Source organism: Aeromonas sp. ASNIH1 (assembly GCF_002934285.1).
Lineage (GTDB): Bacteria > Pseudomonadota > Gammaproteobacteria > Enterobacterales > Aeromonadaceae > Aeromonas > Aeromonas caviae.
In genome coordinates, this window is record NZ_CP026228.1 from 2,633,813 (window position 1) to 2,688,846 (window position 55,034).

The 55,034-nt window shown below is 63.7% G+C and carries 57 protein-coding genes (2 of these 57 running past the window's edge); 20 read left to right on the forward strand and 37 right to left on the reverse strand.

Going from position 1 to position 55,034, the window contains the following annotated elements:
- Positions 1-160, reverse strand: partial view of a flavodoxin FldB gene (gene fldB / locus C2U37_RS12875; protein ID WP_041212516.1) — the 5' portion only. Its footprint begins 359 nt before the window's first position; the window shows 160 of its 519 coding nt (coding positions 1-160); its start codon is at positions 158-160; its stop codon lies off the left edge, out of view.
- Between the two features lie 183 nt (positions 161-343).
- On the opposite strand from fldB, the gene xerD reads away from it, so the two are divergent.
- Positions 344-1,243: a site-specific tyrosine recombinase XerD gene (gene xerD, locus C2U37_RS12880; protein WP_042014490.1), complete on the forward strand. Its 900-nt coding sequence runs from the start codon at positions 344-346 to the stop codon at positions 1,241-1,243.
- 74 nt (positions 1,244-1,317) lie between these two features.
- Here xerD and mscL read toward each other — a convergent pair whose 3' ends face one another.
- The gene (gene mscL / locus C2U37_RS12885) at positions 1,318-1,728 is read right to left on the reverse strand and encodes a large-conductance mechanosensitive channel protein MscL (protein ID WP_010673746.1); all 411 of its coding nucleotides are present in this window, start codon (positions 1,726-1,728) and stop codon (positions 1,318-1,320) included.
- A 259-nt stretch (positions 1,729-1,987) separates the two neighbouring features.
- Here mscL and C2U37_RS12890 point away from each other — a divergent pair, with 259 nt between their 5' ends.
- The 6 genes from C2U37_RS12890 (at position 1,988) to nqrE (ending at position 7,667) form a co-directional block, all read left to right on the forward strand.
- Entirely contained in the window at positions 1,988-2,692 is a 705-nt protein-coding gene (locus C2U37_RS12890) for a disulfide isomerase DsbC N-terminal domain-containing protein (protein WP_104452439.1), read from the forward strand.
- Complete coding sequence (recJ, locus tag C2U37_RS12895) at positions 2,658-4,388, forward strand: single-stranded-DNA-specific exonuclease RecJ (protein ID WP_104452440.1); 1,731 nt, start codon at positions 2,658-2,660, stop codon at positions 4,386-4,388. The genes C2U37_RS12890 and recJ overlap by 35 nt, the downstream gene beginning before the upstream one ends.
- A gap of 150 nt (positions 4,389-4,538) precedes the next feature.
- Positions 4,539-5,720, forward strand: coding sequence for a MerR family transcriptional regulator (locus C2U37_RS12900; RefSeq protein WP_104452441.1), 1,182 nt, complete (start codon positions 4,539-4,541; stop codon positions 5,718-5,720).
- 40 nt (positions 5,721-5,760) lie between these two features.
- Positions 5,761-6,264 (forward strand): GNAT family N-acetyltransferase, encoded by a 504-nt coding sequence (locus tag C2U37_RS12905; protein WP_104452442.1) that lies wholly within the window; start codon positions 5,761-5,763, stop codon positions 6,262-6,264.
- Positions 6,265-6,570: 306 nt separating this feature from the next.
- Positions 6,571-6,864: a hypothetical protein gene (locus tag C2U37_RS12910; protein ID WP_080990038.1), complete on the forward strand. Its 294-nt coding sequence runs from the start codon at positions 6,571-6,573 to the stop codon at positions 6,862-6,864.
- 203 nt (positions 6,865-7,067) lie between these two features.
- Entirely contained in the window at positions 7,068-7,667 is a 600-nt protein-coding gene (gene nqrE, locus C2U37_RS12915; protein ID WP_103243607.1) for an NADH:ubiquinone reductase (Na(+)-transporting) subunit E, read from the forward strand.
- A 33-nt stretch (positions 7,668-7,700) separates the two neighbouring features.
- Here the strand turns inward: nqrE and C2U37_RS12920 are convergent, their stop codons facing one another.
- From C2U37_RS12920 to leuS, 15 genes are all read right to left on the reverse strand, one after another.
- Complete coding sequence (locus C2U37_RS12920; protein WP_103243606.1) at positions 7,701-8,189, reverse strand: GNAT family N-acetyltransferase; 489 nt, start codon at positions 8,187-8,189, stop codon at positions 7,701-7,703.
- A 145-nt stretch (positions 8,190-8,334) separates the two neighbouring features.
- The gene (lipA, locus tag C2U37_RS12925; protein WP_039041111.1) at positions 8,335-9,300 is read right to left on the reverse strand and encodes a lipoyl synthase; all 966 of its coding nucleotides are present in this window, start codon (positions 9,298-9,300) and stop codon (positions 8,335-8,337) included.
- A gap of 85 nt (positions 9,301-9,385) precedes the next feature.
- A complete protein-coding gene (gene lipB, locus C2U37_RS12930; protein WP_104452443.1) occupies positions 9,386-10,078 on the reverse strand; it encodes a lipoyl(octanoyl) transferase LipB in 693 nt (230 codons plus the stop codon).
- Positions 10,079-10,171: 93 nt separating this feature from the next.
- Positions 10,172-10,435, reverse strand: a complete 264-nt coding sequence (gene ybeD, locus C2U37_RS12935) for a DUF493 family protein YbeD (RefSeq protein ID WP_010673756.1) — start codon at positions 10,433-10,435, stop codon at positions 10,172-10,174.
- A 279-nt stretch (positions 10,436-10,714) separates the two neighbouring features.
- Positions 10,715-11,944, reverse strand: coding sequence for a D-alanyl-D-alanine carboxypeptidase family protein (locus C2U37_RS12940; RefSeq protein WP_039041110.1), 1,230 nt, complete (start codon positions 11,942-11,944; stop codon positions 10,715-10,717).
- Between the two features lie 165 nt (positions 11,945-12,109).
- Positions 12,110-13,033, reverse strand: a complete 924-nt coding sequence (locus tag C2U37_RS12945) for a septal ring lytic transglycosylase RlpA family protein (RefSeq protein WP_104452444.1) — start codon at positions 13,031-13,033, stop codon at positions 12,110-12,112.
- On the reverse strand, positions 12,975-13,973 hold the full coding sequence (gene mltB, locus C2U37_RS12950) for a lytic murein transglycosylase B (RefSeq protein WP_104452445.1): 999 nt from the start codon (positions 13,971-13,973) through the stop codon (positions 12,975-12,977). The genes C2U37_RS12945 and mltB overlap by 59 nt, the downstream gene beginning before the upstream one ends.
- Positions 13,973-15,076: a rod shape-determining protein RodA gene (gene rodA / locus C2U37_RS12955; RefSeq protein WP_039041107.1), complete on the reverse strand. Its 1,104-nt coding sequence runs from the start codon at positions 15,074-15,076 to the stop codon at positions 13,973-13,975. Before rodA ends, mltB begins: the two co-directional genes overlap by 1 nt.
- A complete protein-coding gene (gene mrdA / locus C2U37_RS12960) occupies positions 15,073-16,986 on the reverse strand; it encodes a penicillin-binding protein 2 (protein ID WP_010673761.1) in 1,914 nt (637 codons plus the stop codon). The genes rodA and mrdA overlap by 4 nt, the downstream gene beginning before the upstream one ends.
- 64 nt (positions 16,987-17,050) lie before the next feature.
- On the reverse strand, positions 17,051-17,518 hold the full coding sequence (rlmH, locus tag C2U37_RS12965; RefSeq protein WP_005298242.1) for a 23S rRNA (pseudouridine(1915)-N(3))-methyltransferase RlmH: 468 nt from the start codon (positions 17,516-17,518) through the stop codon (positions 17,051-17,053).
- Positions 17,519-17,539: 21 nt separating this feature from the next.
- Entirely contained in the window at positions 17,540-17,881 is a 342-nt protein-coding gene (gene rsfS, locus C2U37_RS12970) for a ribosome silencing factor (protein WP_010673762.1), read from the reverse strand.
- Between the two features lie 227 nt (positions 17,882-18,108).
- A complete protein-coding gene (gene nadD / locus C2U37_RS12975; RefSeq protein ID WP_104452446.1) occupies positions 18,109-18,747 on the reverse strand; it encodes a nicotinate-nucleotide adenylyltransferase in 639 nt (212 codons plus the stop codon).
- Positions 18,741-19,775: a DNA polymerase III subunit delta gene (gene holA / locus C2U37_RS12980; protein ID WP_104452447.1), complete on the reverse strand. Its 1,035-nt coding sequence runs from the start codon at positions 19,773-19,775 to the stop codon at positions 18,741-18,743. Before holA ends, nadD begins: the two co-directional genes overlap by 7 nt.
- 27 nt (positions 19,776-19,802) lie before the next feature.
- Complete coding sequence (locus C2U37_RS12985) at positions 19,803-20,285, reverse strand: LPS-assembly lipoprotein LptE (protein ID WP_043153202.1); 483 nt, start codon at positions 20,283-20,285, stop codon at positions 19,803-19,805.
- Positions 20,286-20,397: 112 nt separating this feature from the next.
- Complete coding sequence (leuS, locus tag C2U37_RS12990) at positions 20,398-22,974, reverse strand: leucine--tRNA ligase (RefSeq protein WP_104452448.1); 2,577 nt, start codon at positions 22,972-22,974, stop codon at positions 20,398-20,400.
- Between the two features lie 251 nt (positions 22,975-23,225).
- Between leuS and C2U37_RS12995 the strand changes: the two genes are divergently transcribed.
- Positions 23,226-23,714 (forward strand): zinc ribbon-containing protein, encoded by a 489-nt coding sequence (locus C2U37_RS12995; protein WP_103243597.1) that lies wholly within the window; start codon positions 23,226-23,228, stop codon positions 23,712-23,714.
- An 85-nt stretch (positions 23,715-23,799) separates the two neighbouring features.
- Here C2U37_RS12995 and lnt read toward each other — a convergent pair whose 3' ends face one another.
- The 5 genes from lnt to miaB form a co-directional block, all read right to left on the reverse strand.
- Positions 23,800-25,329: an apolipoprotein N-acyltransferase gene (gene lnt, locus C2U37_RS13000; protein ID WP_199770443.1), complete on the reverse strand. Its 1,530-nt coding sequence runs from the start codon at positions 25,327-25,329 to the stop codon at positions 23,800-23,802.
- 180 nt (positions 25,330-25,509) lie between these two features.
- Positions 25,510-26,391, reverse strand: coding sequence for a CNNM family magnesium/cobalt transport protein CorC (gene corC, locus C2U37_RS13005; protein WP_010673769.1), 882 nt, complete (start codon positions 26,389-26,391; stop codon positions 25,510-25,512).
- Between the two features lie 95 nt (positions 26,392-26,486).
- Positions 26,487-26,951: an rRNA maturation RNase YbeY gene (gene ybeY, locus C2U37_RS13010; RefSeq protein ID WP_104452450.1), complete on the reverse strand. Its 465-nt coding sequence runs from the start codon at positions 26,949-26,951 to the stop codon at positions 26,487-26,489.
- Complete coding sequence (locus C2U37_RS13015) at positions 26,948-28,006, reverse strand: PhoH family protein (protein ID WP_010673771.1); 1,059 nt, start codon at positions 28,004-28,006, stop codon at positions 26,948-26,950. The genes ybeY and C2U37_RS13015 overlap by 4 nt, the downstream gene beginning before the upstream one ends.
- 50 nt (positions 28,007-28,056) lie before the next feature.
- On the reverse strand, positions 28,057-29,490 hold the full coding sequence (miaB, locus tag C2U37_RS13020) for a tRNA (N6-isopentenyl adenosine(37)-C2)-methylthiotransferase MiaB (RefSeq protein ID WP_010673772.1): 1,434 nt from the start codon (positions 29,488-29,490) through the stop codon (positions 28,057-28,059).
- A gap of 224 nt (positions 29,491-29,714) precedes the next feature.
- On the opposite strand from miaB, the gene C2U37_RS13025 reads away from it, so the two are divergent.
- From C2U37_RS13025 to C2U37_RS13035, 3 genes are all read left to right on the forward strand, one after another.
- Entirely contained in the window at positions 29,715-30,878 is a 1,164-nt protein-coding gene (locus C2U37_RS13025; protein WP_104452451.1) for an FAD-dependent monooxygenase, read from the forward strand.
- A 140-nt stretch (positions 30,879-31,018) separates the two neighbouring features.
- Complete coding sequence (locus C2U37_RS13030; protein ID WP_104452452.1) at positions 31,019-31,585, forward strand: cysteine hydrolase family protein; 567 nt, start codon at positions 31,019-31,021, stop codon at positions 31,583-31,585.
- A 103-nt stretch (positions 31,586-31,688) separates the two neighbouring features.
- Positions 31,689-32,324, forward strand: coding sequence for a cold shock domain-containing protein (locus C2U37_RS13035; protein WP_069652118.1), 636 nt, complete (start codon positions 31,689-31,691; stop codon positions 32,322-32,324).
- A gap of 45 nt (positions 32,325-32,369) precedes the next feature.
- Here the strand turns inward: C2U37_RS13035 and C2U37_RS13040 are convergent, their stop codons facing one another.
- Complete coding sequence (locus C2U37_RS13040) at positions 32,370-33,257, reverse strand: LysR family transcriptional regulator (protein WP_104452453.1); 888 nt, start codon at positions 33,255-33,257, stop codon at positions 32,370-32,372.
- Between the two features lie 109 nt (positions 33,258-33,366).
- Here C2U37_RS13040 and C2U37_RS13045 point away from each other — a divergent pair, with 109 nt between their 5' ends.
- Positions 33,367-33,591 carry a hypothetical protein gene (locus C2U37_RS13045; protein ID WP_010673776.1) on the forward strand — a complete coding sequence of 75 codons (225 nt, stop codon included), beginning with the start codon at positions 33,367-33,369 and terminating at the stop codon, positions 33,589-33,591.
- Positions 33,588-34,259 (forward strand): HAD-IA family hydrolase, encoded by a 672-nt coding sequence (locus tag C2U37_RS13050; protein WP_039041098.1) that lies wholly within the window; start codon positions 33,588-33,590, stop codon positions 34,257-34,259. The genes C2U37_RS13045 and C2U37_RS13050 overlap by 4 nt, the downstream gene beginning before the upstream one ends.
- Positions 34,260-34,280: 21 nt before the next feature.
- Here the strand turns inward: C2U37_RS13050 and C2U37_RS13055 are convergent, their stop codons facing one another.
- Both C2U37_RS13055 and C2U37_RS13060 read right to left on the reverse strand, forming a co-directional pair.
- On the reverse strand, positions 34,281-35,741 hold the full coding sequence (locus C2U37_RS13055) for a sensor domain-containing diguanylate cyclase (protein WP_233768387.1): 1,461 nt from the start codon (positions 35,739-35,741) through the stop codon (positions 34,281-34,283).
- A 107-nt stretch (positions 35,742-35,848) separates the two neighbouring features.
- Positions 35,849-36,451 (reverse strand): nitroreductase family protein, encoded by a 603-nt coding sequence (locus tag C2U37_RS13060; protein ID WP_010673779.1) that lies wholly within the window; start codon positions 36,449-36,451, stop codon positions 35,849-35,851.
- A 290-nt stretch (positions 36,452-36,741) separates the two neighbouring features.
- Between C2U37_RS13060 and C2U37_RS13065 the strand changes: the two genes are divergently transcribed.
- Positions 36,742-38,286: a sensor domain-containing diguanylate cyclase gene (locus tag C2U37_RS13065; protein ID WP_104452455.1), complete on the forward strand. Its 1,545-nt coding sequence runs from the start codon at positions 36,742-36,744 to the stop codon at positions 38,284-38,286.
- Positions 38,287-38,527: 241 nt separating this feature from the next.
- On the forward strand, positions 38,528-39,001 hold the full coding sequence (locus C2U37_RS13070; protein WP_039041096.1) for a YMGG-like glycine zipper-containing protein: 474 nt from the start codon (positions 38,528-38,530) through the stop codon (positions 38,999-39,001).
- 86 nt (positions 39,002-39,087) lie between these two features.
- Here the strand turns inward: C2U37_RS13070 and C2U37_RS13075 are convergent, their stop codons facing one another.
- Together C2U37_RS13075 and C2U37_RS13080 are read right to left on the reverse strand one after the other, a co-directional pair.
- The gene (locus C2U37_RS13075) at positions 39,088-40,044 is read right to left on the reverse strand and encodes a D-2-hydroxyacid dehydrogenase (protein ID WP_039041095.1); all 957 of its coding nucleotides are present in this window, start codon (positions 40,042-40,044) and stop codon (positions 39,088-39,090) included.
- A gap of 120 nt (positions 40,045-40,164) precedes the next feature.
- A complete protein-coding gene (locus tag C2U37_RS13080; protein ID WP_104452456.1) occupies positions 40,165-40,935 on the reverse strand; it encodes a DUF3530 family protein in 771 nt (256 codons plus the stop codon).
- A 310-nt stretch (positions 40,936-41,245) separates the two neighbouring features.
- Here C2U37_RS13080 and C2U37_RS13085 point away from each other — a divergent pair, with 310 nt between their 5' ends.
- The 4 genes from C2U37_RS13085 (at position 41,246) to C2U37_RS13100 (ending at position 44,565) form a co-directional block, all read left to right on the forward strand.
- The gene (locus C2U37_RS13085; RefSeq protein ID WP_039041093.1) at positions 41,246-42,286 is read left to right on the forward strand and encodes an isopenicillin N synthase family dioxygenase; all 1,041 of its coding nucleotides are present in this window, start codon (positions 41,246-41,248) and stop codon (positions 42,284-42,286) included.
- A gap of 148 nt (positions 42,287-42,434) precedes the next feature.
- Entirely contained in the window at positions 42,435-43,118 is a 684-nt protein-coding gene (locus C2U37_RS13090; protein WP_233768388.1) for a MetQ/NlpA family ABC transporter substrate-binding protein, read from the forward strand.
- The gene (locus C2U37_RS13095; protein WP_010673786.1) at positions 43,115-43,909 is read left to right on the forward strand and encodes a methionine ABC transporter ATP-binding protein; all 795 of its coding nucleotides are present in this window, start codon (positions 43,115-43,117) and stop codon (positions 43,907-43,909) included. The genes C2U37_RS13090 and C2U37_RS13095 overlap by 4 nt, the downstream gene beginning before the upstream one ends.
- Positions 43,894-44,565, forward strand: coding sequence for a methionine ABC transporter permease (locus C2U37_RS13100; RefSeq protein ID WP_010673787.1), 672 nt, complete (start codon positions 43,894-43,896; stop codon positions 44,563-44,565). The genes C2U37_RS13095 and C2U37_RS13100 overlap by 16 nt, the downstream gene beginning before the upstream one ends.
- Before the next feature lie 94 nt (positions 44,566-44,659).
- On the opposite strand, the gene efp is transcribed toward C2U37_RS13100, so the two are convergent.
- The 3 genes from efp to C2U37_RS13115 form a co-directional block, all read right to left on the reverse strand.
- On the reverse strand, positions 44,660-45,226 hold the full coding sequence (gene efp / locus C2U37_RS13105; RefSeq protein WP_010673788.1) for an elongation factor P: 567 nt from the start codon (positions 45,224-45,226) through the stop codon (positions 44,660-44,662).
- A 45-nt stretch (positions 45,227-45,271) separates the two neighbouring features.
- Entirely contained in the window at positions 45,272-46,468 is a 1,197-nt protein-coding gene (gene earP, locus C2U37_RS13110; RefSeq protein ID WP_104452458.1) for an elongation factor P maturation arginine rhamnosyltransferase EarP, read from the reverse strand.
- 95 nt (positions 46,469-46,563) lie between these two features.
- The gene (locus C2U37_RS13115; protein ID WP_104452459.1) at positions 46,564-47,607 is read right to left on the reverse strand and encodes a GMP reductase; all 1,044 of its coding nucleotides are present in this window, start codon (positions 47,605-47,607) and stop codon (positions 46,564-46,566) included.
- A 376-nt stretch (positions 47,608-47,983) separates the two neighbouring features.
- Here C2U37_RS13115 and rloA3 point away from each other — a divergent pair, with 376 nt between their 5' ends.
- Positions 47,984-48,478: a retropepsin-like aspartic peptidase RloA3 gene (gene rloA3 / locus C2U37_RS13120; RefSeq protein ID WP_010673791.1), complete on the forward strand. Its 495-nt coding sequence runs from the start codon at positions 47,984-47,986 to the stop codon at positions 48,476-48,478.
- A 67-nt stretch (positions 48,479-48,545) separates the two neighbouring features.
- On the opposite strand, the gene C2U37_RS13125 is transcribed toward rloA3, so the two are convergent.
- The 7 genes from C2U37_RS13125 to C2U37_RS13155 form a co-directional block, all read right to left on the reverse strand.
- On the reverse strand, positions 48,546-49,985 hold the full coding sequence (locus C2U37_RS13125) for an ATP-binding protein (protein ID WP_103261708.1): 1,440 nt from the start codon (positions 49,983-49,985) through the stop codon (positions 48,546-48,548).
- On the reverse strand, positions 49,982-50,674 hold the full coding sequence (locus tag C2U37_RS13130) for a response regulator (RefSeq protein ID WP_041215642.1): 693 nt from the start codon (positions 50,672-50,674) through the stop codon (positions 49,982-49,984). Before C2U37_RS13130 ends, C2U37_RS13125 begins: the two co-directional genes overlap by 4 nt.
- Before the next feature lie 81 nt (positions 50,675-50,755).
- Positions 50,756-51,403, reverse strand: coding sequence for a tetratricopeptide repeat protein (locus tag C2U37_RS13135; RefSeq protein ID WP_104452460.1), 648 nt, complete (start codon positions 51,401-51,403; stop codon positions 50,756-50,758).
- Position 51,404: 1 nt separating this feature from the next.
- Positions 51,405-52,253, reverse strand: coding sequence for an SDR family oxidoreductase (locus tag C2U37_RS13140; protein ID WP_039039562.1), 849 nt, complete (start codon positions 52,251-52,253; stop codon positions 51,405-51,407).
- On the reverse strand, positions 52,250-52,906 hold the full coding sequence (locus C2U37_RS13145; RefSeq protein ID WP_039039563.1) for a TenA family transcriptional regulator: 657 nt from the start codon (positions 52,904-52,906) through the stop codon (positions 52,250-52,252). The genes C2U37_RS13140 and C2U37_RS13145 overlap by 4 nt, the downstream gene beginning before the upstream one ends.
- Complete coding sequence (locus C2U37_RS13150; protein WP_104452461.1) at positions 52,903-54,384, reverse strand: AMP-binding protein; 1,482 nt, start codon at positions 54,382-54,384, stop codon at positions 52,903-52,905. The genes C2U37_RS13145 and C2U37_RS13150 overlap by 4 nt, the downstream gene beginning before the upstream one ends.
- Positions 54,381-55,034: the 3' portion of a thermostable hemolysin gene (locus tag C2U37_RS13155; RefSeq protein WP_041215639.1), read on the reverse strand. Its footprint extends 12 nt past the window's final position; 654 of the gene's 666 nt are visible here — the last part of the coding sequence; its start codon lies beyond the right edge, outside the window — the gene reads right to left on this strand; it ends in the stop codon at positions 54,381-54,383. Before C2U37_RS13155 ends, C2U37_RS13150 begins: the two co-directional genes overlap by 4 nt.

Below are 55,034 nucleotides of genomic sequence, written 5' to 3' on the forward strand. Positions count from 1 at the left end.
AGATGCCCAGGATCAGGATGTCGTACTCCTGCATGCGGGCGAGGGGCACATCCTTGATGTTGTGGAGATCGACCAGCTCGGGGCCGATGAGGGCGCGGATCTTCTCGGCGGCCATCTCGGTGTAGCAGGTGGTGGAGCCATAAAACAAACCTATCTTCATCGCTCTTCTCTTGATCGCAGTCGGCAAGGGGCGTGACCGGCACAGCGGCGCCCGGGGGAAGGGCGCCAGTCTAGCAGATTGCGCCGGGCTCTTCACCGCCTGAGGGGATGTGCAGCCTTGCCTTGCGGCCCGGGTGGGTCGGCACGTTACAATGGCGACCTGTTTCCCTGAGCGCGGCGCACCATGAGCAAAGCAGAATCCCATCCCCTGATCGAGCCGTTTCTCGACGCCCTCTGGCTGGAGCGTGGGCTTTCCGACAACACGGTCAGCTCCTATCGCACCGACCTGGAAAAATTTGCCCTCTGGCTCGATGAGCAAGGCGGTTCCCTGCTGCTGGCGGGGCTGGACGATATCCAGCACTACCTCGCCTGGCGGGTGGACCATCAGTTCGCGGCCAGCAGCACGGCCCGTTTCCTCTCGGCCCTGCGCCGCTTCTACCAGTACCTCAATCGCGAGAAGCTGCGCAGCGACGATCCCACCGTGCTGCTGGAGGGGCCAAAGCTCCCCAAAAAGCTGCCATCGGATCTGAGCGAAGCCGAGGTGGAGGCGCTGCTGCAAGCGCCCCTGGTGGACGATCCGCTGGAGCTGCGGGACAAGGCAATGCTCGAGCTGCTCTACGCCACCGGGCTGCGGGTGTCCGAGCTGGTGGGGCTGACCGCCGAACACGTCAGCCTGCGCCAGGGGCTGGTGCGGGTGGTGGGCAAGGGCAACAAGGAGCGCCTGGTCCCCATGGGGGAAGAGGCGGTGCATTGGCTGGAGCGCTACTACCGGGAGGGGCGCACCCTGCTGCTGGGTGGCACCAGCTCGGACGTGGTGTTCCCCTCCAAGCGGGCCCGGATGATGACCCGCCAGACCTTCTGGCACCGCATCAAGCTCTATGCCCTGAGAGCCGGCATCAGGGGGGAACTCTCCCCCCACACCCTGCGTCACGCCTTCGCCACCCACCTGCTCAATCACGGCGCCGACTTGCGGGTGGTGCAGATGCTGCTGGGCCACGCGGATCTCTCCACCACCCAGATCTATACCCACGTGGCCAACGAGCGGCTCAAGGCACTGCACGGCCAGCACCACCCCAGAGCCTGATCGCCTCATCGGCCTTGCAACAAAAAACCGCCCGAAGGCGGTTTTTTTTTCAGCACACGACAGGGAGGAAACGGTTATTTCCCCTGCTGGGATTTCAGCAAGTCGCGGATCTCGGTCAGCAGCTCCTGATCCTTGGTGGGGCCGGCCGGGGCAGCGGCTTCCTCTTCCTGCTTCTTCTTCAGGGTGTTGATGGCCTTGAGCCCCATGAAGATGGCGAAGGAGATGATCAGGAAGTCGATACAGGTCTGGATGAACTTGCCGTAGGCGATGACCACGGCAGGGGCATCCCCTTCGGCGGCTTTCAGGGTCACGGCGAGATCGCTGAAATCCACGCCCCCCAGGATCAGCCCGATGGGGGGCATGATCACGTCTCCCACGAAGGAGGAGACAATCTTGCCAAAGGCGGCACCTATGATGATACCGACCGCCATGTCGATCACATTGCCCCTGGATGCAAAGGCCTTGAACTCTTGAATAAGACTCATTTTTCCCCCTAGAAATGGACAACGTGCCACCTGAGCGCACGTCGATTTGAATAATAAAACATCAGCAAAACAGAGGGATGACTAAAGATGTCTCCCGTCGTCCTGATTAGCTTGCGGGGCTCAAGCCCGATTGGCAACCTGTCATCCCGTGATTTTTTCTTGCGGACGTTATTAATCGATCACTAATTAAGGTCTTTGGGAGAGGGAATTGTCTGGGTTACCTTATGAGACCCTTCAATCATGCCAAGTGAATGAGCTGATGCGATATTTACTGCTGGGAATGATGCTGCTGTGCGCTTTTGCGGCCAGCGCGGGGATGGACCCCCATGTGTTGAAACAGACCATAGAGCAGCGCCTCGGTGTGCAGGTCTACCTGGTGGACGAGACCCCCATGCCGGGCCTCTATCTGTTGGGCACGGCCCAGGGACTGCTCTACAGCGATGCCAGGGGAGACTATGTGCTGCAGGGCTCCATGCTGGATCTGGCCCACGACATGAGAAACCTCACCCGGCTCAGCCAGCAGCAGCAACGCAGGCTGGCGCTCTCCCAGATAGGGGAGGCCCGGCTCTGGCTCAAGGCCACCCCTGAACGCCACCGCCTCACCCTGTTTACCGATCTCGCCTGCGGTCCTTGCCGCATCGCGCTGGAGGAGTTGCCCCGCTTGCAGGCGAGGAGCGTGAGCGTACAACTGCTGCCTGCACCTGTCGCCGCCTCGGATCAGGCTAGCTGGTGCGATCCCGGGCTGCTGCGCGAACTCAACTTCAGCGATCGTTTGCCTGAGAGCGGCTGTAATGCGATCCTTGCCCATCATATCGGCCTGAGCCAGTGGCTCGGGATCAAGGCGTCACCGAGCTGGGTCCTGCCCAATGGCGACCTGGTGCGCGGTTACCAGAGCCCCGAACAACTGCTCAAGATACTGGATCACATCAATGCCCCTGCAAATCCGTCGTCGTCCGCGAGTTGATGATTCCCATCTGCCCGCCACCCTGCACCCGCTGCTTCGCCAGATCTTCGCCAGCCGCGGGGTCGAAGACCCTGCCCTGCTGGAGCGCAGCGCCAACCAGCTGCTGCCGCCCCAGCGTCTGTTCGGCATGGCGCAGGCGGTGCCGCTGCTGGCCGAGGCGCTGACGGCGCAAAAACGCATTCTCATCGTCGGTGACTTCGACTGCGACGGCGCCACCAGCTCGGCCCTGTGCGTGCTGGCCTTGCGCGCCATGGGGGGGCACCACATCGATTTTCTGGTGCCCAACCGATTCGAGTTCGGTTATGGCCTCACCCCGGAGATCGTCGAGCTGGCGGTGGCCCGCGGCGCCGAGTTCCTGATCACGGTGGACAACGGGATCTCCAGCATCGCCGGGGTGGCGGCGGCCAAGGCGGCAGGCATGCAGGTACTGGTTACCGATCACCATTTGCCGGGTCAGGAGCTGCCTGACGCCGACGCGATAGTGAACCCCAACCAGCATGGCTGCGACTTCCCCTCCAAGTCCCTGGCCGGGGTCGGGGTCGCCTTCTATCTGATGGCGGCCCTCAACACCCATCTGCGCCAGAGCGGCTGGTATGAGCGCCAGGGGCTGCGCGCCCCCAACGTGGCGGATTACCTGGATCTGGTGGCCCTCGGCACCGTGGCCGACGTGGTGGCGCTCGATGGCAACAACCGCATCCTGGTTCATCAGGGGTTGCAGCGGATCCGGGCCGGCCGTTGTCGCCCCGGCATCCAGGCGCTGGTGGATGTGTCGGGCCGCGACGGTCGTCGCCTGTGCGCTGCCGATCTCGGCTTTGCGCTGGGGCCGCGCCTCAACGCGGTGGGCCGGCTCGATGACATGTCCCTCGGGGTCGCCTGTCTGCTCTGTGACGACATCAACCTGGCGCGCCAGTTCGCCTCCGAAATGGACAGCCTCAACCAGGAGCGCAAGGAGATCGAGCAGGGGATGCAGCAGGAGGCGCTCGCCACCCTGGAGCAGATCCGTTTTCGTGACGGCGAGGTGCCGTCGGGTATCGTGCTGCACCGGGACGAGTGGCATCAGGGGGTGGTGGGGCTGGTGGCCTCCAAGGTGAAGGAGAAGTACTACCGCCCGGTCATCGCCTTTGCCGAGAGCAGCGAGACCGAGCTCAAGGGCTCCGGGCGCTCCATCCCGGGGGTGCACCTGCGCGATGCGCTGGAACTGCTCGATACCCGCCACCCCGGCTTGATGGGCAAGTTTGGCGGCCACGCCATGGCGGCCGGGTTGACCCTGCCCAAGGCCAATATCGAGGCCTTCGGCCGGGCCTTCGAGGCGGTCATCGGCGAGCTGGTGACCCCTGAGCTCTTGACCGGGGTGCTGCTCACCGATGGCGAGCTGCTGCCGGACGAGCTCACCCTCGAGCTGGCGGAGCTTATTCGCGCCTCCGGCCCCTGGGGTCAGGCCTTCCCCGAGCCGCTGTTTGACGGGGAATTCGTGCTGGTGCAGCAGCGGCTGGTGGGGGAGAAGCACCTCAAGATGATGCTGACCACGGATTCCGGCCACGCGGTGGATGCCATCGCCTTTGGCGTCGACTTGCAGCGCTGGCCCGATGCCTCGGTGAAGCGGGTGCGGCTGGTCTACCGGCTTGACGTCAACGAGTGGCGCGGCAACCGCAGCGTGCAGCTGCTGGTGGAGCATCTGGAAGCCGCCGGCCTCTGATCCCGCGAGTCTCTCTTGCTGTCGATGACGGCCACCTCAGGGTGGCCGTTTTTTTATGGTGTGAACCCGGATGTTGTCGTTGACCCGTCTATTGCTTCACAGTTTAAGCTTCCCTTCATCGGGTCACGGACCCCTCAGCGAGTCGTTGTCATGAAAATATCCGAACTGGCCCGGCGCTGCGGCCTGGCCCGCTCCACCCTGCTCTATTACGAGAAGCTGGGGGTGATTGCGGGCACAAGGGGCGCCAACGGCTATCGCCACTACGACGATGACGATCTGCAGCGGCTGCGGATGGTACAGGCCCTGCAGGCCGGCGGGCTCAGCCTCAAGCAGTGCCTCGCCTGTCTGGCGGGCGAGCTGGAGCAGGCAACGCTGGAAACCCGGGTCAGGGAGCTGGATGAAGAGCTGGCGCGGATGCAACGCGCCCGGGATCTGCTGGCGGATCTCGCCGGTTTGCGTGCGCACTCCGGCGACGAGTTCAAGGCCTGGCAGCGGCAACTGCAGCATCAAGCCCCGCAGGCCTACTTTGCCTGGGTGATGAAGCAGGGATTCAGTGAAAAAGAGCGTTACCACCTGCAGTGGCTCAGCAAAGACATGAATGAACATGAACGTTATATCCGGGATTTCAAGCTGCTGCTGGATGGCATGAGCTATTGGGGGCCGGGCGATAGCCTCTTCACCCAGCAGCAATTTGCCGCGCTGCCCAGCCAGCCTCGCCGGATCTTCGACATGGGCTGCGGGCGCGGCGCCGCCACCCTGGCGCTGGCACAGGTGACGGACGCCACCATAGTGGCCATCGATCTGGACGAGGAGGCGCTGGCCGCCGTGGCCCGTAGCGCCAGTGCGGCGGGGCTGAGTCAGGTCACTACCCTGTGCGCCAACATGGCGGCGCTGCCGGCAGATCTTGCCCCCGCCGATCTCATCTGGGCCGAGGGGAGCGCCTACACCATCGGGGTGGCCAACGCCTTGCAGGCATGGCGGCCGTACCTTGCCGGCCCTGCTGCCTGCCTGGTGCTGAGCGACCTGGTGTGGCTGACGGACACGCCCCCAGAGGAGGCACTGGCGTTCTGGCAGCGGGATTATCCCGCCATGCAGACCCTGGCGGGCCTGCTCAAAACTGTGCAGGAGGCGGGTTATCGCTGCCTGTGGCACACCCCGTTACCGCAAAGGGCCTGGGACAACTATCTGGATCCCATCGAGCGCAATCTGGCGCGCCACCGTGCCGAGCTGGGGGATAGCCCAGCCTGGCAGGATCTGAGCCGGGAAGTGGCCATCCACCGCCAATACCTGGGCAGCTATGGCTATGTGATCTGCTGCCTGCAGACAGTCTGATCAGGCCATCCATTGCAAGATAACAAACGGAGAAAACCTTATGAATATTCTCATTCGACCTGAAACGGGCGCCGATCACGACGCCATTGAAGCGCTGACCGTGGCCGCGTTCCTCAATGCCCCCCATACCGATCACAACGAACAGCTGATCGTGCGCGCCTTGCGCCAGGCCGGGGCACTCAGCCTGTCGCTGGTGGCGGAGCAGGCGGGGCGGGTGGTCGGCCACCTCTGCTTCTCGCCGGTCACCATCAGCGATGGCAGCCCGCACTGGTATGGCCTTGGCCCCATTTCCGTCTCCCCTGCGCTTCAGGGCAGGGGGCTGGGGTCACGGCTGATGGACGCGGGTCTGGCCGAGCTCAAGGGGATGGGAGCGGCCGGCTGCGTGGTGCTGGGGGATCCCGGCTTCTACGGCCGTTTTGGTTTCGTGTCCGAGCCGGGGTTGACGCTGCCCGGCGTGCCGCCCGAGTACTTCATGACCCGCTCGTTCGGCGCTGCCATGCCCAGTGGTGAAGTGCGCTATCACCCGGCCTTCGAGCAGGGCTAAGCCCTCACCTTGAGGAAGATGCAAGTCGCTTTCTCAAGGTGGTGCAACCTTGCCGGTTTTAGGGAATGGGGCGGTGTTTAATATCGCTCCTGTTAATATCTCATGGTGGAAAATGCAATAAGTGACGGTATTGTGATATATTCCACCTGTAATTTTTCTTGACGGACAGCCCCCTTGTCATCCTCTCGCCGCCCCTCGTCATGGCCGATGGTGCTTGCCATCGCCTGCCTTCTCTGGCTTGCCGCTGCGGCGGCGGCAGGGGTCGTTGCAACTAGGGGAATGGAGACGCAAGGGCAGGAGCGGCCGATGCTGTTCCATGAGCCAGCGAACCCGGGGCTTGCCGACAACGTCAGCCTGCCGCCCGCCTCCCAGTGGCGGCTCGGTTTCGAGCAGGGACGGCGACTGGAAGGGGCTGCTCATACCGAGCTCTACCAGATGCTGCTGGCCTGGTTCCAGCACGAGATCCTCGGCCTGCTCTGCGGCCTGCTGTTTTTCCTGCCTCTCATCTATCTCAGGCAGCGGCCCGACTACTTCGGCGCTCTGCACACACGGCGGCTTCGCTGCCACCACCTGCAATATCGCTTCTGCCAGGGCGACTAGGTTCACCAGCCGGGCGCCCGCCCGTTTGATCCCCGTCATTGAGTACCGCTGACCGGGCTGCTCGGCAGTCTGGCGGCTGCCGTGGTCATTACCGGGTGCTGCGCCAGCTCTCTCTGTAAACGTCATCCGTGACGTCATCTTCGCGACTGGCCGTTGGCCGGGCGCGGACGTGCTCTTATTGCAACCAAGTGGTGAACTCATTCATGGACTATTACGTCAATCTCTTCATCCAGTCGATCTTTGTGGAAAACCTGGCGCTGGCCTTCTTCCTTGGCATGTGCACCTTTCTGGCCGTCTCGAAAAACATCAACACCGCCTTCGGTTTGGGCATGACGGTGCTGGCGGTCATGGTGATCGCCATCCCCCTCAACAACCTGATCTACCGCCATATCCTGCGTCCCGAGAGTACCTTCCTCGGCGAGTTTGATCTGGGCTTTCTCGATTTCATCGTCTATATCGGGGTGCTGGCGGCCCTGGTGCAGGTGATGGAGATGGTGCTCGACAAACATTTCCCGGCGCTCTATCACGCGCTCGGCATCTATCTGCCGCTGCTGACGGTGCATTGCGCCATCTTCGGCGGCGTCATGTTCATGGCCCAGCGGGATTACGACTTCATCGAATCCGTGGTCTACGGGGCGGGCTCAGGGCTGGGCTGGCTGCTGGCCATCGTCGCCATTGCGGGATTGCGCCAGAAGATGAAGTATTCGGATGTGCCCGAGGGGCTGCGGGGTATCGGCATTACCTTCATCGTGGCCGGGCTGATGTCCCTCGGCTTCATGTCCTTTTCCGGCATCTCGCTCTGAGCCATGGGCCGGGTGGTGGCCCAATGAAGGTGCTCAATCCAGACGCTTTGCCATGTTGTAGCCGGTGATGGTGAAGCCCAGCGCCTGATAGAGCGCCAGTGCCCTCGGGTTGTCATGGGCCACCCTCAGCTTGATCTGGTGGATGCCTAGGGGGGCGAGCTGCGCCTCCAGGGCGGCCATGGCTGCCTTGCCGAGGCCGCGACCACGATGGGGCGGTGTCACATAGAAGTCGTAGATGAAGGTGGTGCCGGCGGCGCCGTCGATGGCGTGCCAGAGATAGCCCAGAGGCTCGCCCGGCGCGTTCGAGGCTTCAGGTACCATGGCGAGCAGGTGATGACCCGGGGTGGCGACACCCAGTGGCAGGAGCTGCTGCAACGAGGCGTCGGCCTGACGGTGGGCGTCAGGCCGCGCCATCCCGTGGTTGCTGGCAAGATCCTGGGCGTAATCCTCGATGAAGTAGTCGCGATAGGCGGGAAAGTCTGCGTCACGCAGGGGGATCAGGCGAACGGTGAGAGTCGGCATCCGGCACAGCACTCCAGAGAAGGGGAGTGGCCACGTTACGCCAGAACGGCGTCAATCACAAAGGGACAACCGCTGCCTGCGAGGTGACGGCGATAAAAAAAGAGCGCCCAGGGGCGCTCTTTTTTCTGCCAGCAGGAAAAGAGGCTTATTTGACCTCTTCCCCCTTGGCTTGCAGGTCTGCGTGGTAGGAGGAACGCACGAAGGGACCGCAAGCGGCGTGGCTGAAGCCGAGATCCATGGCCACATCCTTGAGTTCGTCGAACTCTGCGGGCGGCACATAACGCTTCACCGGCAGGTGGTGGCGGCTCGGTTGCAGGTACTGGCCCAGGGTCAGCATGTTGACGCCGTGCTCGCGCAGATCCTTGAGCACCTCGACGATCTCCTCGTTGGTCTCGCCAAGGCCCATCATCAGGCCGGACTTGGTCGGCACGTGGGGGTGCATCTCCTTGATGCGGCGCAGCAGCTCCAGAGACCACTTGTAGTCGGCGCCCGGACGGGCAACCCGGTACATGCGCGGGGCGGTTTCCAGGTTGTGGTTGAAGACGTCAGGCGGGGTCTCGCGGAACACCTCCAGCGCCTGCTCCATCCGGCCACGGAAGTCCGGGGTCAGGATCTCGATGCGGGTCTGGGGGCTGTGCTCGCGGATCTCGCGGATGCAGTCGGCGAAGTGCTGGGCACCGCCGTCCCGCAGATCGTCGCGGTCCACCGAGGTGATCACCACGTACTTGAGGTTCATCTCCTTGATGGTGAGTGCCAGCTTCTTCGGCTCCTCCGGATCCAGCGGCAACGGACGGCCGTGGGCCACGTCGCAGAAGGGGCAGCGGCGGGTACAGATGGCGCCCATGATCATGAAGGTCGCGGTGCCGTGGTTGAAGCACTCCGCCAGGTTGGGGCAGGAAGCCTCTTCACACACAGAGTGCAGCTTGTTTTTGCGCAGGGTGCTCTTGATGTGCTCGATCTTCTGGCTCGACGGCGGCAGCTTGATCCGCATCCACTCCGGCTTGCGCAGCACTTCCTCGTTGGGATCCGGCATGAATTTCACCGGGATCAGGGCCATCTTGTCGCCATCGCGCAGCTTGACGCCCGGCTCCATACGAACGGGTTTGCTCATGATTCACTCTCGGTGTTTGTTATTGTCTGGTTGACGGTCACCAGGGGCCTTGCGGCTCCCTCGTGACCACGGGGCATGGGGTTGCTCATGCCGCCTCTTCGGTATTCGTGATCTCTTGGTAGCCAATCAGGCGGGCCAGCTCCGTCACCAGCAGGGACTGTGCCTCGGCGACGCTCTGCGGGCCGCCCAGGGCGCTGGTCTGGGTCATGGACATACCCGCATAGCCGCACGGATTGATGCGCAGGAAGGGGGTCATGTCCATGTTGACGTTGAGGGCCAACCCGTGGAACGAGCACCCCTTGCGAATGCGCAAGCCCAGGGACGCCAGCTTGGCTTCCATACCCAGATCGCTCTTCACGTAGACGCCCGGGGCATCGGCCTTGGCGTAGGCCTTGATATTGCTTTTGGCGAGCGTGTTGATGATGGCGGTTTCGAGGCAGGTCACCAGCTCCCGTACAGAGAGCTTGCTGCGGCGCACATCCACCAGCACGTAGAGCACCAGCTGGCCCGGGCCGTGATAGGTCACCTGGCCGCCGCGATCACTCTGCACCACCGGGATGTTGCCCGGGGCGAGCAGGTGTTCGGCCTTGCCGGCCTGGCCCTGGGTGTAGACGGGGTCATGCTCCACCACCCAGAACTCGTCCGGGGTGTCGGGGGTGCGATTGTCGGTGAACGCCTTCATGGCGTCCCACACCGGCTGGTAGGGGCGACGGCCCAGCTGTCTGACGAGCAGTTGGCCGGCTGACGGTTGTGGCTCGGCGGGCGTTTCGAGTGACATCTTTCCTCACTGGCGGCGCGGTGTCGGTACGGTCGCCGCTGCGACCGGGCGGCAAATAATCAGTCGCCCCGGTGGCGGGGCGAGAGAGGCAACTTACAGGACGTAACGAACCAGCTCGATCTTGCCAAGGGCGGTATACATGGCCTCGATGTGTTCCTTGCTCTGGGCGGTGACCGTCACCCGTACCGAGTGATAGTTGCCCTTGGAGCTAGGTTGAACGGTCGGGCTGTAGGTGCCGGGAGCATGTTGCTGCAGCACTTCCACCACCATGTCGGGCAGGGCGGGATCGGCCACGCCAAGCACCTTGAACGGGAACTTGCAGGGGAACTCCAGCAGTTCATCAAACTTGGTATTCATCTACTTCACCTTTCTGGGTCGCCGGGAAGCGACGTCATCTTTACGTCTTTGAGGGCCGCCGAAACGGTCCCCTCATCTGCCCCCAGGGGGCAGTTCCCAGTCTATATGGGCATGAGCCGCCTCGGGATCAAGACCCGGCGGTGCGGCAAGACGTGGAAATGCTGCTTTTTACCACAAATCGTCAGTCGGCGGAACCTGCAGATTACAGGGTTATTGACTGGACAGACCGCAAAAGACAGCAGCGGCGCCTGTTGGCGCCGCTGCTTGAGGAAGGGTCTGTTACTTGAACCAGCTGGAGACCAGCATCACCAGGTAATCCCACAGGCGGCTCATCAGGCCACCTTCCTGCACCTCTTCCAGGGCAACCAGGGGAACCTGCTTGATCTCCTTGTCCCCTTGCTTGAGGTACACGGTGCCGACGCGCTGGCCCTTGGCCAGGGGCGCCTTCAGCTCGCTCTCCAGCTGGAAGTCCGCCTTGAGGTTGTTGCCCTGGCCACGGGTGACCAGCACGGAGACGTCCTTGTCGACCCCCAGCTTCACTTCAGACTTGTCGCCCATCCAGATCTTCTGGGTGACCAGTTCGGTGCCCGCCTTGTAGGGGGTCAGGCTCTGGAAGAAGCGGAAGCCGTAGGTGAGCAGCTTCTTGCTCTCGGCGGCGCGGGAAGCCTCGCTGTTGGCCCCCATGACCACGGCGATCAGGCGCATGCCTTCGTTGTTGGTGGCGGAAGAGACCAGGTTGTAGCCGACCTGGCTGACGTGACCTGTCTTGATGCCGTCAACCTGCAGGGATTGGTCCCACAGCAGGCGGTTGCGGTTGTGCTGGGTGATGCCGTTGAACACGAAGGACTTCTGGGAGTAGATCTTGTACTCCTCCGGCTGATCGTGGATCAGAGCCTGACCCAGGCGGGCCATGTCGCGGGCGGTACTGTAGTGGCCCTCTTCATCCAGGCCGTGGGGGTTCTTGAACTGGGAGTCCTTCATGCCGAGCTTGGCGGCCCAGGCGTTCATCAGGCTGGCGAAGGAGTCGGTGCTACCTGCCAGGTGCTCGGCCATGGCGACGCAGGCGTCGTTGCCGGACTGGATGATGATACCCTTGTTCAGATCATCAACGGAGACCTGCTTGCCCACCTCGATGAACATCTTGGAGGAGTCGGAGTAGTTCTTGGACCAGGCGTTCTGGCTGATGGTCACCATGTCGGTGCCCTTGATGTTCCCCTTGTGCAGCTCGTCGCCGACGATGTAGGAGGTCATCATCTTGGTCAGGCTGGCGGGTGGCAGACGCTCGTCGGCGTTCTGCTCGGCCAGCACCTGGCCGGAGAAGTAGTCGATCAGGATGTGGGCCTTGGCGGAGATCTCGGGCGCGGCAGGCACCACCATGGGGGCGCTGTTCAAAGTGGGGACCGGCTGGGCACTCGGCAGGGCCGAATCCGGGGTCGGAACAGGCTGGTTGGCCTGAGCGGTGGCGCTTAACAGGGAGGCCAGAATAACGGAGCGGGCAAATTTGGACATCTTGAAATTCCTGGTGCCTGGATGGGTTGTACCCAAGTTGAAAAAAAGCGGGCCCCACTATACCAGATGTGCGTGTCGGTCATAGTCCGAGATGCGACCTGGACGGGATTTTATGGGATGGTCCCCGACCTCGCGTCGTATCCCGGCGCGAGGTCGGGGCGGGTATCAGGGCACGATGAAGGCCTGCTCCAACCCACCCTGGCGGATCTGCTCGAGCAGGGGGGCCTGCTTGTCGCTGGCCACGGGTCCGAGCAGGACGCGGAAGACGGCGCCATGTGCCACCACCTGGTACGGCACGCCATAGCGCTGGGTCATCACTTTGCCCATGGCCTCGGCCCGCGCCTGCGAGCCGCTGGCGAGCACCTGGATCATCTTGCCCTGGGTCGCACCGGCCTTGGGAGGGGAGACGGTGGTGGTTGCCGTGGCGGCAGGAGCAGGCGCGGCCTTGGCCGGTGTACTGGGGGCCGGCGTCTCGTTCGCGAAGGAATTGGCTGCTGGCGCCGCAGGCTCCATGGGCGTCATCGGGGTCATGGGCACCATCTCTACCATCTGATCCGGCTGATCGGTGATGAGTTCGAGGCGCACCCGGGCCTCACCCCCTTCCACCATTTCCAGTTGCGCGGCGGCGGCGTGGGAGAGATCGATGAGGCGATCGCTGCCGAAGGGGCCGCGATCATTGACGCGTACTATGGTCTCCAGACCGTTGTCCAGATTGGTGACCCGCACGTAGCTTGGCAGGGGCAGGTTGCGGTGGGCGGCGCTGAACAGGGTGCTGTCCTGCACGTCGCCGTTGGCAGTCTTGTTGCCGTCCAGATCCCGGGAGAGCCAACTGGCAGTGCCTTCCTCGCTGTAGTGCTTGATGTCGCGCCACACCTCAAACTTCTGCTTGCCGATCCAGTAGTCCCGGTTGCCGCTCTCGCTCATGGGTTCGGGGCGGGGAATGGCGCCGGTCGCCTGGGGGATCTCGATGACCTGGGGCTTCTCCTGGGGGACGGGCTCTGGCGGCAGCGGCTGGGGTTCGGGTTGGCTGCTACAGGCGGCCAGCAACAAGGTCAGGCCGAGGGGAAGAAGTTTGTGGCTGTAATGCATAAGCGTCCTGGATTGCTTGACTGAGTTGATGCACCGCCATCGCATAGAGAGGGCTGCGATTGTAGCGGGTGATCACGTAAAAATTGTGGCGCGCGACCCAGTATTCCGGTCCTTCGGCCTGCTCCATCGCCAGCAGTTTTACCGGCGTCTCGGGTGACGGCGGTGTGGCGACTTCAATGCCCGCAGCGGCCAGCTCTGCCCAGCGGTGTCTTAGCTCGGGCTCGGGTGCAAGCAGGGTACCTACTGGCGCCAATCCGATCAAGGCGGGCTCCACCACCGGCTCGCCCCAGCGCCAGTGGTGCAGGGCGAAGTAGTTGGCCACGCTGCCGATGGCATCTGCCGGGTTGGCGAAGAGATCCCGCTTGCCGTCTCCGTCGAAGTCGACCGCGTAGTGGCGGTAGCTGGAGGGCATGAACTGGCCCATGCCCATGGCACCGGCATAGGAGCCCTTGAGGGTGGTGAGCGGCCACTTCTCTTCCCGGGCAAGCAGCACCAGCTGGGCAAACTCCTTGGCGAAGAAATCCGCCCGTTCGGGGTAGTGGAATCCCAGGGTGTAAAGGCTGTCGAGCACCGGATGGCGCCCCATCTGTCGACCGTAAAAGGTCTCGATGCCGATGATGGCGACGATGAGGGAGGCGGGGACCTGGTAGGTCTGCTCGGCCCGTGCCAGGGTGGCGGCATGGCGCTGCCAGAATCCCACTCCGTCCCGGATGCGCTCCGGGGTGACGAACAGCGGCCTGTAGCGGTGCCAGGGCTTGGCTTCCCAGGGGCGGCGGATGGTGTCCAGCACCTCCTGGCGCAGGCTGGCCTGGGCGGCGGCGGCCTGCAACTCTGCCAGCGGCACCTGCTGCTGCTCGGCCAGCAGGCTGAGCCGGGCCGGCGAGACGGCAGCACCCGCCGTCAGGGTGCACAGAGATAGAGCCAGCCAGCCGAGCCGCATCAGGCGAGCAGCCGCCTGTGGGTCTGGATGGACATCAGAACGCCGAAGCCCGCCATCAGGGTCACCATGGAGGTGCCGCCGTAGCTCACCAGTGGCAGGGGAACTCCTACCACCGGCAGGATGCCGCTTACCATGCCCATGTTGACGAACACATAGACGAAGAAGGTCAGGGTCAGGGCGCCCCCCAGCAGGCGTTCGAAGCTGTTCTGGGCCTGCATGGAGATAAACAGGCAGCGGCTGATGATGTAGAGGTAGATGACCAGCAAGAGGGCCACTCCCACCAGACCGAACTCCTCGCTGAATACGGCGAAAATGAAGTCGGTGTGGCGCTCTGGCAGGAATTCGAGCTGGGACTGGGTGCCTTGCAGCCACCCCTTGCCGAACACGCCGCCGGAGCCGATCGCAATCTTGGACTGGATGATGTGATAGCCGCGACCGAGCGGGTCCTTCTCCGGGTCCAGCAGCATCAGCACCCGCTGGCGCTGGTAGTCGTGCATCAGGAAGAACCAGAGCACCGGCATGAAGGCGCAGATGAGCAAGACCGCGAGCCCGATGAGCCACCAGCTGATCCCCGCCAGGAAGATGACGAAGAAGCCGGAAGCGGCCACCAGGATGGAGGTGCCGAGATCGGGTTGGGCCGCGATCAGCAGGGTGGGCAGCAGCACCATCACCAGGGCGATCATCACATGGCTGAACTTTGGCGGCAGGGAGTGCCGGCTGAGCCAGGCGGCCACCATGATGGGCATGGAGAGTTTCATCACCTCGGAGGGCTGGAACTTCATGAAGCCGAGATCGAGCCAGCGCTGGGCCCCCTTGCCGATATGGCCGAACACGTCCACCGCGATGAGCAGCAGCACCACCACCGCAAACAGGGGCACCGACCAGCGGGCATAGAGGGAGGGCGGCAGCTGGGCTATGCCGATCATCAGACCGAAGGCCAGGGCGCCGCGCACCAGCTGGCGCACGATGGAGTCGAGATCCTGGCCCGAGGCGGAGTAGAGCACCACCATGGAGAGGGCCATCAGGGTCAGCAGGCCGAGCAGCAGCGGCAGGTCGATGTGCAGCTTGTACCAGATGCTCTGCTGGCGGGCAGAATTACTCATTGGGAAACGACCTCACTCGGTTGGGACGGCTTTTCCGGTGCCGGTGGCAACTGGGGTTCCGGCGGGAGCAGATAGGCATCCAGCATGTGGCGGGCGACCGGTGCCGCCATGGCGCTGCCGCCCCCGGCGTTCTCCAGCACCAGGGCGACCACCGCCTTGGGTGCCTCGAAGGGGGCGAAGGCGACGAACAGGGCGTTGTCGCGGTGCTCCACCTTGGTGGTGGCCGCGTTGTAGACCTGGTTCTCTTTCAGGCCCACCACCTGGGCGGTGCCGGACTTGCCCGCCGCCTTGTAGGGGGTATTGGCGAAGGCGCGGCGCCCCGTCCCTTCGTGGCCGTTGATGACGCGCCACATGCCGTCCTTGGCCACCTGCCAGTAGGTATCGCTCTTGGCGGCGATGGCCACGTTCGGGTTGATGGGGGCGTTGACCACGCCATCGGAGGAGGCGGTGCTCTTGAGCAGGTGCGGCGTCACGTCGTGACCGTTCTGGGTCAGGATGCTGATGGCCTTGGCGAGCTGGATCGGGGTGGCGCTCCAGTAGCCCTGGCCGATGCCGATGGAGATGGTGTCCCCCTGGTACCAGGGTTGACGCCAGCGGGCCATCTTCCAGTCCCGGGAGGGCATGACGCCTCGGGTCTCTTCATAGAGGTCCACGCCGCTGTACTGGCCGAAGCCGAACTTGGTCATGTAGCTGTTGATCTTGTCGATGCCGACCCGGTAGGCGAGATCGTAGAAATAGGTATCCGCCGACACCTCGATAGCGCGATAGACGTCGAGCCAGCCGTGGCCCCAGCGGCGCCAGTCCCGGAACTTCTTGGTGGTGCCCGGGATGGAGAAGCTGGGCCCGCCGAAGTAGCGGTAATTGGGGGTGATCGCCCCCTCGTTGAGCCCCATCACCGCCATCATGGGCTTGACGGTGGAGGCGGGGGCATAGATGCCCTGGGTGGTGCGGTTGACTAGCGGCCGGGCGGGATCGTTGAGCAGCGCCGAGTAGTTGGCGCTGGAGATGCCGGTCACGAACAGGTTGGGGTCGTAGCTCGGGCTCGACTCCATGGCCAGGATGGCGCCGGTGTTGGGTTCCATCATCACGATGGCGCCCCGGCGGCCGGCCAGCAGCTCCTGGGCCTTCAACTGCAGGCGGATGTCGATGTTGAGGTAGATGTCCTTGCCGGGCTCGGGGGGCTGGAATTTCAGGGTGCGCACCACCCGGCCGCGGTTGTTCACCTCGACCTCCTGATAACCCGCCACGCCGTGCAGCTGATCCTCGTAGTACTTCTCCACCCCCTGTTTGCCGATGTCCTTGGTGGCGGCATAGTTGGCGAGCTTCTCCTCCTTCTCGAGGCGCTCCACGTCACGGGTGTTGATCTTGGCCACGTAGCCCAGGGCATGGGTCAGGGTATCGCCGAACGGGTAGTAGCGCTTGAGGTAGGCCTCGATGCTGGCCCCCGGGTAGTTGTGCTGGTTGACCGAGAAGAGGGCGACCTGGTATTCGGTCAGCTTCTCGAACAGGGGCACGGGCTTGAAGCGGCGCTGACGTTTGACCTCGGCCAGGAACTTCTCCTTGGTCCCCTCCGGCAGGGCCAGCAGGGTGATGAGGTCGTCCGCGGTCTTCTCCAGGTTCTCGGTCTCTTCGGGCACGATCTCCAGGCTGTAGACCGGGCGGTTTTCCGCCAGCAGGACACCGTTGGCGTCGTAGATGAGGCCACGGGGCGGCGCCACCGGTACCACACGGATGCGGTTGTCGTTGGATCGGGTCTGATAAGTTTCGTAAGACTCTACTTGCAGGTAGTAGAGGTTAGCCAGCAGCACCAGCATGAGGGTGACCATGCCGATGTAGGCGACCAGGGTGCGCCGGAAGAACAGACGTCCCTCGGCACTGTGATCGCGCATTTCAATGCGATTCTTCAGCATGCCGTTACCTTGTGGCTGACGTGCGGGTGAGAGAGGAGAAATGCATGCTCAGGGTCGGCATGGGTCACTCTCTGTGATAAGGGTGATTGGTGGTGATGCTCCAGGCGCGGTAGAGGCTCTCGGCCACCAGTACCCGCACCAGGGGATGGGGCAGGGTCAGGGGCGAGAGCGACCAGCTCTGCTCCGCGGCAGCCTTGCACTCGGGGGAGAGCCCCTCCGGGCCACCCACCAGCAGCGCCACGTCCCGGCCATCCAGCTTCCAGGCTTCCAGTTGCACGGCGAGCTGCTCCGTGGTCCAGGGCTTACCCGGAATGTCCAGGGTCACGATACGGGAGCGGCCGGCGGCGGCCAGCATGGCTTCCCCTTCCTTTTGCAGGATGCGGGGAATGTCGGCATTCTTGCCGCGCTTGCCTGCGCCGATCTCGACCAGCTCGAACGGCATGTCTTTGGGGAAGCGGCGACGGTACTCTTCGAAGCCATGCTCTACCCAGGCAGGCATCTTGGTGCCCACGGCAATCAACTGGATCTTCATCTTTGGTTACGCTGTCGCCCTTTATTGCGAATTGACCTGGGCGGCGCCGCTCCAGAGTTTTTCCAGCTGGTAGAAGTCGCGGTATTCATCCTGCATCACGTGGACGATGACCGACCCCATGTCCACCAGCACCCACTCACCGGTGAGTTCCCCCTCCACGCTCAGCAGGTCGAGCCCCGCATGACGGGCCTCGCTGGCGAGGTTGTGGGCGATTGCACTGACGTGACGATTGGAGTTGCCGGAGCAGATGATCATGGTGTCCGTGATGCTGGATTTGCCGCGCACATCGAGGGTGATGATGTCGCGGCCTTTCATGTCATCGATCTTGTCGACGATAAAGGCGAGCAATTCTTGGCCTTGCAATGTCTTCTCCTATCTTCCGGCGCCAGAGGGCGGCGGATTATATCATGGTCACTCCCGTTTCCCAGCCTGGCAAAGGGAGCATCGCCCGGGGAGCCGTCCCGTGGGGGAGGGGCCCCTTGACGATCACTATAGTGTGCAACCCGGCCTGGCAATAGTCAGGGCCGGGCCCGGTGCGCCCGGACGTGTCGGCTGAGCCGCCTGCGTGGCGCCGTTTACTGCGTTGCCGATTAGCGGTAGAGCCCGTGGCGCCGGATATAGTCGGCGACCGAGTTGGGCAGCAGGTATTTGGGATCCTGGCCTGCCGCGAGCAGGGCACGCAGGCGTGTGGCCGACAGCTCGACGGGCAGATTGTCACAAAGCCAGACATGACCGTGGCGCTGGCTATGGAGATCCTGAATGTCCCGGGTCTGGTGGCGGGCCAGCAGCGCGGCCACCTGGACGGGATAATCCGGTTGCCAGCCTGGGCGGCAGCTCACCACCAGGTGGGCGTAATCGAGCAGCTCCTGCCAGCGGTGCCAGCCCGGCAGGCCGAGCAGGGAATCCATCCCCATCAAAAAGCAGAGCGGGGTGTCCGGCAGCTCGCTCCTCAACTCGACAAGGGTGTCGATGGTCCAGGAGGGGGTGTCGCGCCTGAGCTCCCGCTCATCCACCACGAATCCCGGGTTGTCCGCCGCAGCGAGCCGGACCATGGCGAGCCGCTGCTCGCTCGAGCAGAGCGGATTGGCCCGGTGGGGCGGGATATGGTTCGGGAGCAGGCGCACCTCGGCCAGACCCAGGGCATCCCGTGCCTCGATGGCGGGCCTCAGGTGACCGATGTGAATGGGATCGAAGGTGCCGCCGAGGACCCCGATGGGCGGTGTCAGCATGATTCCGTCTCCAGCAGGGGGAGCGGGGTTCCGTCACGAAAGCCGAGAGCGATGGTTTGCAGCATCAGCCAGGCCTGCTCGGTGTCGAAATGGCGCTGGGCATGGTCCAGCCGGGCCATCAGTTGCCAGAGCTGCCGGATCTTGGGGAAGGGAAGCCGGGTCAGCGCCTGCTGGATGAGCTGCTGGCGGCTCTGCCAGATGCGCAGGCGGCTGAAATGCTCCACCAGGGGCTGTCCGGCGCGGGCGGCCAGCGCCAGCTCGGTGAGCTGCTCCAGCTCGCGGCACAGGGTCCAGGCCAGCATGCCGGGTTCGGTGCCCTCGGCGCGCAGGGCCAGCAGGATGCGCTGGGCCCGGTTCACTTTTCCTTCCAGCAGGGTATCGACGAGCTGGAAGGGAGTGAAGTGGGCGTGGCGGATGATGGTCTCCTGCAGATAGGCGACGCTGATGGGCTGGGGCGGGGAGAGCAGGGTCAGCTTCTCGATCTCCTGGCTCGCGGCCAGCAGGTTGCCCTCGTAGGCGTGGCACATGAAGTTGACCGCATCCGGCAGTGCCTTGAGGCCGAAGCGCTGAAAACGGGCGCTCATCCAGCGCGGGAAGAAGCGGGGCTCGGGGTGGTTGACCGGCACATAGGTGCCGTTCTGGCTCAGCTTGTCGAACCAGGCTGCCTTCATCTGGGTCTGGTTTAGGCGATTACCACTCAGGACCAGCAGCAGGTCGGGGTGGAGCTGCTTGCCAATGTCGCTGATGCGGGCGGCGAGATCCTTGTCGATCTTGGCGGGCAGCTCCAGCTCGATGATCTGGCGGGCCGAGAACAGGCTCATGGCCTGGCAGGCATCGTAGACCTGGTTCCAGTCAAGCCCCTGTTCCACCACGAAGCTGTGGCGCTCATCGAAGCCCTGTTTGCGTGCCACCTGACGCACGGCGTCGACAGCTTCCAGTTTGAGCAGGGGCTCGTCCCCAAAAATGAGATAGCAGGGCTTGAGCCCTGCCTTGAGGTGATCCGCAAACTGCTCGGGATAGACTCTCATCAACACCCTCTCATCAAGATACGCGCATCAGAACTTGACCTGACTGAGCTGGCGAATAACCAGGTTGGCGGCCTGCTCCTGCATCTCCTTGCCCAGCTGCTCCTGCTCGCGGGAGGAGGCGAGTGCCGCATCCGGCTTGTTCAGGAAGCTGCGGTTGAAGGTGATGGGGAAGACCTGGGTCGGTTTGCCCGGCATGACCACGGTGAACTGGGTGCTGTAACTCAGCAGGTATTCGCGGTCCTGGCCGATGGAGTCGACGGAGGCGACCTGGCTGCGGCTACGTACCCCGGCTAGGGTCAGCACCGGGATGCCCTCCTTGTCGGCGAGTTCGACGCCAGCGGCCTTGAGACGGGTGGTGACCAGTCGGTAGAAGTCGCTCTTGTTGTCACCGACCACTTTCATGGTCATCAGCTCGGGGGGAATGGCGGTGCCCCGCATCTGAAAACCGCAGGCCTGCAGCAGCAGTCCTGCCAGCACGATGGCCATCCAGCGCGTGAAGATGGTGCCCATAAAAAATCCTCTTTGCATGAAGGGAAGAGCGGCGGGCGCAGGGCCCGCCGTCATCATCCGTGTGTCGTCAGCCCCTGGCCCGGACTGTCGGCCGCCGCCAGGGGAGGCGTCATCAGTTGGCCACGATGTTGAGCAGCTTGCCCGGCACGTACACGACCTTGCGCACGGTCAGACCGTCGGTGAACTTCTGTACGGACGCATCGGCCATGGCCAGCTTCTCGACGTCGGCCTGGCTTATCTCGGCCGGTACGGTCAGTTTGCCGCGCATCTTGCCGTTGATCTGCACCACCACCAGCTTCTCGGTCTCGACCATGGCCGCTTCGTCAGCCACCGGCCAGGCCGCGACATCGATGTCCCCTTCCTTGCCCAGCATCTTCCACAGCTCGAAGCCGATGTGCGGGGTGATGGGGTAGAGCATGACCACGACTGCTTCCAGCGCTTCCTGCATCAGGGCGCGATCCTGAGCGTCGCTGCCCAGTTTTGCCAGGTTGTTCATCAGCTCCATGATGGCAGCGATGGCGGTGTTGAAGGTCTGACGGCGACCCACGTCGTCGCTCACCTTGGCGATAGTCTTGTGCAGCTCGCGGCGCACGGCTTTCTGGTCGCTGGTGAGGGCGGCGACGTCCAGTGCGGCAACGGCGCCACCGGATACGTGCTCGAAGGTGATGCGCCACAGGCGACGCAGGAAGCGCTGGGCACCTTCCACGCCGGAGTCGGACCATTCCAGGGTCATCTCGGCCGGGGAGGCGAACATCATGAACAGACGGACGGTATCGGCGCCGTAACGCTCCACCATCAGTTGCGGGTCGATGCCGTTGTTCTTGGACTTGGACATCTTGGTCATGCCGGAGTGGATCACTTCACGACCCTCAAGGTCGACCGCCTTGGTGATGCGACCCTTCTCGTCACGCTCCACCTTGACGTCGAGGGGGCTGACCCAGACGTTGCCGCCCTTCTCATCCTTGTAGTAGAAGGCGTCAGCCAGCACCATGCCCTGGCAGAGCAGGCGCTTGAACGGCTCGTCGCTGTTCACCAGGCCCGCATCACGCAGCAGCTTGTGGAAGAAGCGGGCATAGAGCAGGTGCATACAGGCGTGCTCAATGCCGCCGATGTATTGATCCACCGGCAGCCAGTGGTTGGCAGCCGCCGGATCCAGCATGCCCTTGTCGTAGTCCGGGGAGCAGTAGCGGGCGTAGTACCAGGAGGACTCCATGAAGGTGTCGAAGGTATCGGTCTCGCGGAACGCTTCCTGACCGTTGTAAGTGGTCTTGGCCCACTCGGCGTCAGCTTTGATCGGGCTCTGGATACCATCCATCACTACATCTTCCGGCAGCAGCACCGGCAGTTGGTCTTCCGGCGTCGGCACCACTGTGCCGTCCGCCAGGGTCAGCATGGGGATGGGGGCGCCCCAGTAGCGCTGACGGGAAACGCCCCAGTCGCGCAGACGGTAGTTGACGGTGCGCTTGCCCTTGCCGAGCTCTTCCAGCTTGTTGGCGATGGCATCGAAGGCACCCTGGAAGTCGAGACCGTCGAACTCGCCGGAGTTGAACAGCACGCCCTTCTCGGTATAAGCCGCTTCGCTCACGTCGACGCCGCCATCAACCGGCTTGATCACCGCCTTGATGTCGAGGCCATATTTGGTGGCGAATTCGAAGTCACGCTGATCGTGGGCCGGAACCGCCATCACGGCGCCGGTGCCATAGTTCATCAGCACGAAGTTGGCGACCCAGACCGGCACCTTGCGGCCATCCAGCGGGTGAATGGCGTAGAGGCCGGTGGCCATGCCCTTCTTCTCCATGGTGGCCAGTTCAGCTTCGGCTACCTTGGTGTTCTTGCACTCTTCGATGAAGGCGGCCAGCTCCGGATTGTTCTGGGCTGCTTGCAGTGCCAGCGGGTGACCGGCAGCGATACCGACATAGGTGACGCCCATGAAGGTGTCCGGACGGGTGGTGTAGACCTCCAGATGCTCAGCCTGACCCTCGATGGCGAAGCTGATGTTGACCCCTTCGGAGCGGCCAATCCAGTTGCGCTGCATGGTCTTGACCATCTCAGGCCAGCCTTCGAGGTTGTCGATATCGTTCAACAGCTCTTCGGCGTAGTCGGTGATCTTGATGAACCACTGGGGGATCTCTTTTTGCTCCACCGGGGTGTCACAGCGCCAGCAGCAGTTGTCGACAACCTGCTCGTTGGCCAGCACGGTCATGTCGTTCGGGCACCAGTTGACGGAGGAGGTCTTCTTGTAGACCAGGCCCTTCTCGTAGAGCTTGGTGAAGAACCACTGTTCCCAGCGGTAGTAGTCCGGCTTGCAGGTGGCCAGCTCGCGATCCCAGTCATAACCCAGACCCAGCATCTTCAGCTGGTTCTTCATGTATTCGATGTTTTCGTAGGTCCAGGGCGCCGGTGCCGTGTTGTTCTTGATGGCGGCGTTTTCCGCCGGCAGGCCGAAGGCGTCCCAACCGATAGGTTGCAGCACGTTCTTGCCATTGAGGCGTTGATAACGGGAGATCACATCACCTATGGTGTAGTTGCGAACGTGCCCCATGTGTAGACGACCAGACGGATAGGGGAACATGGAGAGGCAGTAGAACTTTTCCTTGTCTACTTTCTCCACCGCCTTGAAGGTTTTCTTGGCATCCCAGTGCTTTTGCACTGCTGGTTCTATGGATTGGGGAACGTATTGCTCTTGCATTGGTGACATCCGGATCTGTGAAATGAATAGATAAAACGGCTGGGAAATCCCGATAGAATACCCATATCCTGCGGCGGCAACAACCGCCAGCATCCGCCCGGTCTCGGGCCAGGTCCGGTACCCGCGAGGATTTGCAGCGCCGCAAGAGCCGCGAGAGTCGCAACGAAGTGAGAATGGCAACCGCCGCCCGTATCCGCCGAGCCCGAGGTCAGGGTCTGGCTCGATCGGGATTCAGCAGAGGAGTGATGGCCATGGACAAACGTCGACAAGGGTATGAAGCCTTTATCGCCCAGCTCAAGAAGCAGTGGGAAGAGACGGAAGCGTTTCAGGGAGAGCGCCTCAACCGGATGATCGCCAAGGTGCAGGCCTATCTGGAGGCGGCCGGGGATCTGACCCAGGACGAGCTGGCGCTGATCGCCGAGTATGTGAAGCGGGATCTGGGCAACTATGACGAAGGGCGCAAGGATGAGCAGGTGGAGGAGTCCGCCTTCATGCTGGCGCTCAAGGACACCGCCTGGTCCTGGCTGGCGGACGTGACCGACCGAACCCAGGTGGAGTGGCAGGAGTTGGCGGACGAGCTGGAACACAAGGGGGTCTACCGGGCGGGGGACTGGGTGGGACTCGGGGTGCTGGTGTGCGACCACTGCGAGTGGCGCCATACCGTGCTGCACCCGGAGCAGCTTGACACCTGCCCGGAGTGTGGGGCCGATGAATATCATCGCGAGCCGCTGTCTCCTTGAGCCGCCAGACTGTGCCAAGCCATAAGCCAAACCATAAAAAGAGGCGCCCAAGGGCGCCTCTTTTGTTTATCGGCGTTGTGTGGTCTTAGCCCTTGCGTGCCCAGGGGTGGGCACGTGGGCGCAGCCCCAGTCCCAGCGCCAGCAGCAGAGCGGCGATGCCATACATGGGCCAGCTGCCAAAACGCAGATAGGGGGTCACGCCGTGGGCGGGGCGTACCTCGGCACGCAATACTCCAGCCTCGAACTGCGGGATCTGGGCGATGATGCTGCCGTCTATCTCGGTGACGATGGTGATGCCGGTGTTGGTGTCGCGCAGCAGCGGGCGGGCCAGCTCGAGGGCGCGCATGCGGGCGATCTCCATGTGCTGCCAGGGGCCGATGCTGGTGCCGAACCAGGCGTCGTTGGAGACGGTCAGCAGAAAGTCGGTATCCGGCTGCACGTTGCGGCGCACCTCGTCCGGGAAGATGATCTCGTAACAGATGGCGGCGGCAAACTTGAGCCCCTTGGCGATCAGGTTCGGCTGCACCTCGTCACCCCGGCTGAAGGAGGACATGGGCAGGTTGAAGAAGGGGGCGATGGGACGCAGCAGATCTTCAAAGGGTACGAACTCGCCGATGGGCAGCAGATGGTACTTGTAGTAGCGGTTCTTGTGCTCGTAGTAGTAGGACTCCTTGCCTTCTGCATCCTGCACCCCCATGCCGAGCACGGTATTGAAGAAGCGCTGCTGTTTCAGATCGTAATGGATGATCCCCGCCAGCAGGCCGGTGTCGTTCACCTTCATCGCCTTGTCCAGGCTCTCCAGATAGGTACCCATCTCCTTCTCGATGGCCGGGATGGCGGACTCCGGCCAGACGATGATGTCGGCATCCTGGTTCTCGCGGCTGAGATCCTGATACTTGCGTACCGTCGGCACCAGGGCCTCCGGATCCCACTTGAGGGACTGCTCGATGTTGCCCTGCACCAGCGCGACCTTGACCGGCTCACCCCGGGTCACCCAGTTGAGCTGCATCAGCCCCTGGGCGGCGCCCACCAGGGCGACGGGGAGCAGCAGCCAGGCCGGCTTGCGGTGCTGCCATACCAGCCAGAGGGCGGAGGCGGTGAGCAGCAGGGCGAGGGTGATGCCCTGCACCCCGAGAAGGGGAGCGAAGCCCTTGAGGGGGCCGTCTATCTGGGTGTAGCCGAACCAGAGCCAGGGGTAGCCTGTCATCACCCAGCCCCGCAGCCAGTCGGCCATCAGCCAGAGCGCCGGGAAGGCGAGCAGCCAGCGGCTCCAGTGGCGGCCGACAAAGAAGCGGGCGAAGAGCCAGCAAGCCAGGGTCGGGTAGAGGGAGAGATAGGCGCAGAGCCCGGCCAGCAGCACGAAGGCGGCCGGCAGCGGAATGCCGCCAAACTCCGTCATGCTGACGTGGATCCACCACTGCCCGGGCAGGAACAGACCCATGGCGTAGCCGAAGCCGCGCCAGGCTGCCTGTTTGGGGGTGGCCTTGTCCAGCAGGGCGTAAAGGCCGAGCAGGGAGGGGATCACCAGGGGCCAGTAGCCGAAAGGGGAGAAGGCCAACACGGCGATGGCGCCGCTGGCAATGGCAAACAGGCTGGTCAGGAGTTTCGATTTCACGGGGGATCGGGGCTCGAATTGGACTGAATGGAAACACAATGGCCGACATCTTAACCGCAAACCGGGTCAACGGCGAGCCTCGCGGTCGGCGTGGGTCCAGGGGCGGTCGCGCGGCGGGAGAGAGGCAAAAAAAGCGCCCCTGACGAGAGGGGCGCGGGATGTGCGTGGTGCTGGGCGGGATCAGGACTCCGGCTGCGCCGCCGCATGATGCTCGGGGATCTTCACCTGCAACTGTTGCAGGCGACGGCGATCGGCGTGCATCACCTTGAACAGGTAGCCGTCGAGTTCGATCTCTTCACCCTTCTTGGGCAGGTGGCTGAAGGCGTGCATCACCAGACCGCCGACGGTGTCCACCTCTTCATCGCTGAACTGGGTGCCGAAGAAGTCGTTGAAGTCCTCGATCTCTGTCAGCGCGCTCACCGAGAAGACCCGCTTGCTGATGCGGCGGATCTCTTCCGGCTCGTCCTCGATGTCGTCGAACTCGTCGTCAATCTCGCCGACGATGAGCTCCAGAATGTCCTCGATGGTCACGAGACCAGAGACACCGCCAAATTCGTCCACCACGATGGCCATGTGGTAGCGCTCTTCCCGGAACTCCTTGAGCAGGCGATCGACCCGCTTGCTCTCCGGCACGATCACCGTGGGACGCAGGATCTTCTCCAGCTGGAGCGGCTCGCTGGCATGCTGGCCGCCAAACCCGAACGGCAGCAGATCCTTGGCGAGCAAGATGCCCTCCACGTGATCCTTGTCTTCGTTGATCACCGGGAAGCGGGAGTGGCCGGATTCGATGATGACCGGTAGGAACTCGTCCACCGGCTGGGACTTCTCGATGGTCACCATCTGGGAGCGGGGGATCATGATGTCACGCACGCGCAGCTCGGCAATTTCGAGCACGCCCTCGATCATGTCCTTGGTGTCCTGATCGATGAGGTCCCGCTCTTCGGCATCGGCGATGACCTCTACCAGATCGTTGCGGTCTTTTGGCTCGCCCTGGAAGAGTTGGCTGAGTTTGTCGAGCCAGGTTTTCTTCGGCGAGCCGGTACTAGGGTGATCGTCGGTCATTTTCTCTCTTGGTTACTCGTATGAACACACTTGAAATCGTTGTGGCTATATGAGGATGGGTATCGGCTGTTTCAAGACGATGACCATCCGGTTCGTTACTCTTCGTCGTTCAGATAAGGATCGGCGAAGCCCAGTTCCTGCATGATGTCGCGCTCGAGCTGCTCCATCTCCTCGGCTTCCTCGTCCTCGATATGGTCATAACCTAGCAGATGCAGACTGCCATGCACAACCATGTGAGCCCAGTGGGCCATCAGGGGCTTGCCCTGTTCGACGGCTTCGGCCTCGACCACCTGGCGGCAGATCACCAGATCCCCGAGCAGGGGCAGCTCGAGACCCGGTGGCGCCTCGAAGGGGAAGGAGAGCACGTTGGTGGGCTTGTCCTTGCCACGATAGGTGTGGTTGAGCTCGCAGCTCTCCGCCTCGTCCACCAGGCGCACCGTCACCTCGGCCTCGGGCTGGAAGCCCAGAATGGTGCCGTCGAGCCAGCCTTGTAGCTGGGCCTCGGTCGGCAGGCCGTCCGGGCTGGCGCAGGCCAGTTGCAGATCCAGGGTCACGCTCATTGGGCACTCTCTTTGCTGGTGTTTTCGTTGCGGGGAGTGGCTGCGCTCTTCTCGGCCGCCTGCTGGGCATCGAATGCCTCGTAGGCCTGCACGATGCGGGCCACCACGGGATGACGCACCACGTCCTTGGACTCGAAGAAGTTGAAGGAGAGGCCATCGACCCCCTGCAACACCTCCAGGGCGTGGCGCAGACCGGATTTGGTGCTGCGGGGCAGGTCCACCTGGGTGATGTCGCCGGTCACCACCGCCTTGGAGTTGAAGCCGATGCGGGTCAGGAACATCTTCATCTGTTCCGTGGTGGTGTTCTGGGCCTCGTCCAGGATGATAAAGGCGTCATTCAAGGTTCTGCCTCGCATGTAGGCAAGCGGCGCCACCTCGATGACGTTGCGCTCCATCAGCTTCTCCACCCGCTCGAAGCCCAGCATCTCGAACAGGGCGTCGTAGAGGGGGCGCAGGTAGGGGTCCACCTTCTGGGAAAGATCGCCGGGCAGGAAGCCGAGCTTCTCACCGGCTTCCACCGCCGGGCGGGTCAGCAGGATGCGGCGGATCTCCTGGCGCTCCAGGGCATCCACGGCGGCGGCCACGGCGAGATAGGTCTTGCCGGTCCCGGCGGGCCCGATGCCGAAGCTGATGTCGTGGCGCACGATATTGGCGATGTACTGGGCCTGGTTCGGGCTGCGGGGCTTGATGAGACCGCGCTTGGTCTTGACCGTGACCTCCTTGCCGTAGGGCAGGGAAGGGGCGGGTTCGTCGTCCTGCTCCAGCACGCGGGACTCCTGCACCGCCAGGTGCACCATCTCGGGGGTGATGTCGCTCACCTTGCTCCCCTTGAGGGGCTGGGTTTCCACATAGAGGTGCTTGAGGATGACGGCAGCCGCCTCCACCTGGGCCTGCTTGCCGATCACTTGGAAGTGGTTGTCCCGGTAGCTTATCTCGATGCCGAGACGTCGCTCCAGCTGCTTGAGGTTGTCGTCAAAGGGTCCGCACAGGCTGGCGAGGCGCTGGTTGTCGGCGGGTTCCAGATGCAGATTCAGGGTGGAGATGTGTCGGCTCAAGGTGTCCTCTTATCGGTTGTTCCCCCGCCAGGGGGCGGGGGAGAGAGTCATCAATGGGGTCTGAAGGCCGCAACGCCCAGATCATCGGGCACGTTGTCAGGACGACGGGCGAGGATCTCGCTCGGAGCCGTGGCGATGCGCAGGTTCATTTCGTCCTCGCCGCGGATGAAGCGGCCGCGCAGGGAGTAGGGGCGTACGTCGGTGATCTCCACGTCGGCGAAGCCGCCGATGAGGCGGTGCGGCCCCTCGAAGTTGACCACCCGGTTGTTCTCGGTGCGGCCACTGAGCTGCATGGGATCCATCTTGGAGGGCCCCTCCACCAGGATGCGCTGCACCGAGCCCAGCATGGCGCGGCCGATGAGCATGGACTGGTGATTGATGCGGTTTTGCAGTCGAGTCAGGCGGGCCTTCTTCACTTCCATGTCGACGTCATCGGGCAGGTCCGCGGCCGGGGTGCCGGGGCGCGGGCTGTAGATGAAGCTGAAGCTCATGTCGAAGTTGATCTCCTCGATGAGTTTCATGGTGGCCTCGAAGTCTTCGTCCGTCTCGTTCGGGAAGCCGACGATGAAGTCGGAGCTCATGGTGATGTCGGGACGCACGGCGCGCAGGCGGCGGATCTTGGACTTGTACTCCAGCACGGTGTGCGGGCGCTTCATCATGGTCAGGATGCGATCCGAGCCGCTCTGGATGGGCAAGTGCAGGAAGCTGACCACCTCGGGGGTATCACGATAGACCTCGATGATGTCGTCGGTGAACTCGACCGGGTGGCTGGTGGTGTAGCGAATGCGGTCGATGCCGTCGATGGCAGCCACCAGGCGCAGCAGTTCGGCGAAGGTGCAGACCTCCCCGTCGAAGGTCGGCCCCCGGTAGGCGTTGACGTTCTGGCCGAGCAGGTTCACTTCGCGCACCCCTTGCTGGGCGAGCTGGGCGATTTCATAGAGCACGTCATCCAGCGGTCGGCTCACCTCCTCGCCACGGGTGTAGGGCACCACGCAGAAGGAGCAGTACTTGGAGCAGCCTTCCATGATGGAAACGAAGGCGGTCGCCCCCTCGGCACGGGGTTCGGGCAGGTTGTCGAACTTCTCGATTTCGGGGAAGGCGATGTCCACCTGGGCACCGCGCCCCTCCTGCACCTGCTTGATCATGGTCGGCAGGCGGTGCAGGGTCTGGGGTCCGAAGACGATGTCCACATAGGGCGCCCGGCTGCGCAGGTTCTCCCCTTCCTGGGAGGCGACGCAGCCGCCCACCCCGATCACCAGCCCCGGTTTTTTCGCCTTGAGCTTCTTCCAGCGACCGAGCTGGTGGAACACCTTCTCCTGGGCCTTCTCGCGGATGGAACAGGTGTTGAGCAGCAGCACATCTGCCTCTTCCGGCTCCTCGGTAAGCGTGTAGCCATTGCTGGCATCCAGCAGGTCCGCCATCTTGGACGAGTCGTACTCGTTCATCTGGCAGCCCCAGGTCTTGATATGAAGTTTCTTGCTCATTGCTTCTCGTGACTGGTTTTGAAATCGGCAGGGTCAAAGGACCGGCCATTTTACTCCGCAATCCCGGTGCTGACCAGTCTGGGGCCGCCCGTCGCCATCAGGGCCGGCTTGTCGTCGGCAATTGCGCATCCCCCTCACTGTTTCTGCCGCCTCCTTGCGTTATCATGCCCCATTCGGTTCGGCCCTTGCCCCTTATCGCGGGGACTCCTTGCAGGAATCAAGTTATGGAACAGTGTGATATCGCCATCGTCGGCGCCGGCATGGTGGGCGCCGCCACCGCCTGCCTGCTGGCGGCAGAGGGGCTCTCGGTACGGGTCATCGAGACCCGGTTGCCCGAGCCCTATGCCCCCGAGCAGCCGCTGGATCTGCGGGTTTCCGCCATCAGCCAGGCCTCGGTGGCGCTGCTGACCCGGGCCGGTGCCTGGCAATATCTGCAGCAGATGCGGCTGTGCCCCTATCGCCGGCTGGAGACCTGGGAGCTGGACGGCTTCGCTACCCGCTTCGACGCGGTGGATCTCGGGCTGCCCCAGCTCGGCTACATCATCGAGAACCGGCTGATCCAGCTCGCCCTGCTGAAAAGGATGGAGGATTTCCCGACCATCCAGACCCATACCCCGGCGGCGGTGACGAGTCTGCGCCAGAGTGCGGATGACGCCGTGCTGACCCTGGATGACGGCACCGAGCTGCAGGCGCGCTGGGTGCTGGCCTGCGATGGTGCCGAATCCCACACCCGGCGACTGGCCGGCATCGGGGTGTCGCGTTTCGAGTACCGCCAGCACTGCATGCTGATCAACATCGACACCGATTTTGCCCAGGAAGACATCACCTGGCAGCAGTTCACCCCGAGCGGCCCACGCGCCTTCCTGCCGCTGCCGGGCCGCCATGGCTCCCTGGTCTGGTATGACAGCCCGGCCCGCATCCGGGCGCTGGCCGCCATGAGCAACGAGGCCCTGGCCGTCGAGGTGCGCCGCCACTTCCCGAGCCGCCTTGGCGGTTTCACCGTGACGGCCAAGGGGAGCTTCCCCCTGGTGCGCCGCCACGCCAACGACTATCACGCCGGGCGAGTGGTGCTGCTCGGGGATGCGGCCCACACCATCAATCCGCTGGCGGGGCAGGGGGTGAACCTCGGTTTCAAGGACGTGGCCTGCTGGGCCGGGTTGCTCGGCAAGGCGGGGGCACAGTGGCATGAGCTGGCGCTGGCCGGACGTTACGAGGGACGACGCCGCCCTGACAACCTGCTGATGCAGTCGGGGATGGATCTCTTCTACGGGGTCTTCAGCAACGAGATAGGCCTCCTCAGGCTTGCCCGCAACCTGGCGCTGAATCTGGCGGACAAGGCGGGCCCCCTCAAGGAGATGGCGCTACGCTATGCGCTTGGGCTGGTATGAGGCAGTGCGTGGCACTGCCAGGTGCCAATCGGGTGGCATATCAATCCGTGTGATGGTGCCAGCCGGTTTTTTATATGGCCGCGAGGAGTGATCCTGGCGGCGCAGGGGCAAAACGGCCTCAGGCAAGGGGGGAGCACACCATGAACAAGGCATTGCTGGTGATCGATTTCATCAACGACATCGCCCACCCGGACGGGCGCATCGCCGCCTCGGCGGCCCAGGTGATCGAGCAGGACGCCATTGCGCACGCCAACCAAGCGCTGGCTCATGCCCGCGCTCACGGCTGGCTGGTGGTGCTCATCAAGGTGGGGTTTGACGAGGGCTATCTGCTGCATCCCAGGGGTTCCCCCATGTTTGGCCGTGCCCGGCAGTTCGGGGCCCTCTCCCTGGCCGACAGCGGCACCGACTTTCACCCGGAGCTCGATGTGCAACCCGGGGATCTGGTGCTGACCAAACCCAGGGTCAGCCCCTTCTACGGCACGGCGCTGGAGCCAGCGCTACGGGCCAATCGCATCGAGCATCTCTATGTGTGCGGCGTGAGCACCAGCTGGGCCATTCAGGGGGCGGTGCGAGATGGTCACGATCGGGACTACGCCATCACCATCCTGGAGGATGCCTGCGCGGCGGCGGATGCCGCAGAACACCAGGCTTCCCTGCGCATGCTCGGTCGCATTGCCGAGATCATCAAGGTCGCGGAGCTGCTCTGACCACTCGTATCTAATCCACTCATTTTTCATGCCAATGCTCTGTTGAAACCGAACCAATTTCGGGCAACATGAGTGGAACCGTACTGGCCACAAGGATGAGGACATGCGTTATCAGGGCAGGATCGCGAGCTGGAATTCACAACGCGGTTTCGGGTTCATCAAGCAGGAGCAGGGCGGTGCCGATCTTTTTGTTCACATCACCACCCTGCAATTCGATGGCAGGCCGCCGGAGGTGGGGGAAAAGGTTTCCTATCTGATCGGGAGCAGCAAGGATGGCAAGCCTTGTGCCGTACAAGTGTTCTTTCCCGACCGCCCGCTCTCGCTGGCTGGCGGACCTATGCCATCCATGCCGGATCGTGGGAGCAGGGAGGATTTGAGCCCTCGGGCACCACACGCCACCACATATAGAACCCGGGAGTATCATGCTCCTCGTCGCAAGGGGAGCTGGGGTGGCAAGTTAATCCCCCTATTGGTGCTGGCGGGGTTGTTCTCCCTCTATTCCCGCTTCTCGGCCGAGTTTGCCTCACTTCCATCCTTTCCCTCTTTTAGCCAGGAGGACAGTACTTCGAACAGTACGGTTCAGGTTCCGACTTTTGTTCGTCAGTGCGATGGCCGTCAGCATTGCTCCCAGATGACTTCCTGCGAGGAGGCGACCTGGTTTTTGCAAAATTGCCCCAATACCAAGATGGATGGGGAAGGAGACGGCATCCCCTGCGAGCGGCAGTGGTGTGGCCATTAGCCAGCCGTTATGTACTTCAGGATTCCGGTTTGGGCTGCGCTCCTCTCAGAGGCTGTGGCTCTGCGGATATGCCGCCCTGACCAGGGCCAGAAAGCGATCCCGGATGGGATCGGCAAATTCCGGGTTCCACACCAGGCTGATTTCCCATTCCGACCAGGGGCCGGAGAGAGGGTAGAGGGTCACCTCCTTGCCCGCGATGAACCCCACGCTGCGCGGCAGGATGGCGTTGCCGATACCGGCGGCCACCAGGGCGACCAGGGTCTGGATGTCTTCCGCCTCCTGGATGAGACCGGTCAGCCGGTTGGCGCCGAGAAAGCGGGCGATCTGCTGGCTGAGACCCGGGCAGCGATGGCCCACCATCTGCAGCAAGGGATCGCGGATCAGCGCCCGCTCCAGGTCGAAGTCCGGCCCTGCCACCCGGGTGGGGACGGCCAGCACCAGTCTGTCCGTCAGCAACCTGTGTTCCCTCAGTTGTGGCGTATCAGGCCGTCGCATGAAGCCCAGTTGCAGCCTACCCGCCAGCAAGTGCTCCTGCTGGATGGCGGAGGTGGTGTCCCGCAGGTGAACCAGCACGTCGGGGGCCTGCTGTTTGAAACGGGCCACCAGGGAGGGGGCCAGTGCGAAGCTGGAGAGCCCGAACCCGATGTTGAGGCGTCCGGCGGCACCGCTTGCCAGCGCCAGGGCATGCTGCTCGAATCCCTTGCCGTGATCCACCAGAGCCATGGCCTGGGGCAGCAACTGGAGGCCGATGGCGGTCAGCTCGGCCCCGTGGCGGCCCCGGTTGAACAGGGTGCTGCCGAGGGCCTGCTCCAGCCCCTGGATCTGCTTGGTCAGGGCCGGTTGCGTCACAAAAAGCCGGCTGGCCGCTTCCCGGTAGTTGGCACTCTCGGCCAGCATGACGAAGGCCTGCAATTGTCTCAGGTCGAATCTCATTCCATTTGGTTATCCAATGTGGCGATTTATTGATTATAAATTATCTAATCTCCTTGTTCTAATGGTCTCGAAACGGGCCTGCTTGCCCGCTGTTCAGCCACAAGGAGTCATGTCGAGCGAACGCTATCTGTTTTTGATCAAGGGGAGCCTGGTGATGGCTCAGCCGCTGGCCGCACCGGAGACCGGGGAGCTGCTGACCAGTCTGTTGCAGCAGGGGTTCGTCGTCGCCCCCTTGCCGGTGTGGGCCAGCAATGCGGAGCAGGCGCTCGCCTGTTACGAGGCCGCTGCCCAGCGGCAGGTCTTCGCCGATGCGCTGGCGGGGAGAGCCCTGTGAGCGCGGTGCGCGTGAGGGCCGCGGCCCTGCTGCTGGACATGGACGGGACCCTGGTCCACTCCACCGGCGACGTGGAAGTCGTGTGGCGGCGCTGGTGTCAGCACCATGGGCTGGATCCCGCTCCCGTGCTCGCCATGTGTCACGGCGTGCGCTCACGGGAGGTGATAGGGGCCCTGGCTCCCCAGCTGGACATGGCGGTGGAGGTGGCCCTACTCGACGATCTGGAGATGGCATACGCTGCGGCGCCGATGCCCCTGGACGGTGCCCGGCGACTGCTCGAACAGCTGCCATCGACGCGCTGGGCGCTGGTGACCTCCGCAAGCCGGAGGGTGGCAGAGCACCGGCTGCTGCACGCCGGATTGCCGCTGCCCCGTCTCCTGGTGTGCGCCGGGGATGTGGTACGGGGCAAGCCGGATCCCGAGCCTTATTTGCTGGCTGCCAGCCGGTTGGGACTGGCTCCGGCCGATTGCCTGGTGTTCGAGGATGCGCCAGCGGGCATCGCCAGCGCCCTGCAGGCGGGTTGCCAGGTGGTGCAGATGGGGGGAACAAGGTGGTATGACGACAGGCTCAAGGGCTGGCTGCGGGACTGGCGCGGGATCGAGATCGAGGTGGCATCGGACGGGCTCCATCTTCATCTGCCCGCCCCGCAGCCGGCAGAGGCCGGATGATGACGACAAGAGCCACGCCATTCAGGTGCCGCAAGATTGCCCGACGCTGGGGGAAGCCTGCTCGGCCGAGTAGCGTTCCACCCGGTTGCGGCCATTGTGCTTGGCCAGATAGAGCGCCTGATCGGCACGAGAGAGCAGCTCGTCCAGATTGAAGGGGCCCTCTCTCTGGGAGGCGATACCGATGCTGACCGTGATGCAGACGGCGGGCTCGGCTCCATTTTCTTCCCCTGGCTGCGCGACGATTTTTCGCAGCCGCTCGGCCACCGCCATGGCCTGCTCCTCGCTGAGGCCGGGCAAGATGGCCACGAATTCCTCTCCCCCCAGGCGACAGAAGAGGTCCCCCGGTCGAAGCTGGTCACGCACCCGGGCCGCGAAGCCGCTCAACTGGTTGTCCCCCTCTTCGTGACCGTGACGATCATTGATGCGTTTGAAATGATCGATGTCCAGCATGCAGATCGCCACAGGGTAGCGCTGCACCGTGAGGTGCTGGAGCAGTTCATTGGCGGCCGACCAGAAGCCGGCCTGGTTCAGCGCACCGGTCAGGTGATCGTGGTGGGCCAGGTGTTTCATCTCCCGCAGCAGGCTGTTGCGGGCCGCCATGATGCTGGCGGCGGTCAGGGGGGTGAGAGCGATCAACATGACCCCTATCCGGACGGAGAACATCCAGTACTGGGTCTGGACATCGTGATTGATGACGAGATGGCCGTTTGAGAGGGCGATCAGGATCAGGGTGCTGTAACTCAGGGTCAGCAGGCTGGTGGCGAAGACGGAGTAGGTGACGGCGCACCAGAGCAGCGCCGGTACCGGGAAGGCGATGGATCCCGGCCCCTCGACGAGCAGGGTGAGCAGCAGGGAGGCCACCAGGCTCAGCAGCGGCATCAATCTGGTCCAGGAGAACTCGGTGCGGTAGAGGAGGGTGCGCCAGGGGGGCACGCTGTCATGGGGAGGCAGTGTCAGGAGCACCGGCAGTATGGTCATGTAGTTCACCAGCTCGCTGGCAAACCAGAAGCCCAGCCCGTAGAGCGGGGGGCCCAGAGACAGGATGGGATTGATGATGGCGCCGACCACGCCGGCGGCGAGGGAGGCGGCCAGGGTGTTTCGCAGCAGGAGCACGAGGGAGGTGGGGCGCCTGAGGAGCTTGTCGGCAGGCGCGAGCCGATGCATCAGCAGATACCCGACGCCGATGCCGGCCAGGTTGCCGCAGGTCAGCAGGATGGTTTTGAACAGGGGCTCGCCGGTGAAGAGGGCGGCGAGAAAAAAGCCCAGTATGCCGCCGGCCCAGCCCGCCGGGGTGGCCAGGCGTGGATAGCGCACCATGCAGCCGAGCAGGACCGCATTGGCAGGCCAGAAGGCCGCCAGCAGGTTGGGGGGGCGGGTGAAGATGCCGATCAGCGAGAACAGCAGTACCAGGGCGGCGACACACAACAGAGCTGACAAGGGCGTCAATGTGCATGAGGTACGTTGGCGTGCGATGTCCCCCATGGGGACCTCCTGACAAGAGAGCGTTTGTTCAGAGTATGGCTGGCACGTGACAAGGGTGAACGAGGGGGAGAGAAGAAAACGCCCCCTGGTGGAGGGGGCGTGAAGGCTTACTTGAAGACCCGGAAACGCACGTCGTCGTCAATGAAGGTCTTGTCGCCGGCAGGTTGCTCTATGCTGCCAAAAGGCATCTGGGCACGGAGCAGCCAGCTGGCGGGCAGGTCCCACTCCTTGCGCACCGCATCGTCGATGAGCGGGTTGTAGTGTTGCAGGGAAGCGCCGATGCCCTCTTGGGCCAGGGTGGTCCAGACCGCGAACTGGGCGATCCCGGTGGCATGTTCGGACCAGATGGGGAAGTTGTCGGCATAGAGAGCGAATTTCTGCTGAAGATCCTCGATGACGGCGGTGTCTTCGAAGAAGAGCACGGTGCCAGCCCCGGCGCGGAAGCTGCCGTTGATCTTGGCTTCACTCTGGGGATAGGCCTCCGGCGGCACTATCTTCTTGAGCTCCGCCTTGACGATGTCCCACAGCTTGTGGTGCTGCTCACCGAACAGGATGACGGCGCGGGAACTCTGGGAGTTGAACGAAGAGGGGCTGTGCTTGACGGCATCCTTGATGAGAGCGGTCAGCTGGGCCTCGGAGTGGGTCACCCGGTTGCCCAGGGCATAGATGGTACGACGTGCTTTGATCTGTTCGATAAACGGACTGCTCATAACATCTCCTTGGTTGATGAATCATCACCGCCAGCGTTGCCGACAAAGGTCATCTGGCTCCGATTTCTCGAGTCATCGACTATAGCACCTTGCGGGCAATAAACCGTCAACGAGGAGTAATGACTGTTTCTACTTTTTATGGATATTCACATGACGGATGTGAATATGGCCGTGAGACACCTTGATATCTTTTTTATCATTAGCAGTGGATGTTAATGACTTCAATCAATATCTTTTGCAGATTTTTAATCTATAAAATTCATCCAATATGACATTTTATAGAGATTGACATGACGGCGGCGCTGATCAAGGAACGCTATTACATACTGACTCCGCTGTCGTTTCTCCTGGGAGGGCTGGTGCTGATCGCCACCCTGTTGCTGGCGGCAGCCAGCTACCTGAGCAGCATCGACAAGACGGTGGCGGGTTACGGTCACATGCTGGCCGCCCTCGACGCCACCCTGCTCCAGGACATGGCGCAGGACAACCGCCGCCAGCTTGGCGTACTGGAGGCGTCCCTGGACAAGCAGGCCATCGCTGCCGGGGCATCGGCCATCAATCCCATCTGGGCCATTGCCCATCAGTTCAAGTACGACGCCCACTTCCTCTATTTCTACAACGCGCGCACCCATCGGCTCGACAGCTATCCCGACTGGCAGCAACCGGAGGGCTACCGGGCACAGGCGCGGCCCTGGTACCAGACCCTGTCCGGCGAGGGTGATGATCTCGTCTGGTTCGGTCCCTACCCGGCGTTCGATTTGGCCGGAGAGGTACTGACCCTCATCAAGCGGGTCAAGGATGATGAGGGGCAACTGCTTGGGCTGCTGATGGTGGACATGTCGTTCAGCGCCTTGCAGGGGGCGTTGCACCGGTCAGTGGGTGAGGACCCGGTGGCCCTCTACATCACCGAGCGCAAGGGCGGCAAGCTGGTGGTGGGGCACAATTTGTCGCTGTTGCCGCCCCATCTCGAGCGGGAGACGCAGGCGGCTGGGCTGGACGGGTTCTGGGCCGGTCGCCACCTGCAACACGCTCTGGAGGGGATGGAGTGGGATCTCAACGTCTATCTCCCCCCCTCCCATTTTCATGAAAACCTGCAAGACACCCTGCTGATGGTGGTGCTGCCCGCCCTGGCGCTGCTCTGCATCTGGCTGTGCAGCCTGTGCTTTCTGATGCGGATCTTTCGCCAGGAGCAGGCGCTTGTGCAGGGCTCGCTCAGCGGCCTCATCCGGGATGAGGCGCGAAAGGAGATCCAGCGGCGTCAGCGAACCTGGTTCGTGCACGGCAGCCTGGGGGAGATAGAACAGGTGCGAAACAGCCTGCTGCAAGGGCAGGATGCCCTGCTCCACGACCCTCTCACCGGCATCCTGAACCGGAGGGCCTTCGATCAGCAGCGGGCCGGGCTGGAGCAGGCGGGGACACCCTACTGGCTGGTGCTGTTCGATGTGGACAACTTCAAGCGCGTCAACGACAGCTGGGGACACGGTGTGGGGGATGCGGTGCTGTTTCGGGTAGCCACCATCATGGCGAGAACCCTGGGGGATGAGCAGGTCTACCGCATCGGGGGCGATGAATTTGCGGCCTTGCTGCCCTGGGAGCAGGCGGAGGTGGAATGTCGCCTGACCCACCTGCTCGGTCGGGTGAAGGCCCTGAAATGGCGGGAGTTCGCCGACGCCATCACCCTGAGCGCCGGCGGCGCGCGCTATCCGGATGATGCCCTGACGCTGCTCGAGCGGGCCGATGCCTGCCTGTACGAGAGCAAGCACCAGGGGCGGGATTGCTGGCATCTGGCGGCGTCGTTGCCCGTTGACGGGGAGGTTGTGACAGTATCTGTCTGACGGTGATCGCTGCAAAAAAGGGCCTTTGGGCCTAGAAAAGGGTCATGACGGGGATGATTTCTCGTGTGACCTTTTTTTTTGATGTGGTTTCAGGTGGTTAGCCTGCTTTCTTGCATTGTGTCGCGAACCGGAGACAGGGAGGGCTGGCCGTGAGGTGCCCCTTGCGGCAGTGGCGCAGGTCAGGGGGCTTTGTATAGTGTAGGGAAAAATAATCAATCATCAGGTTTGACAGGAGTACCCCATGAAAATGAAACCGTTTGGCATGAGCGCACTGGCGCTGCTGGGGGCGTTGCTGTTGGGCACAGGACAGGTGCAGGCATCCGAGACCCTCAATACCATTCTCGGCGGCGGAGCCGGCGGGGTGGCGGGCACCATGATCGGCAAGGAGCTGGGTGGCGACACCGGCGCCCTGGTGGGGGCTGCCCTGGGGGGCGCGGCCGGTGGTGCGGCCACGGCCAATAGAGGCAACAAGAACGAAGCTGCGCTCGGCGGCGCCGTTGGTGCCCTGGGCGGGGCTGCCATCGGCAAGAGCGTCGGTGGCAGCACGGGCCAGCTGATCGGCGCCGGCATCGGTGGTGCCGGTGGCTCCGCCATCGGAGCCAGGACCGGGGATGGTCATGAGAGCCGCGGCGATCGCTATTACGATGACAGGCGCTATCACAAGCACCACAAGAAACACAAAAAGCACCGCAAGCACAGATGGCATGACGACTGATGCCGCGGCAAGCTGACCGACAAAAAGGGGCCTTTGGCCCCTTTTTTGATCCCGCTGCCGGCCCGTGAGGGGCGGCGAGCGGCCTCTTACACCAGCCGGTGCTGGCGCCTGCCAAGGGAGAAGGCGTTGATGTTGTCGATGAGCTGATCCGCGAGGCGCTGCATCGACTCTTCGCTGGCCCAGGCCACGTGGGGAGTCAGGATGAAATTGGGGTAACGCAGGGCCTGCATCAGAGGGTGATCCGGAGGCGGCGGCTCGACACTCGCCACATCGAAACCGGCGCCGCCCAGACGGCCGTTGCCGAGGGCTTCGAGCAGCGCCTGCTCGTCCACCAGGCCGCCACGGCCCACGTTGATGAGCAGGGCGCCCGGTTTCATCAGGGCCAGCTCCCGCTCCCCGATGAGATGGCGGGTGTAGGGGGTGAGCGGGCAGTGCAGGCTGATCACATCCGAACTTTGCAGCAGGGCATCCAGGGGCAGCCTGTCGTCATCCCCCGGGGAGCCGACCTGGCTCTGGGCATAGTAAACCTCCATCCCGATGGCGCTGGCCCGCTGTCCCAGTGCCTGTCCCAGGGTTCCCTTGCCGATGATCCCGAGGCGCTTGCCATGCAGATCCGTGATGGGGTGGTCGAAGAAGCAGAACTGGCCGCTTTGTTGCCAGCGCCCCTCCAGCAGGGACTGGCGCCAGGCGAACAGGTTGCGCGACAGGGCGAGCATCAGGGCCATGGCGTGCTCGGGGACGGAAGGGCCCGAGTAGTTGCGGATATTGCACACGGCGACATTGGCGGCGCGGCACGCCTCCAGATCCAGGTTGTCGCTGCCGGTGGCGGCCAGGGCGATCAGGCGCAGTTCGGGCAGCTGGGCCAGTTCATCGGCCCCGATGCGCACCTTGTTGATGATGGCGATGCTGGCGCACTTGAGCCGCTCCACCACCTGATCCGGTGCCGTGGTCGGGTAGCTTTGCCAGTGATGGGGAAAATCGGGGCGGCGCAGATTGATGCCGGTGTCCAGGGTGTCGCTGTCGAGAAACACGATTTGCTGCATGAAGCCTCCTGCCATTGGTTCGGACATGATGCCAAACATGGAGGGCGGCTGACCAGCGCGGTGGCATCGGGCCAAGTCCGATGGGGAAGGTAAAGGCGGGTGGCTGTGCCTCGGAGGGACTCAGATCCAGCCCAGGTGCGTCAGCCAGCCCTGGATGCGCCCCGGCGTCTCCTCCAGGTCCATCAGGGCATAGGGGCGGTAGTTGAGCTTGTGGCTGCGGCGGCTCTCGCTTCTGCGGGCTTCGGCCGCCAGCAGGGGCCAGCGTCCTCCCTCCTCCTGATAGAGATCCAGGGTAGGGATGCTGCCCTGGGCTATTTGCTTGGCGAGGGTCTGGTTGCTCAGCTGGTTGGGGAAGAAGCCATCGAGCAGCACCAGGGCATCGGGGGCGGGCAACTGTTCGCTGGCGATGAGGTTGGCGGCCCAGGCGGCGCTGGTACCCTGAGCCAGCAGCAGCTTGAAGCCCCCCTCCTGCAGCTTGGCATCCCCCAGCTTGCTGATGCGGGAGGCAAACTGCTTGCGAAAATCGTCGATGACCTGCTGTTTCTTCTCGGCGGCGGGGTCGAGCTCGGTCTGCTGCGGCGAGGGGAGCAGCAGCAGGGTATCGAAACCGAGGCGCCCCAGCTCCCGGGTCAGTTGCCACAGCTGGCCGCTGCGCTGCCAGTCGGGCAGCAGGATGACCAGACCCACGTAGTTGTCGCTGTTGTGCTTGGCAAACAGTACCTGTTGCTTGTCCACCCTGGTGCTGTCGGGTATTCCCTGCCAGTCGCTGCTCTGCCAGTAGTCGGGGGGAACCAGGGGGGCTGGATCCGGGGCGGCGCCTGACGGTGCCTGCCCGGCGCCGTGGGCGGCAAAAGCAAGCAGGGTCAGCAGCAGATAGGGGCGAAATGTCATGGGGGATCCTCCAGCACTCCCTCATAGCGGCCTCGCCGGGGGTTTCTTTAGGGCAAGGGGGGCACATCGGCATCGGCGGTGGCGAAGAGGGTCTGACCGGCGGGCCGGACACGGGCCCGGGATTGTTCCAAATGGCAAAGCATTCCCGGTTTTGATTGTTCCATCCCGAGACCCATACATGGTTCAGTAAGGGCAGACAGACAGGGGGCCGGGGCATGTCGCCACTGGCCGCAGGCGGAGAATTCTCCCCCCTGTCTCGTCAGAACGAGAGGTTCACCCTCACTTTCCATCGACAGGGAGCGTTATCGCCATGAGCACCTTGGTTCACTTGCCCATCCTCGACCTGAGGCAGCTGGATGCCTCGCCCGACGCTCGGGCCGATTTTCTGGCATCGTTGCGCGATGCCGCGAGAGAGACGGGATTTTTCTACCTGACCGGCCACGGCATCGATCCCGAGCTGCAACAGGAGGTGCAGCAGCTGTCGCGGGCCTTCTTTGCGCTGCCTCTGGCGGCCAAGCAGCAGGTCGCCATGATCCACTCTCCCCATTTTCGTGGCTACAACCGACCGGGGGCGGAGCTGACCCGGGGTCAACCCGACTGGCGAGAGCAGTTTGATATCGGTGCCGATCGCCCTGCCTTGCCGCGCGCGGCGGGCGACCCGCCCTGGTGGCGGTTGCAGGGGCCGAATCAGTGGCCGGAGGCGCTGCCGACACTGCAACCCGTGCTGACGCGCTGGCGTGGGCAGATGACCCGCATGTCCCGTACTCTGCTCGGGGCTTTTGCCGAGGCGCTCGCATTGTCGCCAGATGCCTTCGATGCCCTGCACGGAGAGCGTCCCAACGAACATATCAAGCTGATCCGCTATCCCGGTGAGCGGGGCGCCACCCAGGGGGTCGGTCCCCACAAGGATTCGGGCTTCCTGAGCTTCCTGCTGCAGGATGACCAGCCCGGCCTGCAGGTGGAGGTGGCGCCGGATCACTGGATCGATGCGCTCCCGCTCCCAGGCACCTTCGTGGTCAACATCGGTGAGCTGCTGGAGCTCGCCAGCAACGGCTACCTGCGGGCGACCGTGCACCGGGTGGTGCCGTCGGCGCCGGGGCAGGAGCGTCTCTCCATCGCCTTCTTCCTGGGGGCCCAGCTCGACGCCGTGGTGCCCGTCTATCCGCTGCCCGAGGCACTGGCCCGTGAAGCCAGAGGGCCTGCCACCGACCCGCACAATCCGCTGCTGCGGGAGGTGGGCTGGAACTACCTCAAGGGGCGGCTGCGTTCTCACCCTGATGTGGCATTGCGCCACCATGCCGATCTGTTGCCGGCGCCCCGGGCGCTGGCGGTCGGCGAAACCACCCATTGATTGCATTGCAAGGAGCACAAGATGAACAAGCACGGACTGTTTTCCCTGAGCGGCCTGGTATTGGCCCTCGGACTCTCTCTCCGCCCAGGCCGCCCAGGCGCTGCGGGTTGCCGCGGATCCACTGCCCCATGCGGATATCCTCGGCGAGGTGAAACGCCAGGACCCTTCGCTGGATCTGCAGGTGATCGAGCTCAGCGGCGGCATCAATGCCAATGCCCTGCTGGTGGCGGGTGATGTGGATGCCAACTATTTCCAGCACGTCCCTTACCTGCGGGATCAGGAGAAGGCGCTCGGCACCGAGCTGGTGGTGGCCGCGACCGTACACGTGGAGCCTCTTGGCATCTATTCGAAGAAGTTCAAGCACCTGAGGGAGGTACCGGAAAAGGCGGTGATAGCCCTGCCCAACAATGTCACCAACCTGAGCCGGGCCCTCTATCTGTTGCAGCACGAGGGGCTCATCACCCTCAAGGCCGGCCATGAAGATCAGACGCGGGATCTGGCGACGGTGCACGACATCGCCACCAACCCCAAGGCGCTCAAGATCCTGGAGATCGAGGCGCCACAGCTGCCGCGCTCCCTCGATGACGTGGATCTGGCGGTGATCAATGGCAACTATGCCCTGGAGGCGGGGCTGGAGCCTGCTCGCGATGCCCTGGGGCTGGAGAGCGCCCAGAACAATCCCTACGCCAACATCCTGGTGACCACCCCGGCGCTCAAGGATGATCCGCGGATCCGCCAGTTGGCGCGGGATCTGGAGTCCAGGGCGATCGCCGACTTCATTCGCAAGAGCTACAAGGGGTCGGTGATCCCGGTGGCCGGGCGGCAGTCATGATCGTGCTGGAGGGGCTCGGCAAGCAGTACCCGGGGCACGGGCAACCCGCTCTGGAGGGGGTGTCGCTCGAGATTCCGGATGGGGCCATCTACGGCATTCTCGGGCGCAGCGGCGCGGGCAAGAGCACGCTCATTCGTTGCCTCAATCTGCTGGAGCGGCCAAGCCGGGGCCGCATCCTGTTCGATGGCCGCGACATCACGGCCCTGGAGGGGGCGGCCTTGCGCCGCCACCGTCAGGGGACCGGCATGATTTTCCAGCACTTCAATCTGCTGCACGCCCGCAGCGTGGAGGAGAACGTGGCAGTCCCGCTGGAAATCGCCGGAGTAGCGCGCCGGGAGCGGGCTGCCCGGGTCAGCGAGCTGCTGGAACTGGTGGGGCTTGGCGAGCACCGTCGCGCCTTTCCCTCCCAGTTGTCGGGGGGGCAGAAGCAACGAGTGGGCATCGCCCGCGCCCTGGCCGCCAATCCGCGCCACTTGCTCTGTGACGAGGCGACCAGTGCCCTGGATCCGGAGACCACGGAGTCGGTGCTGGCGCTGCTTGCCGACATCAACCGCCGCCTCGGGATCACCATAGTGCTCATCACCCACGAGCTGGAGGTGGTCAGGGCCATCTGCGATCACGCGGCATTGCTTGAACGGGGTCAGCTGGTGGAAAGCGGCGCTCTGGGCACCCTGCTGGCCAACCCCGACTCCCGCGTGCGGCAGGCCCTGTTGCCGGATCCCGAGATCCTGCGGCGTTTCATGGCGCGTCACGGAGTCACAGAGGAGGTGCGTTTATGCAGAGTCGCCTGAGTGTCGATGCCTTGCTCGAACTGATGTATCAGGGGTCGCTCGAAACGCTCTACATGGTGGGAGTGGCGGCCGTGTTCACCCTGTTGCTGGGGCTGCCGACCGGGGTGCTGCTGGTGGTGACCCGTCCCGGGGGCGTGCTGCCCTTGCCCCGTCTCAACATGGTGCTGGGGATCGGTATCAACATCGGGCGGTCGCTCCCCTTCGTGGTGCTCCTGATCGCCCTGATCCCCCTGACCCGGCTGGTGGTCGGCACCTCACTGGGCAGCACCGCCGCCATCGTCCCCATCACCCTGGGGGCCTTCCCCTTCTTTGCCCGGGTGGTGGAGAGCGCCCTCGATGAGGTGGACAAGGGGCGCGTCGAAGCCGTGCTCGCCATGGGGGGCAGCGGCTGGCACGTGGTCGTCAAGGCGCTGCTGCCCGAGGCCTTGCCGGCGCTGCTGGCCGGACTCACCCTGACGGTGGTGATGCTCATTGGCTTCTCCTCCATGGCGGGGGTGGTCGGTGGCGGCGGGCTCGGGGATCTGGCGATCCGCTACGGCTACCAGCGCTTTGACGACAAGGTGATGGCAGGGACCGTGGTCATGTTGCTGCTGCTGGTGCAACTGGTACAGGGGGTGGGGGACAGGCTGGTGCGGGCACTGGCCCATCGCCGCTAGGGGCACGGCTTCTCATCAGGCCGGCCGTGAGGTGCCAGCCAATAAAAAAGCGAGCCTGGGCTCGCTTTTTTGGCAATCACATCAAGGGGTCAACTTAGTTGACGCGACGCTTGAATTCACCGGTACGGGTGTCGATTTCGATCTTGTCACCGATCTCCACGAAGGCGGCAACGGCCAGCTCGTAGGAGGTGCCCTTCAGGCGGGCAGGCTTGGTCACTTTACCGGAGGTGTCGCCACGGGCGGCCGGCTCGGTGTACTCGACTTCACGCACGATGGTGGTCGGCAGTTCTACGGAGATGGCTTTCTCGTTGTAGAAAGTCACTTCGCAGAGGTCTTCCATGCCGTCTACCAGGTAGTTCAGGGCATCACCCAGGTTGTCTTTCTCGACGTCGTACTGGTTGTACTCGGTGTCCATGAAGACATACAGCGGGTCGGAGTAGTAGGAGTAGGTGCACTCTTTACGCTCCAGCTGAACGACTTCCAGCTTGTCGTCGGCCTTGAAGACGGTCTCGGTGGCGCTGCCGTTCAGCAGACCCTTCAGCTTCATCTTGACCACGGCGGAGTTACGGCCGGATTTGTTGAATTCAGCCTTCTGGACCACCATCGGCTCGGTGCCGATCATGACTACGTTACCAGCGCGGATTTCCTGTGCGGTTTTCATGTAAAAAATTCCTGTTCGTGAAACGGACGGATAAAAACTGCCAGATTATATACGGCTTTCTAAAAATTTCACCAACCTCGTGACGAGATCCCCGTCCGCCAGCAGCCTCTGTGGCCAGGTGCGCCCATGTTGCTGCCATATGGCCGCGTATTGCGGCCATTGTGCCCAGAGTTCACCGGTGTATTCCCCCCGGTTGAGGGCATGGTTGAAGCGGCGCAGCCACTGACCGGCCGGCGCTGGCAAGGGGGAGAGGTAGTGGTCGAGAAAACCGTCCAGCTTGACCATGTGAGCATCCTCTTCCTGCTGGTAGATATGCCAGAGGAAGGGGCGCCCCGCCCACTGGGCCCGCACGAAGGAGTCCTCCCCGCGCACCAGGTTGAGATCGCAGCTCCACAGCAGGCGATCGTAACCCCTCTGATCGGTCATCGGCAGCAGCTTGATGGTGAGGTTGCCCGCCTGGAGCAGATCTCCGGCCCGGGCACCGGGAATGGCCTCTGCCAGCCCTGCACCGATGAGCACGTCGTCGAGGGAGCGCCCCAGCGGCAGCAGCAGGGTGACGGGGGTGACGCTCTGGCGCCAGCCCTCGACCAGGCTCCTGAGCGCCTCGCTCTCGTAGGTAAAGAGGCTGACCCGCAGCTCGTCTTCTCGTTGGGGTGGCAGGCCGAGGCTGGCCCAGTAGGCAGTCAGTCCCGCTTCATCCTGCTGCCAGCGCTCGCGCTCGACGATGAGGCCGTGCTCGCACAAGAGGCCGCCGGTTCTGGCGGTGAAACCCGGGAAGAAGAAGTACTTGTCGAGGCGCCGGCTGCCGACCTGCTGGGGCGAGGCGAGGCCATGGCAATCCTCGACCCAGCTCTCGGCCGAGAGGTATTCGAGGTTGATCCAGCAGGGGGGCGTGGTCTGCTCGGCCATGCGTTCGATAAAGGGGGCGGGCAGCTCGCAGGCAAACGCCTCGATGACGACCCTGGCCGGGGTCATGTCGGCGGGGAGGCGCTCGTGCCAGTGCTGGACATAGATGCCATCGACCCACTGACCGTCCTGTGCGGGGTCGAGCGCCGGGCAGATGCGGGCGAAGCTAGCCAGATCGTCCACCCAGAGCCGCACCTGCACCTCACTCTTCTGCGCCGGGAGCGCGCCTTCCTGTTTGAGCTGGCGGGCGAGTCGCCAGGTGACGCCGATGTCACCGAAGTTGTCGACGACGCAGCAGAAGATGTCCCAGTCGAAGGGGGGGAGAGGGCTTGTCATGGCGCGGGATCCCAGATGCAAAAAAACCGGTGCGCAGGGTAGCACACCGGTTGGTCGGCTTCTAACCGTCAGCGCGTGACGGGGTCTGTGGCAGGTTACTCCTTGCCGTAGACGTTGTTCTCCTGCTCGCGCACCCGGATGAAGGTGGTGCGTTTGGTGAGCTCTTTCAGCTGGCTGGCCCCCACATAGGTGCAGGTGGATCGCACCCCGCCCAGGATGTCGCGCACCGTGTTCTCCACCGGGCCGCGGTAGGGCAGCAGCACGGTTTTGCCTTCGGAGGCGCGATACTCGGCGACGCCGCCGGCGTGCTTGTCCATGGCGCTGGCCGAGCTCATGCCGTAGAACTTCATGAAGGGCTCGCCATCGACCTCGACGATTTCACCGCCGCACTCTTCGTGAGCGGCCAGCATGCCCCCCAGCATCACGAAGTCGGCGCCGCCGCCGAACGCCTTGGCCACATCCCCCGGGCAGGTGCAGCCGCCGTCGCCGACGATCTGGCCACCCAGGCCGTGGGCCGCATCGGCACACTCGATGATGGCGGAGAGCTGCGGGTAGCCGACCCCGGTCTTGACCCGGGTGGTGCAGACCGAGCCCGGGCCTATGCCCACCTTGACGATGTCGGCGCCGGAGAGGATCAGCTCCTCCACCATCTCGCCGGTCACCACGTTGCCTGCCAGGATGACGTGGTTCGGGCAGGCCTCGCGGATCTTGCGCAGAAACTCGACGAAGTGCTGGGAGTAGCCGTTGGCCACGTCCACGCAGATGAAGCGCAGGGCGCTGGAAATCGCGAGGATCTGGCGGGTCTTGGTGAAGTCCTCCTCCGAGGTGCCGGTGGAGACCATTACGTGGCCCAGCAGGACCGGGTCGGTCTCATTGACGAAGGTTTGCCACTGCGCAAGGCTGTAGTGCTTGTGCACCGCCGTCATCATCTCGAAGCTGGCCAGGGTACGCGCCATGGCGAAGCTGCCGACGGTATCCATGTTGGCGGCGATGACGGGCACGCCCTGCCATCGGGTCTGGGTGTGCTTGAAGGTGAACTGGCGGGTCAGGCTGACTTGGGAACGGCTCTTGAGAGTAGAGCGCTTGGGGCGAAACAGGACATCCTTGAAACCGAGCTTCAAGTCTTCTTCGATACGCATTGCGAATTCCTTATTGAGCCTTGTGTGAGAGGTCACTTTGCAGTGGCAACTTTTCGGCAGGCGCAAAAAAACCGGTGGTTTTCAGGCCCTCCGGTTTACAGCAGTGTAGGCAAAAATCCCGTCAGAACAAGACTGATAATTCACGCACCGCTGTGGTAGCCTTTGGCGTCACAACCTGAGGATGGCCGCCAGCGTCATCCAGCACCCTGTTCTCCCCTCGTTTTCCTGCTGCATTCCCCACTCACGCGCCGTGCCCGGCATGGATTGTCGCCTGTTGGCACCGCGTCCAGAGCCAGCTCCCCTGCGCGCCAGAATCCGGTTGACCCGGCAGTTGGCTGTGATACATCTGGGCGCAAGACTGACAAGGCGAGAGAGCATGATGGGCAAGAGAATGGTGGCGGCGGCCATGATGTGGGCGCTGTGCGGCAGCGCGATGGCGGCCCAGACCAGCTATGGCTGGATCGAGAAGGGGGTGCTGATGCCCTACGGGGTGGCGGTCAAGATGAAGCTCGATACCGGTGCCCTCACTTCGTCGCTGGATGCCCGCGACCTGAAGCATTTCAAGAAGGATGGCAAGCCCTGGGTGCGCTTCAACCTGGTGCTGACCGATGCCAATACCGACAAGGTGGTGCGCCGGAGCGTGGAGCGACCTGTGGAGCGCAGCGTGACGGTGCGCGGGGCGGGCGGCATGGAGCAGCGCCCGACGGTGACCATGTCCGTCTGCGTCGGGGACCAGGTCTACAAGGAGTGGTTCACCCTGCGGGATCGCAGCAAGATGATCTACCCGGTGCTGCTGGGGCGCCGTCTGCTGGCGGAGCTGGGACCGGTGGATTCGAGCAGGACCTTCACGGTACAGCCCACCTGCGACTAGGGTGGTGCAGCCATGAAAAACGGGGGCCTGGCCCCCGTTTTTCATGGCGTGCGCAAAGGCTGACCCCTCATGCCTGGCGCGAGGTGGGCAGCAGCACGCTCACTTCGAGCCCCCCTTCGGGCCGGTTGTGGATGTCGAGATCCGCTCCGTGAAGCTGGGCGATGCGCGAGACGATAGCCATGCCAAGGCCCACGCCATCCCCCTGCTGGGGATTGACCCGGAAGAAGCGCTCGCACAACCGGGAGAGGGCGGCGGTGGGGATGCCGGGGCCGTTGTCCCGCACATCCACCCGGATCCGGTTGCCCACCTGGCTCACCACCACGGCGACCTCGCCGCCCACCTGGGTGTAGCGCAGCGCATTGTCGATGAGGTTGCCGAACATCAGCTCCAGCAACATCGCCTGTCCCATTACCTGCACCTGTTCGGCGCCCTCCAGGGACAGCTGCTGATCCTTTTTCAGGGCGATGGGGGCCAGGGTCGCCAGGGTGCCCTGCAACAGGGGGAACAGGGGGAGGGCGGTGAGGGCCGGGCTCTGCTGGTTGTCGATGCGGGCCTGGGTCAGCAACTGGCGGATCAGCCGATCGCTGCGATCGAGGGCCAAGAGCATCTTGCGCAGGGCCTGCTCCCGGCTCTGATCATCCTCGGCTGTCATGGCGTTCTCGCTGTGGATGCGCAGCACCGCGAGGGGGGTGCGCAGCTCGTGGGCGGCCTCGTTGGTGAACTGTTTCTCCCGATCCAGAGTGTCAGCGAGGGCGTGCATCAGCCGGTTGATCTCCCCCACCAGCGGCGTCAGCTCCTCGGCCTTGATGGCGAGATTGAGGGGGCTCAGGTTGGCGGGATGACGCTCGCCGATGGCTTGCGCCAGCTGGTGCAGCGGTGACAGCCCCCGGGTGATCAGCCACCACAGCAGACCGAGCAGGAAGGGCAGGGTGATGAAGAGGGGTAGCATGGTGAGGGTGGCCATCTTGCTGGCCAGCTCGCTGCGTTCGTCATCCCGCTCCGCCACGATGAGCCAGGTCTGTTCACCTTCGTTGTAGAGGGTAAAGGTGCGCCACTCGTGGTGATCCTTGGTCTCGCTGTTGAAGCCCCGCTCCAGGGTGGTCAACGGTTGGGCCGGGGCATTGGGCGAGCGCAGCAGCACGGCGCCCTGCTCGCTCAGCAACTGGAAGTAGAGGTTGTGCTCGAATTCATGGCCATAGGGGGTGAACTCGTTGTCCTGGCCGAACTGGAAGAAGCCGCCCTTCTCGATGTGGGGCGTCTCGGGGACGGCCTGCACCCACTCCTGGTACACGGTGCCGTTGCGCGGCAGCTCGCCGCTCTGCTTGAGATAGCGGCTGAGCAACTGGTTGGTGATGCGGCCGGACTGGGCGAGACGGGCATCAAACAGCTCTTCCATTTCGTGGTTGGCCTGCAGGTAGCCGATAAGGCCGCTGATGGCGAGGCTGAGGCTGACCAGGGCCAGGATGCCGGAGAGCAGGAAACGGCGGATGGAACGGACACGACTCATGGGGCGGAGGCTCCTCTTGCGCCCTGGACGTCGAGCTGGGGCACGATGTAACCGACACCGCGAATGTTGCGGATGAGCTCGGGGAAGAATTTCTTGCGCAGATGGTGAATGTGCACCTCCACCGCGTTGCTCTCTGCCCCCTCGTCCCAGCCGTAGAGGCTCTGTTGCAGTTGATCCCGGCTCAATACCCGGCCGCTCTGGGTGATGAGCTCCTGCAACAGCTTGTACTCGTGGGGGGTGAGCTTGACCGGCTCGCCCCGATAGGTGACCTGTTGTGACGCGGGGAAGAGCTGCAGCTCCCCGTACTCCAGCACCGCCTGGGCCTGCCCCTTGCTGCGCCGCACCAGGGCGCGCAGCCGGGCGTTGAGCTCCTGCAGGGCGAAGGGTTTGACCATGTAGTCGTCGGAGCCTGCATCCAGCCCCAGTACCCGGTCGTCCAGGGCATCACGGGCGGTCAGGATGAGCACAGGCAGGGTTTGCCCCTCCCGGCGCAACTTGCGCAGCAGGCTGATGCCGTCGATGTCCGGCAGGTTGAGATCCAGGACAAGGGCGGCAAACTCCTCGCTCTTGAGCGCCGAGAGGGCCGGCATCCCCTGCTGGAGCCAGTCCACCGTGTAGCCGCTGCTGCGCAGGGCATCCACCATGCCGTCTCCCAGCATCACATCATCTTCCACCAACAGGATCCGCATTGTTCTCTCCCTCAAACGACACTGCCCACCAGTATGCAAGCTGGTGGGCAGAGTTGAAATAGCACACTGTGCTGCTTGTGTTTACAGCTTGGCGAGACGCTCGCGAATTTCCATTCTGCGGCCCTCGTCCGCCACCTCGCGGCCAGGGCGGGCCGGGGCGGCCAGGGCCTTGTCCAGATAGACCTTCGCCTGTGCCTTGTCACCCTGATCCAGCAGGAAGTCGCCGTAGAAGAAGTTGGGGTCGATGCCGTTGGGATTGATGGCCAGCGCTTGCTTGAGCAGCTTCTCCGCCTTCTCGTCATCACCAAAGCCCACCGGCCAGCCCGGTACCTGGTAGTAGAGGGAGCCCAGGCTGGTGTAGGCCGAGCCTTCCAGCGCCTTGGGATCCTGCTTGATGGCGATCTCGAGCTTGGCCTTGGCCTCCTTCACCAGGCCAAGGGCGCCGAGGCCACCCTTGGCCCCCGCCCAGGTGCTCTTGACGATGGCGGACCAGATCAGCAGATCGGTGCGAAATGCCTCCTTGGCGCTCGCCTCATCGGCCTTGGCACTCAGGCTCTCCAGGCAGCTCTCCTTGGCTTTTCCGGTCTGCTGGTACTGGCAGTGGGCCCACTCCTGCTGAATGGTGGGCAGGGCATCGGCGGCCTGGGCCAGACCGCTTGCCAGCAGGCCTCCCAGGGCGAGCAACAGGGGGCCGTGACCAAATCGGGGACGGAAAGTGGCGTGCTTCATCTCAATGTTCCTTCTCGTTTGTCGCACAGGCGGGATCGCTCCTGTGATCGGGGGCAGGGGAGGCGGTGCGGCGGGCGTGGCGCTCGATGATCGGGCGCTGCTTGGCCAGGGCCATGTCCACCAAGGCGGGCAGCAGGCCGTTGAGCCGCACAAAGAGCTTTTCCGGCCAGCCAAGCCAGCGGCGGCGCGTTTCGTTGCACAGGGCGATGACGGCCTCCTCGGCCACGTCCTGTGGGCTGTCGGTCCGGGTGCCGAGCTCGGCATTCATGGCATAGGCCGCCTCGGAGTTGAGGTGGGTGCGGGTGGCGCGGGGGGCAAAGTGCAGCACCTTGATGCCGGTTCCCTCCAGCTCCCTCCCCAGGGACTCGCTGAAGCCGCGCATGGCGAACTTGCTGGCGCAATAGACGCTGTAGCCGGCAAAACCGATGGCCCCGAGGCTGGAGCCGATGTTCATGATGATGGCGGGCTTGCGCAGCCGGGGCAGCAGGGCCCGGGTGAGCTGGATGGGCGCCTCGACGTTGAGCAGCAACTGGCGTGTCACCTGCTCGCTGCTCTGATCTTCCAGCCAGGCGAACTGGTTGCAGCCCGCACTGTTGATGAGCACGTCCAGCCCCTCGTCCAGGGCCGGATGTTGCAGCAGCTGCGCCCGCTCATGGGGAGAGCCAAGATCGGCCGTCACCGTCTGGTGGCGATCCGGATGAGGCAGCTCCCGGCGCAGGCGCTCCAGGGCGCTGGCCCGACGACCGTGCAGCAGCAGATGGGCACCCTGGGCCGCCAGTTCATGGGCCAGGGCTTCACCAATGCCGCCACTGGCGCCAGTCAGCAGTATGCGTTTACCTTCAAGCTTCATTGGCAGGATCCCGTGAGCTGATAGAGCATGTCGCCATAGAGGCGGTAGACCACCTTGGCGGCGTGAATGATGGCGGCCTGATCGGCGGCATCTTCCACCCGGTTCATCAGGGATTCGAAGAATTTGAGGTGCTCCTGGTCCAGGGCCCCGTGGGAGCTCAGGTAGCTCATGGCCTGAGGCGGCAGACCCAGACCGCTCTTGAGCTGGTCGGCGACGGTCAGGGCGATGGCGACGCTGGTGCCTTCCAGCACCTGCACCATGCCGAAGAAGCCCATGGGATTGCCGCGCTGGATCTGGTCGTAGAGGAAGGCCACCATCAGCTCGATGGGCAGGCCTGGCTGGCCGTGGCGCACCGCCTCGGCATCACCGCCGCAGGCACGGATGTCGTTCAGGATCCACTCCTGATGGCCGTACTCTTCGTCGATGTACTCCCTGATGGCGCCACGCACCCATTCGTACTCCTGCCCCAGCTTGCCGCCGGTGGCCATCAGGAGCGGCACCGTGTGGCGCACGTGGTAGTAGGCCTGTGCCAGGAAGGCGAGGTAGGTGTCACGGCTGATGTCGCCGCGGCGGCAGGCCTCGATGATGGGGGCGTTGAACAGGCGTTCGCGCTCGCAGGCGGTGGCTTGTTGCAGGGTCTGGTAGAAGCTCATGAGGTCTCTCCTGTGAGGCATTGGCTGATCTGCCGGGAAAAATGGTGATAAATCTCGTTGCGACGGGGGCGCCCGTTGGCCGTCAGCAGGCCGGGGAGCTGATCCAGGGCGACCGGCAACCAGTGATGGATGCGGGCGTAATCGGGCAACTGCTGGTTGAGCCGGGCAATCTGCTCTGGCAATTGGGACTGGCTGCCCGGCAGCGGCTGGATAAGGGCCACGTTGGCGGGCTGACCGTCACCGAAGATGACGATGCGGGCGATGGCCGGGCAGAGCTGGGCCTGGGCTTCCACCCACTCCGGGGAGAAGTTGCGGCCAAAGGCGGTGATCTGCACGTTCTTCTTGCGCCCCGTGATATGGAGATAGCCCTCCTCGTCGATCCGACCCAGATCCCCTGTGGCGATCTGGCTGCCCGTCTCGCCCTCTTCCCCCAGGTAGCCCAGCATGGCGCTGCCGCTGACCATGACTTCGCCGTCTGCGGCGCTCGTCACCTGGCAGTGGGGCAGGGGCAGGCCGACGCTGCCGGGACGATCCCCGTGGGGGCCGTTCAGGGCGACCACGGAGCCGCATTCTGAGAGACCGTATCCCTCGTAGACCGGCAGCCCCGCCGCACGGGCGTGAGCGATGAGTTCGGGGGCGACCTTGCCGCCGCCCACGGCGACGAAGCGCAGGGTGCCGAGCTGTGTCGCCAGGGCAGGGGTGTTGAGGCACAGAGCAAGCAGCAGGCGCAGCAACTCGGGGACCAGCACCAGGCTGTGGCTGGGCCAGCGCAGCAGTGCCTGGGCCAGGGCCGCAGGATCCAGCTTGCTGGAGCCCGAGAAGCCGAGTTCCCCCAGGGAAGGGATGCGGCTGCAGGCGCCGGTCAGCAGAGGTACATACAAGCCGGTCAGGTTCTCCAGCAAGGTGGTGAGGGGCAGCAGGGTCAGGTGTTTCTCAACCCGGGCAGGGGCCACCCGCAGGGCAAGGGATCCGCAGACCGCCGTCATCTGTTCCAGCGACAGGCAGACGCCCTTGGGTTGCCCCGTGGTGCCCGAGGTATAGGTGATCTTGGCGGTGCCCGCAGGCAGCTCGGGGAGGCGGGCCGGGATGCGGCGCCACAGGGGCACGGCCTGCTCATCGGGCCTGCCTGCCATGAGCACGAGGGGTGAGGCGGCTTGCCACCCCTGGTGCTCCGGGCCGACCAGGGCGTCTGCTCCGCTGCTTTCCAGCAGCCACGTCTGCTGCGCCGGACTGAAGAAGTGGGGAACCGGGATGACCACGATGCCGGCCCAGGTACAGGCGAGATCGATCAGCGCCCAGGGCAGGCCGTTGTCGAGTTGCAGGGCCAGGCGGCGGATGCCGGCCCCTTGCAGCACGCCAGCCAGTTGCTGGATCTGCTGCCACAGGCTCTGGTAATCCAGCTCACCCTGGCTGCCTAGCAGCGCAGGCTGGTGCGGGGTCTGGCTGGCATGGTGGGCGATGGTGTCGAACAGCGTCATTGCGCGCACCTCCTGTCGATGTCGGCATGGTTAAAAAGGCGGGGCATGGGCCCCAGCAGGTTGAGCAGCAGGCTGCTCTGTGCGAGCACCTCGCGCCCCTGGTTGATGTCGCCTGCCATCACCTTGGGCTGGCAGCGGTAGTATTCGCCCCAGGCGCTGGCATCCTCTCCCACCTGATGGGCCTCTGCGAGTGCCAGCTCCACCGGGTTGAGACGCAGGCGGGTAAAGCTGTTGCGCAGCTTGGCGGTGCCGGTGAACACCACGTAGTCCAGGGCGTTGTCACACAGCAGACGGCACAGCGCGGCAAACATCAGGCGGGCGTGACCCGGTTCGCTGCAGGCAAGATTGCCCACTTCGATGATGCGGTGGCGGGCCGGACGGACCCCGAGACGGGTCTCGATGGCGGCCTCGACAGGCTGCTCCAGATATTGCTCCAGATAGAGCGGTTGCTCGTGCTCGCCATGGCAGGCCTGGTTGAGGCCGCAGGCACCGACCAGCACGCCATCTGCCCGGTAGAGCCCGAGCAGGCAGGGCAGAAAATGGGGAATGCGGGCGTTGAACTCGAGGGTGTAGGCGGCCTGGATATAGGTTTGCAGCGCCATGACCTGCTGCGGGGATTCGGCCAGGATCAACCGGTAGGGGGCTTGGAT

Coding starts and splice junctions, on each gene's coding strand:
- xerD (WP_042014490.1), top strand. CDS start 344: ATGAGCAAAGCAGAATCCCATCCCCTGATCGAGCCGTTTCTCGACGCC.
- mscL (WP_010673746.1), bottom strand. CDS start 1,728: ATGAGTCTTATTCAAGAGTTCAAGGCCTTTGCATCCAGGGGCAATGTG.
- C2U37_RS12890 (WP_104452439.1), top strand. CDS start 1,988: ATGCGATATTTACTGCTGGGAATGATGCTGCTGTGCGCTTTTGCGGCC.
- recJ (WP_104452440.1), top strand. CDS start 2,658: ATGCCCCTGCAAATCCGTCGTCGTCCGCGAGTTGATGATTCCCATCTG.
- C2U37_RS12900 (WP_104452441.1), top strand. CDS start 4,539: ATGAAAATATCCGAACTGGCCCGGCGCTGCGGCCTGGCCCGCTCCACC.
- C2U37_RS12905 (WP_104452442.1), top strand. CDS start 5,761: ATGAATATTCTCATTCGACCTGAAACGGGCGCCGATCACGACGCCATT.
- C2U37_RS12910 (WP_080990038.1), top strand. CDS start 6,571: ATGCTGTTCCATGAGCCAGCGAACCCGGGGCTTGCCGACAACGTCAGC.
- nqrE (WP_103243607.1), top strand. CDS start 7,068: ATGGACTATTACGTCAATCTCTTCATCCAGTCGATCTTTGTGGAAAAC.
- C2U37_RS12920 (WP_103243606.1), bottom strand. CDS start 8,189: ATGCCGACTCTCACCGTTCGCCTGATCCCCCTGCGTGACGCAGACTTT.
- lipA (WP_039041111.1), bottom strand. CDS start 9,300: ATGAGCAAACCCGTTCGTATGGAGCCGGGCGTCAAGCTGCGCGATGGC.
- lipB (WP_104452443.1), bottom strand. CDS start 10,078: ATGTCACTCGAAACGCCCGCCGAGCCACAACCGTCAGCCGGCCAACTG.
- ybeD (WP_010673756.1), bottom strand. CDS start 10,435: ATGAATACCAAGTTTGATGAACTGCTGGAGTTCCCCTGCAAGTTCCCG.
- C2U37_RS12940 (WP_039041110.1), bottom strand. CDS start 11,944: ATGTCCAAATTTGCCCGCTCCGTTATTCTGGCCTCCCTGTTAAGCGCC.
- C2U37_RS12945 (WP_104452444.1), bottom strand. CDS start 13,033: ATGCATTACAGCCACAAACTTCTTCCCCTCGGCCTGACCTTGTTGCTG.
- mltB (WP_104452445.1), bottom strand. CDS start 13,973: ATGCGGCTCGGCTGGCTGGCTCTATCTCTGTGCACCCTGACGGCGGGT.
- rodA (WP_039041107.1), bottom strand. CDS start 15,076: ATGAGTAATTCTGCCCGCCAGCAGAGCATCTGGTACAAGCTGCACATC.
- mrdA (WP_010673761.1), bottom strand. CDS start 16,986: ATGCTGAAGAATCGCATTGAAATGCGCGATCACAGTGCCGAGGGACGT.
- rlmH (WP_005298242.1), bottom strand. CDS start 17,518: ATGAAGATCCAGTTGATTGCCGTGGGCACCAAGATGCCTGCCTGGGTA.
- nadD (WP_104452446.1), bottom strand. CDS start 18,747: ATGCTGACACCGCCCATCGGGGTCCTCGGCGGCACCTTCGATCCCATT.
- holA (WP_104452447.1), bottom strand. CDS start 19,775: ATGAGAGTCTATCCCGAGCAGTTTGCGGATCACCTCAAGGCAGGGCTC.
- C2U37_RS12985 (WP_043153202.1), bottom strand. CDS start 20,285: ATGGGCACCATCTTCACGCGCTGGATGGCCATCGTGCTGGCAGGACTG.
- leuS (WP_104452448.1), bottom strand. CDS start 22,974: ATGCAAGAGCAATACGTTCCCCAATCCATAGAACCAGCAGTGCAAAAG.
- C2U37_RS12995 (WP_103243597.1), top strand. CDS start 23,226: ATGGACAAACGTCGACAAGGGTATGAAGCCTTTATCGCCCAGCTCAAG.
- corC (WP_010673769.1), bottom strand. CDS start 26,391: ATGACCGACGATCACCCTAGTACCGGCTCGCCGAAGAAAACCTGGCTC.
- ybeY (WP_104452450.1), bottom strand. CDS start 26,951: ATGAGCGTGACCCTGGATCTGCAACTGGCCTGCGCCAGCCCGGACGGC.
- miaB (WP_010673772.1), bottom strand. CDS start 29,490: ATGAGCAAGAAACTTCATATCAAGACCTGGGGCTGCCAGATGAACGAG.
- C2U37_RS13025 (WP_104452451.1), top strand. CDS start 29,715: ATGGAACAGTGTGATATCGCCATCGTCGGCGCCGGCATGGTGGGCGCC.
- C2U37_RS13030 (WP_104452452.1), top strand. CDS start 31,019: ATGAACAAGGCATTGCTGGTGATCGATTTCATCAACGACATCGCCCAC.
- C2U37_RS13035 (WP_069652118.1), top strand. CDS start 31,689: ATGCGTTATCAGGGCAGGATCGCGAGCTGGAATTCACAACGCGGTTTC.
- C2U37_RS13040 (WP_104452453.1), bottom strand. CDS start 33,257: ATGAGATTCGACCTGAGACAATTGCAGGCCTTCGTCATGCTGGCCGAG.
- C2U37_RS13045 (WP_010673776.1), top strand. CDS start 33,367: ATGTCGAGCGAACGCTATCTGTTTTTGATCAAGGGGAGCCTGGTGATG.
- C2U37_RS13055 (WP_233768387.1), bottom strand. CDS start 35,741: ATGGGGGACATCGCACGCCAACGTACCTCATGCACATTGACGCCCTTG.
- C2U37_RS13060 (WP_010673779.1), bottom strand. CDS start 36,451: ATGAGCAGTCCGTTTATCGAACAGATCAAAGCACGTCGTACCATCTAT.
- C2U37_RS13065 (WP_104452455.1), top strand. CDS start 36,742: ATGACGGCGGCGCTGATCAAGGAACGCTATTACATACTGACTCCGCTG.
- C2U37_RS13070 (WP_039041096.1), top strand. CDS start 38,528: ATGAAAATGAAACCGTTTGGCATGAGCGCACTGGCGCTGCTGGGGGCG.
- C2U37_RS13075 (WP_039041095.1), bottom strand. CDS start 40,044: ATGCAGCAAATCGTGTTTCTCGACAGCGACACCCTGGACACCGGCATC.
- C2U37_RS13080 (WP_104452456.1), bottom strand. CDS start 40,935: ATGACATTTCGCCCCTATCTGCTGCTGACCCTGCTTGCTTTTGCCGCC.
- C2U37_RS13085 (WP_039041093.1), top strand. CDS start 41,246: ATGAGCACCTTGGTTCACTTGCCCATCCTCGACCTGAGGCAGCTGGAT.
- C2U37_RS13095 (WP_010673786.1), top strand. CDS start 43,115: ATGATCGTGCTGGAGGGGCTCGGCAAGCAGTACCCGGGGCACGGGCAA.
- C2U37_RS13100 (WP_010673787.1), top strand. CDS start 43,894: ATGCAGAGTCGCCTGAGTGTCGATGCCTTGCTCGAACTGATGTATCAG.
- efp (WP_010673788.1), bottom strand. CDS start 45,226: ATGAAAACCGCACAGGAAATCCGCGCTGGTAACGTAGTCATGATCGGC.
- earP (WP_104452458.1), bottom strand. CDS start 46,468: ATGACAAGCCCTCTCCCCCCCTTCGACTGGGACATCTTCTGCTGCGTC.
- C2U37_RS13115 (WP_104452459.1), bottom strand. CDS start 47,607: ATGCGTATCGAAGAAGACTTGAAGCTCGGTTTCAAGGATGTCCTGTTT.
- rloA3 (WP_010673791.1), top strand. CDS start 47,984: ATGATGGGCAAGAGAATGGTGGCGGCGGCCATGATGTGGGCGCTGTGC.
- C2U37_RS13125 (WP_103261708.1), bottom strand. CDS start 49,985: ATGAGTCGTGTCCGTTCCATCCGCCGTTTCCTGCTCTCCGGCATCCTG.
- C2U37_RS13130 (WP_041215642.1), bottom strand. CDS start 50,674: ATGCGGATCCTGTTGGTGGAAGATGATGTGATGCTGGGAGACGGCATG.
- C2U37_RS13135 (WP_104452460.1), bottom strand. CDS start 51,403: ATGAAGCACGCCACTTTCCGTCCCCGATTTGGTCACGGCCCCCTGTTG.
- C2U37_RS13140 (WP_039039562.1), bottom strand. CDS start 52,253: ATGAAGCTTGAAGGTAAACGCATACTGCTGACTGGCGCCAGTGGCGGC.
- C2U37_RS13145 (WP_039039563.1), bottom strand. CDS start 52,906: ATGAGCTTCTACCAGACCCTGCAACAAGCCACCGCCTGCGAGCGCGAA.
- C2U37_RS13150 (WP_104452461.1), bottom strand. CDS start 54,384: ATGACGCTGTTCGACACCATCGCCCACCATGCCAGCCAGACCCCGCAC.